Annotated in this window: 65 protein-coding genes, 1 pseudogene and 1 riboswitch (2 of these 67 only partly in view); of the genes and pseudogenes, 62 read left to right on the forward strand and 4 right to left on the reverse strand. The window is 29.7% G+C overall.

Features of this window, described 5'->3' with window-relative positions:
* The 6 genes from OCV55_RS05565 to OCV55_RS05590 all read left to right on the forward strand — a co-directional run.
* Positions 1 to 1,663, forward strand: the final stretch of a protein-coding gene (locus OCV55_RS05565) for a Cna B-type domain-containing protein (RefSeq protein WP_147580046.1). Its footprint begins 6,080 nt before the window's first position; only the last 1,663 of its 7,743 coding nucleotides appear in the window; its start codon lies beyond the left edge, outside the window; its stop codon occupies positions 1,661 to 1,663.
* 12 nt (positions 1,664 to 1,675) lie between these two features.
* The gene (locus OCV55_RS05570) at positions 1,676 to 3,121 is read left to right on the forward strand and encodes a SpaH/EbpB family LPXTG-anchored major pilin (RefSeq protein WP_147580047.1); all 1,446 of its coding nucleotides are present in this window, start codon (positions 1,676 to 1,678) and stop codon (positions 3,119 to 3,121) included.
* A gap of 39 nt (positions 3,122 to 3,160) precedes the next feature.
* Complete coding sequence (locus tag OCV55_RS05575; protein WP_117828924.1) at positions 3,161 to 3,991, forward strand: class C sortase; 831 nt, start codon at positions 3,161 to 3,163, stop codon at positions 3,989 to 3,991.
* 1 nt (position 3,992) lies between these two features.
* Positions 3,993 to 4,745: an isopeptide-forming domain-containing protein gene (locus tag OCV55_RS05580; protein WP_147580048.1), complete on the forward strand. Its 753-nt coding sequence runs from the start codon at positions 3,993 to 3,995 to the stop codon at positions 4,743 to 4,745.
* 130 nt (positions 4,746 to 4,875) lie between these two features.
* The gene (locus OCV55_RS05585; protein ID WP_032091299.1) at positions 4,876 to 5,154 is read left to right on the forward strand and encodes a type II toxin-antitoxin system Phd/YefM family antitoxin; all 279 of its coding nucleotides are present in this window, start codon (positions 4,876 to 4,878) and stop codon (positions 5,152 to 5,154) included.
* 2 nt (positions 5,155 to 5,156) lie between these two features.
* Positions 5,157 to 5,474 (forward strand): type II toxin-antitoxin system RelE/ParE family toxin, encoded by a 318-nt coding sequence (locus OCV55_RS05590; RefSeq protein ID WP_147580049.1) that lies wholly within the window; start codon positions 5,157 to 5,159, stop codon positions 5,472 to 5,474.
* 81 nt (positions 5,475 to 5,555) lie between these two features.
* Here the strand turns inward: OCV55_RS05590 and OCV55_RS05595 are convergent, their stop codons facing one another.
* The 3 genes from OCV55_RS05595 to OCV55_RS05605 are packed head-to-tail and all read right to left on the reverse strand — an operon-like array spanning position 5,556 to position 6,291.
* Positions 5,556 to 5,834 carry a CHAP domain-containing protein gene (locus tag OCV55_RS05595; RefSeq protein WP_147580050.1) on the reverse strand — a complete coding sequence of 93 codons (279 nt, stop codon included), beginning with the start codon at positions 5,832 to 5,834 and terminating at the stop codon, positions 5,556 to 5,558.
* A gap of 24 nt (positions 5,835 to 5,858) precedes the next feature.
* A complete protein-coding gene (locus OCV55_RS05600) occupies positions 5,859 to 5,993 on the reverse strand; it encodes a 4Fe-4S dicluster domain-containing protein (protein ID WP_267309827.1) in 135 nt (44 codons plus the stop codon).
* Entirely contained in the window at positions 5,974 to 6,291 is a 318-nt protein-coding gene (locus tag OCV55_RS05605; protein ID WP_267309828.1) for a hypothetical protein, read from the reverse strand. Before OCV55_RS05605 ends, OCV55_RS05600 begins: the two co-directional genes overlap by 20 nt.
* 254 nt (positions 6,292 to 6,545) lie before the next feature.
* Between OCV55_RS05605 and OCV55_RS05610 the strand changes: the two genes are divergently transcribed.
* From OCV55_RS05610 to OCV55_RS14095, 23 genes are all read left to right on the forward strand, one after another.
* Positions 6,546 to 7,415, forward strand: coding sequence for a DUF362 domain-containing protein (locus OCV55_RS05610; RefSeq protein WP_147580051.1), 870 nt, complete (start codon positions 6,546 to 6,548; stop codon positions 7,413 to 7,415).
* A gap of 139 nt (positions 7,416 to 7,554) precedes the next feature.
* Positions 7,555 to 8,679 (forward strand): aldo/keto reductase, encoded by a 1,125-nt coding sequence (locus OCV55_RS05615; RefSeq protein WP_119363267.1) that lies wholly within the window; start codon positions 7,555 to 7,557, stop codon positions 8,677 to 8,679.
* A 272-nt stretch (positions 8,680 to 8,951) separates the two neighbouring features.
* A complete protein-coding gene (locus OCV55_RS05620; protein ID WP_227391875.1) occupies positions 8,952 to 9,098 on the forward strand; it encodes a hypothetical protein in 147 nt (48 codons plus the stop codon).
* A 48-nt stretch (positions 9,099 to 9,146) separates the two neighbouring features.
* Positions 9,147 to 9,386 (forward strand): hypothetical protein, encoded by a 240-nt coding sequence (locus OCV55_RS05625; RefSeq protein WP_052010853.1) that lies wholly within the window; start codon positions 9,147 to 9,149, stop codon positions 9,384 to 9,386.
* A 204-nt stretch (positions 9,387 to 9,590) separates the two neighbouring features.
* Entirely contained in the window at positions 9,591 to 9,998 is a 408-nt protein-coding gene (locus OCV55_RS05630) for a DUF3842 family protein (RefSeq protein WP_022001580.1), read from the forward strand.
* Between the two features lie 152 nt (positions 9,999 to 10,150).
* Positions 10,151 to 10,954, forward strand: a complete 804-nt coding sequence (gene larE / locus OCV55_RS05635) for an ATP-dependent sacrificial sulfur transferase LarE (protein ID WP_147580052.1) — start codon at positions 10,151 to 10,153, stop codon at positions 10,952 to 10,954.
* Positions 10,917 to 11,663, forward strand: a complete 747-nt coding sequence (gene larB / locus OCV55_RS05640; protein ID WP_256186555.1) for a nickel pincer cofactor biosynthesis protein LarB — start codon at positions 10,917 to 10,919, stop codon at positions 11,661 to 11,663. The genes larE and larB overlap by 38 nt, the downstream gene beginning before the upstream one ends.
* Complete coding sequence (gene larC, locus OCV55_RS05645; protein WP_147580054.1) at positions 11,663 to 12,859, forward strand: nickel pincer cofactor biosynthesis protein LarC; 1,197 nt, start codon at positions 11,663 to 11,665, stop codon at positions 12,857 to 12,859. Before larB ends, larC begins: the two co-directional genes overlap by 1 nt.
* 10 nt (positions 12,860 to 12,869) lie before the next feature.
* Positions 12,870 to 13,577, forward strand: coding sequence for a class I SAM-dependent methyltransferase (locus OCV55_RS05650; RefSeq protein WP_147580055.1), 708 nt, complete (start codon positions 12,870 to 12,872; stop codon positions 13,575 to 13,577).
* Entirely contained in the window at positions 13,577 to 14,515 is a 939-nt protein-coding gene (locus OCV55_RS05655) for an ABC transporter permease (RefSeq protein WP_147580056.1), read from the forward strand. Before OCV55_RS05650 ends, OCV55_RS05655 begins: the two co-directional genes overlap by 1 nt.
* Positions 14,493 to 15,305 (forward strand): ABC transporter permease, encoded by an 813-nt coding sequence (locus OCV55_RS05660; RefSeq protein ID WP_147580057.1) that lies wholly within the window; start codon positions 14,493 to 14,495, stop codon positions 15,303 to 15,305. Before OCV55_RS05655 ends, OCV55_RS05660 begins: the two co-directional genes overlap by 23 nt.
* Positions 15,302 to 16,819: an ABC transporter substrate-binding protein gene (locus OCV55_RS05665; RefSeq protein ID WP_147580058.1), complete on the forward strand. Its 1,518-nt coding sequence runs from the start codon at positions 15,302 to 15,304 to the stop codon at positions 16,817 to 16,819. Before OCV55_RS05660 ends, OCV55_RS05665 begins: the two co-directional genes overlap by 4 nt.
* A complete protein-coding gene (locus OCV55_RS05670; protein WP_147580059.1) occupies positions 16,816 to 17,547 on the forward strand; it encodes an ATP-binding cassette domain-containing protein in 732 nt (243 codons plus the stop codon). Before OCV55_RS05665 ends, OCV55_RS05670 begins: the two co-directional genes overlap by 4 nt.
* A 13-nt stretch (positions 17,548 to 17,560) precedes the next feature.
* Positions 17,561 to 18,289 (forward strand): ABC transporter ATP-binding protein, encoded by a 729-nt coding sequence (locus tag OCV55_RS05675; RefSeq protein WP_267309829.1) that lies wholly within the window; start codon positions 17,561 to 17,563, stop codon positions 18,287 to 18,289.
* Positions 18,290 to 18,389: 100 nt separating this feature from the next.
* Positions 18,390 to 19,010 (forward strand): TetR/AcrR family transcriptional regulator, encoded by a 621-nt coding sequence (locus tag OCV55_RS05680; protein WP_147580061.1) that lies wholly within the window; start codon positions 18,390 to 18,392, stop codon positions 19,008 to 19,010.
* Positions 19,010 to 19,771 (forward strand): ABC transporter ATP-binding protein, encoded by a 762-nt coding sequence (locus OCV55_RS05685; protein ID WP_081918938.1) that lies wholly within the window; start codon positions 19,010 to 19,012, stop codon positions 19,769 to 19,771. The genes OCV55_RS05680 and OCV55_RS05685 overlap by 1 nt, the downstream gene beginning before the upstream one ends.
* Positions 19,771 to 20,952 carry an ABC transporter permease gene (locus OCV55_RS05690; RefSeq protein WP_147580062.1) on the forward strand — a complete coding sequence of 394 codons (1,182 nt, stop codon included), beginning with the start codon at positions 19,771 to 19,773 and terminating at the stop codon, positions 20,950 to 20,952. The genes OCV55_RS05685 and OCV55_RS05690 overlap by 1 nt, the downstream gene beginning before the upstream one ends.
* Entirely contained in the window at positions 20,939 to 22,084 is a 1,146-nt protein-coding gene (locus tag OCV55_RS05695; RefSeq protein ID WP_147580063.1) for an ABC transporter permease, read from the forward strand. The genes OCV55_RS05690 and OCV55_RS05695 overlap by 14 nt, the downstream gene beginning before the upstream one ends.
* A gap of 142 nt (positions 22,085 to 22,226) precedes the next feature.
* Positions 22,227 to 22,469, forward strand: a complete 243-nt coding sequence (locus OCV55_RS05700; RefSeq protein ID WP_032089979.1) for a DUF3781 domain-containing protein — start codon at positions 22,227 to 22,229, stop codon at positions 22,467 to 22,469.
* Between the two features lie 557 nt (positions 22,470 to 23,026).
* Positions 23,027 to 23,470 carry a MarR family winged helix-turn-helix transcriptional regulator gene (locus OCV55_RS05705; protein ID WP_119363280.1) on the forward strand — a complete coding sequence of 148 codons (444 nt, stop codon included), beginning with the start codon at positions 23,027 to 23,029 and terminating at the stop codon, positions 23,468 to 23,470.
* On the forward strand, positions 23,470 to 24,816 hold the full coding sequence (locus tag OCV55_RS05710; protein ID WP_147580064.1) for an MATE family efflux transporter: 1,347 nt from the start codon (positions 23,470 to 23,472) through the stop codon (positions 24,814 to 24,816). The genes OCV55_RS05705 and OCV55_RS05710 overlap by 1 nt, the downstream gene beginning before the upstream one ends.
* A 102-nt stretch (positions 24,817 to 24,918) precedes the next feature.
* On the forward strand, positions 24,919 to 25,065 hold the full coding sequence (locus OCV55_RS05715; RefSeq protein WP_119363282.1) for an AAA family ATPase: 147 nt from the start codon (positions 24,919 to 24,921) through the stop codon (positions 25,063 to 25,065).
* A gap of 23 nt (positions 25,066 to 25,088) precedes the next feature.
* The gene (locus tag OCV55_RS14095) at positions 25,089 to 25,217 is read left to right on the forward strand and encodes a DpnII family type II restriction endonuclease (protein ID WP_394802855.1); all 129 of its coding nucleotides are present in this window, start codon (positions 25,089 to 25,091) and stop codon (positions 25,215 to 25,217) included.
* A gap of 104 nt (positions 25,218 to 25,321) precedes the next feature.
* Here OCV55_RS14095 and OCV55_RS05720 read toward each other — a convergent pair whose 3' ends face one another.
* Entirely contained in the window at positions 25,322 to 26,281 is a 960-nt protein-coding gene (locus OCV55_RS05720) for an HNH endonuclease domain-containing protein (RefSeq protein ID WP_147580065.1), read from the reverse strand.
* 213 nt (positions 26,282 to 26,494) lie between these two features.
* On the opposite strand from OCV55_RS05720, the pseudogene OCV55_RS05725 reads away from it, so the two are divergent.
* From OCV55_RS05725 to OCV55_RS05885, 33 genes and pseudogenes are all read left to right on the forward strand, one after another.
* Positions 26,495 to 27,505: pseudogene (locus OCV55_RS05725) on the forward strand (NADH:flavin oxidoreductase).
* A 402-nt stretch (positions 27,506 to 27,907) separates the two neighbouring features.
* Positions 27,908 to 28,339: a recombinase gene (locus OCV55_RS05730; protein WP_147580066.1), complete on the forward strand. Its 432-nt coding sequence runs from the start codon at positions 27,908 to 27,910 to the stop codon at positions 28,337 to 28,339.
* Between the two features lie 17 nt (positions 28,340 to 28,356).
* Positions 28,357 to 29,199, forward strand: coding sequence for a spermidine synthase (locus OCV55_RS05735; protein WP_147580067.1), 843 nt, complete (start codon positions 28,357 to 28,359; stop codon positions 29,197 to 29,199).
* Between the two features lie 31 nt (positions 29,200 to 29,230).
* Positions 29,231 to 29,303: riboswitch (Fluoride riboswitch) on the forward strand.
* Positions 29,304 to 29,504: 201 nt separating this feature from the next.
* The gene (locus OCV55_RS05740) at positions 29,505 to 30,527 is read left to right on the forward strand and encodes a chloride channel protein (protein WP_317233019.1); all 1,023 of its coding nucleotides are present in this window, start codon (positions 29,505 to 29,507) and stop codon (positions 30,525 to 30,527) included.
* A gap of 68 nt (positions 30,528 to 30,595) precedes the next feature.
* Positions 30,596 to 31,570, forward strand: coding sequence for a sensor domain-containing diguanylate cyclase (locus tag OCV55_RS05745; protein ID WP_119363287.1), 975 nt, complete (start codon positions 30,596 to 30,598; stop codon positions 31,568 to 31,570).
* Between the two features lie 69 nt (positions 31,571 to 31,639).
* Positions 31,640 to 32,941: an amidohydrolase gene (locus OCV55_RS05750; RefSeq protein WP_022002535.1), complete on the forward strand. Its 1,302-nt coding sequence runs from the start codon at positions 31,640 to 31,642 to the stop codon at positions 32,939 to 32,941.
* Between the two features lie 11 nt (positions 32,942 to 32,952).
* Positions 32,953 to 33,204, forward strand: a complete 252-nt coding sequence (locus OCV55_RS05755; RefSeq protein ID WP_119363289.1) for a kinase to dihydroxyacetone kinase — start codon at positions 32,953 to 32,955, stop codon at positions 33,202 to 33,204.
* A gap of 94 nt (positions 33,205 to 33,298) precedes the next feature.
* Positions 33,299 to 34,651, forward strand: a complete 1,353-nt coding sequence (locus OCV55_RS05760; protein WP_147580068.1) for a Wadjet anti-phage system protein JetA family protein — start codon at positions 33,299 to 33,301, stop codon at positions 34,649 to 34,651.
* On the forward strand, positions 34,644 to 35,282 hold the full coding sequence (locus OCV55_RS05765) for a DUF4194 domain-containing protein (protein ID WP_022002533.1): 639 nt from the start codon (positions 34,644 to 34,646) through the stop codon (positions 35,280 to 35,282). The genes OCV55_RS05760 and OCV55_RS05765 overlap by 8 nt, the downstream gene beginning before the upstream one ends.
* Positions 35,251 to 38,493 carry an ATP-binding protein gene (locus tag OCV55_RS05770; RefSeq protein ID WP_267309830.1) on the forward strand — a complete coding sequence of 1,081 codons (3,243 nt, stop codon included), beginning with the start codon at positions 35,251 to 35,253 and terminating at the stop codon, positions 38,491 to 38,493. Before OCV55_RS05765 ends, OCV55_RS05770 begins: the two co-directional genes overlap by 32 nt.
* A complete protein-coding gene (locus OCV55_RS05775; RefSeq protein WP_147580070.1) occupies positions 38,480 to 39,697 on the forward strand; it encodes a Wadjet anti-phage system protein JetD domain-containing protein in 1,218 nt (405 codons plus the stop codon). Before OCV55_RS05770 ends, OCV55_RS05775 begins: the two co-directional genes overlap by 14 nt.
* Entirely contained in the window at positions 39,669 to 39,965 is a 297-nt protein-coding gene (locus OCV55_RS05780) for a nucleotide pyrophosphohydrolase (protein ID WP_032089991.1), read from the forward strand. Before OCV55_RS05775 ends, OCV55_RS05780 begins: the two co-directional genes overlap by 29 nt.
* 107 nt (positions 39,966 to 40,072) lie before the next feature.
* The gene (locus OCV55_RS05785; protein ID WP_032089992.1) at positions 40,073 to 40,783 is read left to right on the forward strand and encodes a DUF969 domain-containing protein; all 711 of its coding nucleotides are present in this window, start codon (positions 40,073 to 40,075) and stop codon (positions 40,781 to 40,783) included.
* A gap of 1 nt (position 40,784) precedes the next feature.
* Positions 40,785 to 41,723, forward strand: coding sequence for a DUF979 domain-containing protein (locus OCV55_RS05790; RefSeq protein ID WP_147580071.1), 939 nt, complete (start codon positions 40,785 to 40,787; stop codon positions 41,721 to 41,723).
* A gap of 11 nt (positions 41,724 to 41,734) precedes the next feature.
* Positions 41,735 to 42,379, forward strand: a complete 645-nt coding sequence (gene pcp, locus OCV55_RS05795; RefSeq protein ID WP_032089994.1) for a pyroglutamyl-peptidase I — start codon at positions 41,735 to 41,737, stop codon at positions 42,377 to 42,379.
* A gap of 128 nt (positions 42,380 to 42,507) precedes the next feature.
* Entirely contained in the window at positions 42,508 to 43,443 is a 936-nt protein-coding gene (locus OCV55_RS05800) for a GTP 3',8-cyclase MoaA (RefSeq protein WP_147580072.1), read from the forward strand.
* 1 nt (position 43,444) lies between these two features.
* On the forward strand, positions 43,445 to 43,924 hold the full coding sequence (moaC, locus tag OCV55_RS05805) for a cyclic pyranopterin monophosphate synthase MoaC (RefSeq protein ID WP_032089996.1): 480 nt from the start codon (positions 43,445 to 43,447) through the stop codon (positions 43,922 to 43,924).
* Positions 43,909 to 44,850, forward strand: coding sequence for an MOSC domain-containing protein (locus tag OCV55_RS05810; RefSeq protein WP_147580073.1), 942 nt, complete (start codon positions 43,909 to 43,911; stop codon positions 44,848 to 44,850). Before moaC ends, OCV55_RS05810 begins: the two co-directional genes overlap by 16 nt.
* Positions 44,825 to 45,520 carry a molybdate ABC transporter permease subunit gene (gene modB / locus OCV55_RS05815; RefSeq protein WP_267309831.1) on the forward strand — a complete coding sequence of 232 codons (696 nt, stop codon included), beginning with the start codon at positions 44,825 to 44,827 and terminating at the stop codon, positions 45,518 to 45,520. The genes OCV55_RS05810 and modB overlap by 26 nt, the downstream gene beginning before the upstream one ends.
* On the forward strand, positions 45,521 to 46,165 hold the full coding sequence (locus OCV55_RS05820; protein WP_032089998.1) for an ATP-binding cassette domain-containing protein: 645 nt from the start codon (positions 45,521 to 45,523) through the stop codon (positions 46,163 to 46,165).
* Entirely contained in the window at positions 46,165 to 46,944 is a 780-nt protein-coding gene (modA, locus tag OCV55_RS05825) for a molybdate ABC transporter substrate-binding protein (RefSeq protein ID WP_147580074.1), read from the forward strand. The genes OCV55_RS05820 and modA overlap by 1 nt, the downstream gene beginning before the upstream one ends.
* Before the next feature lies 1 nt (position 46,945).
* Positions 46,946 to 47,962, forward strand: coding sequence for a molybdopterin-binding protein (locus tag OCV55_RS05830; protein ID WP_147580075.1), 1,017 nt, complete (start codon positions 46,946 to 46,948; stop codon positions 47,960 to 47,962).
* A gap of 2 nt (positions 47,963 to 47,964) precedes the next feature.
* A complete protein-coding gene (locus tag OCV55_RS05835) occupies positions 47,965 to 48,315 on the forward strand; it encodes a winged helix-turn-helix domain-containing protein (RefSeq protein ID WP_032090001.1) in 351 nt (116 codons plus the stop codon).
* On the forward strand, positions 48,308 to 48,538 hold the full coding sequence (locus tag OCV55_RS05840; RefSeq protein WP_032090002.1) for a DUF3343 domain-containing protein: 231 nt from the start codon (positions 48,308 to 48,310) through the stop codon (positions 48,536 to 48,538). Before OCV55_RS05835 ends, OCV55_RS05840 begins: the two co-directional genes overlap by 8 nt.
* Entirely contained in the window at positions 48,539 to 49,558 is a 1,020-nt protein-coding gene (gene selD, locus OCV55_RS05845; protein ID WP_147580076.1) for a selenide, water dikinase SelD, read from the forward strand.
* A 9-nt stretch (positions 49,559 to 49,567) separates the two neighbouring features.
* A complete protein-coding gene (yedF, locus tag OCV55_RS05850) occupies positions 49,568 to 50,137 on the forward strand; it encodes a sulfurtransferase-like selenium metabolism protein YedF (RefSeq protein WP_147580077.1) in 570 nt (189 codons plus the stop codon).
* Between the two features lie 7 nt (positions 50,138 to 50,144).
* The gene (yqeB, locus tag OCV55_RS05855) at positions 50,145 to 50,954 is read left to right on the forward strand and encodes a selenium-dependent molybdenum cofactor biosynthesis protein YqeB (RefSeq protein ID WP_147580078.1); all 810 of its coding nucleotides are present in this window, start codon (positions 50,145 to 50,147) and stop codon (positions 50,952 to 50,954) included.
* Entirely contained in the window at positions 50,941 to 52,065 is a 1,125-nt protein-coding gene (locus tag OCV55_RS05860) for an aminotransferase class V-fold PLP-dependent enzyme (protein ID WP_147580079.1), read from the forward strand. Before yqeB ends, OCV55_RS05860 begins: the two co-directional genes overlap by 14 nt.
* Positions 52,055 to 53,440 carry a selenium cofactor biosynthesis protein YqeC gene (yqeC, locus tag OCV55_RS05865; protein WP_147580080.1) on the forward strand — a complete coding sequence of 462 codons (1,386 nt, stop codon included), beginning with the start codon at positions 52,055 to 52,057 and terminating at the stop codon, positions 53,438 to 53,440. The genes OCV55_RS05860 and yqeC overlap by 11 nt, the downstream gene beginning before the upstream one ends.
* Positions 53,441 to 53,554: 114 nt before the next feature.
* Entirely contained in the window at positions 53,555 to 54,949 is a 1,395-nt protein-coding gene (locus tag OCV55_RS05870) for a uracil-xanthine permease family protein (protein ID WP_032090008.1), read from the forward strand.
* Between the two features lie 13 nt (positions 54,950 to 54,962).
* Positions 54,963 to 55,760 carry an FAD binding domain-containing protein gene (locus tag OCV55_RS05875; RefSeq protein ID WP_032090009.1) on the forward strand — a complete coding sequence of 266 codons (798 nt, stop codon included), beginning with the start codon at positions 54,963 to 54,965 and terminating at the stop codon, positions 55,758 to 55,760.
* A complete protein-coding gene (locus OCV55_RS05880) occupies positions 55,750 to 56,217 on the forward strand; it encodes a (2Fe-2S)-binding protein (RefSeq protein ID WP_032090010.1) in 468 nt (155 codons plus the stop codon). Before OCV55_RS05875 ends, OCV55_RS05880 begins: the two co-directional genes overlap by 11 nt.
* Positions 56,217 to 57,671, forward strand: partial view of a xanthine dehydrogenase family protein molybdopterin-binding subunit gene (locus OCV55_RS05885; RefSeq protein ID WP_147580082.1) — the 5' portion only. 828 nt of this gene lie beyond the right edge of the window; the window shows 1,455 of its 2,283 coding nt (coding positions 1–1,455); the start codon lies at positions 56,217 to 56,219; its stop codon lies off the right edge, out of view. Before OCV55_RS05880 ends, OCV55_RS05885 begins: the two co-directional genes overlap by 1 nt.

The raw sequence follows: 57,671 nt of genomic DNA on the forward strand, positions 1-57,671 counted from the left end.
TGAAGCTGGTGTTGGTACAGGAAAATTATTAAATGCCACAGCTGGTGTCTTAGATATTTTTGGTTCTCATAGTGACAACTGTTCAGTTATTGGTATTCCAGTTGGATTTACTATTTCAAGTGAAAGTGGTAAGGAACCTATTTCTGGTGGTTTTGTTGGTTATGCTGATTTAGGAAGAATGAGCAATTGCAATGTAGAAAACATAAAGAAAGTGGCTAGTGATCAAATAGCAGGAGGCTTTGTTGGTAAAACAAGTTTTGAATATTTAGCTGATATTGACTTAGGTTCTAGCTATTTATTGGATCCGATACTTTCAATCGTCAATAAACTTCTAGATATTCTATATGTGGGAGATTTAGAAAATGTTGGCCTTATAGATATCAATTTAGGTTCACTATTAAAATTACAAGTTTTAGCTAAAGGAAATGCTTTATCAGTTACTTTGTTAGGATTAACTATTTCAGTAGCACTTGATAAAGATAGAGGAGATGGAACAAGTGACCTGGCAAAAATAACAATTGGTGATTCTTATATAGAAATCCCATGTTCAAATATTGATGGAAATCATATTGCTGACAGTGAGAAAGAAAATATTAAAGTAGGACTTATCAAATCAAACAGAACAAAAGTAGATGGATGCTCGATAACAGGTATTCATGATGGATATGATGTTTTTGGTGGAAAAGCAAATGATTCACATGATGGAAGTGAAGAAAATGGTCAAGCAGGTGGATTTATTGGTTATAACAATGAAGGATTGATTGAAAACAATGAAATGTATTTAGCTGATACGATTAGAGGAACAAGCAATCAAATAGGACCTTTTTCTGGAACAACGTCTTTAAATTCTAGTTATGACTTTAATACAAAGAAGAATATTGAAGGTAAAGATAATACGTACAGGATTTATAGAACAAGAAGTGATTCCTTGATTGATATTATAAAAAATTCATCTTTGTATAGTAAAAAGGATTCAGATTTTGATAATTGGAACATCTTCAAAATAAGGCATTATGATAAGGTACAAAAATATGATGATTTAAAAGATGCCAAATTATCTGATGAATCAAAAAGTGAAACCGTTGATTTAAATGCCTATGTCTCTCCAGCAAAAGCTGTATTGATGGATGATACAGAAGTATCTGATAACGAAGATGGTACGACACCTGTCCCTTCAGATACACAAGATCCTTGTAATGAAAAGATAAACATTACTATCAATAAGCTATGGAAAGATTTAAGTGATAAACAAAAAGAACGTCCAGATACGATTACAGTGACGTTAACAAGAACATATATGAAAGGAAGTGATGAAATATCAGAGAAAGTAGGGGATTATACTTTATCAACTAATGATGTAACTGATTCTAAAAATACCTGGCAAACAGTTATTAAAGGATTAGATGCCTATACAACATTAGATGATGGAAGTAAAGCTTATTATACTTATTCAGTTACAGAGTCCGAAGTAGAAAATTATATAACGTCTATTGAAGAATCTGATGATGGATATACGTTTACGATAACAAATAAAGATATGCCTCTTTTACCAAACTTAGGTGGAAAAGGAACAATGTTATTTGTTTTAGTAGGTATAGTAGGTGTATTAGCAGTTTTGTTATCGTACAAAAAAAGTAAAAAAGCGAATAATATTAAAGAATAGAGGAATATGAAAATGAAAAACAAATTAAAAAAAGTAATAGCATATGTACTTTCGTTCATGATGTTATTTACTATGTCAGCAATGAATATCAGTTCAGTATCTGCAGCAAGTACAGGCAGTATAACTGTTCATACTGGTAAACATGATGTAAATGGTGTTAATTTCAATGCTTACAGATTAATGGATGCAACTGTATCAGGAAATAAAGTAAGTTATTCAATTAGTTCTAATTTTACAGGATTTTTCACAGAAGAATTACTTAATGGGACAACTGGTGATGATATAGATATCAAAGCTTATAATTATATTAAAGCGAATGTTTCTACAACAGACTTTCAAAATAAGTTAAAAACATATATTGCAACAAATCAAATAAGTGCTGATGGTGCAGCAACAGGAACAACAGATACAAAAGAATATACAATTGCTGGATTGGCATATGGTTATTATGCAGTTATTCCTTCTGGTGAAGGATATACTCCTTCTTTTACAACAGTAAAATCAAGTAAAGCAGTTGATGTTTATTTAAAAGGTAAAACACCTGATCCAGAAAAAACAATCAATAATAAAAAATATGATTCTGCACAAGTTGGCGATACTGTAGATTTCAAGGTTGAATCAATGGTTCCAAACATGACAGGATATAATCAATATTATTATATTTTTAAAGATACTATGACTGAAGGTCTAACAGTATCAAAAGACACATTAAATTTAGTAGTTAAAATTGGTGGTACTGTAGTAGACACTAGTGAATATACTTTAACAGTTGATAAAATAAATAGAATATTTACAGTTGAATTCAAAAATTTCTATACTAATCATGCTAAAGACGCAAATGAATCATTAACATTTACATATTCAGCAGTTGTTAATGAAAAAGCAATCAATGATTCAAATACATCTACCAACAAAGCAGAAGTTAGTTATGGTAATGACCCAGAACATTTAACAACAGGAGCCCCAAGTGAAGTTAAAGTGTTAACTCATACATTAAAAATCAATAAAGTTGATGAACAAAATAAACCATTATCTGGCGCTGAATTTGCTTTATATAGAAATAATGTTGATAGTGATAAATTAAAATTTGTTGATGAAGGAAATGGAACTTATAGAATTGCTACAACAGATGATGGAACTACTACTGATACATTAGTTTCTCCTGAAGGAGGAGTTATTACTGTAAAAGGATTATCAGAAGGACATTACGTTATTGAAGAAACAAAAGCACCTGATGGTTATGCAAAATTAAAAAATACAATTAATAAAACAATTAGTGTAGATGAAAATGCTCCACAAACAGTAACTGTTGAAGAAAAAGTTACAAATAAAACAGAATCATGGTTACCAGAAACTGGTGGTATGGGTACAGTTATCTTTACAGTAGTAGGGGTTGTTGGTGTGTTAGCTATTCTTTCAACTTACTTTAAAAAAGGTAAAAAAAGAGAAGAAGCTTAATTGAAATATTAATTAAGATCTCTCATAGATATTAAATGTATGAAAGATATATTAAACAAAATTAAATTATTTGATGTTATTAGAGCTGTTTTATTAGTTTTTTTCCTAGGAATATTGCTTTATCCAACAGTAAGTGATTACCTGGGAAGAATTCACAGCTCACAAGCAGTTTCTTCTTATAATAATGAAGTAAAGGGAATAGATGAAGCTACAAAAAAACAAATGTTGGAAGAAGCACAGGAATATAATCAGTCATTGGTCAATACCACGAAATTATATGATCCATTTTCTACAACAGGTAAACCGAGTAAAGAGTATATGAATCTGCTCAATGTTTCTAAAGATGGCATGATGGCATATCTTCAAATACCTAAAATAGATGTGAAATTGCCTATATATCATTCAACAAGTAATGGTATCTTACAAAAAGGTGTGGGGCATATGGAAGGATCTTCTTTGCCTATAGGTGGAACAAGTACGCATGCTGTTTTATCTGGGCATAGAGGATTACCAAATTCAAAGCTGTTTACAGATCTTGACAAGATGAAAGTTGGAGATATTTTCTATATTTCTGTTCTAGGTGATACGTTAGCTTATGAAGTAGATCAAATTAAAACAGTATTGCCCTCTCAAACGGATGATATTGAAATTGTAGATGGTGAAGATTATGTTACGCTTGTTACTTGTACACCTTATTCTGTTAATACTCATAGATTGCTTGTAAGAGGAAAAAGAACGGATTACAAAGAAGCAATAAAGAAAACACCGAATAAGGTCAATAATGGTATACAAATTCCTTATGAGGTAAAATTAGCATTTTTAAGTTTTATTATTATAGGAATTATTATATTTATTTGGAGGAGGCGATAACATGATAAATGCAAAAAGATTATTTATTATTGTATTTACATGCTTATTGTCTCTTTCAATTAATAATGTTTATGCTCAAAATCATGGTTCTTTAACGATTCACTGTCATTATTTAGATGTACACAACCATATTTTTAATATTAGTCAAGATCATATTGCGTTGATAAAAATAGCTGATTATGATGGTAATGACTATCAAGTTTTAGATAAATACTCTAAACTTGTTACAATTAAAAAAGATATGTCAGCTTCTGAACAAAATGGAGTTGCTACTAAATTGATGGATTATATTCAAAAAAATAATATTGATTATGATGAAGAATTAATAACCAATCAAAGAGGAGAAGCTACTTTTAGAGATTTAGACTATGGAATATATATAATCTATGAACATAATGAAAGTGAATTTGCATATAAGATGGAACCTTTTATTATTTCAATCCCACTTCTTGAAAAAGAAGATGACGAATCATATGAAGAGGATTATGATGTAGATGTTGAACCGAAGTATTCAAGAATGAGACCTGGAATTGATGAAGAACCAGATGATGATTCAAAAGAAGAGCCTGATGATAAAATTCCTAGTAATGATGAGAATTTTAAGAAAGAAAAAAATTTCAGTCAAACATCTAATTACAAGGATAATCAAAAATTAAAAACAGGAGATTATTATAATCCTGAATATTGGTTATTACTTATGATTATGTCTATTATAATATTTATCATGTTTCATAGGGAAAATATTAGACATTAAAATTTTTAAGATTATGTAGAGGAAAATTAAATTATATCCTCTTTTTTTGTTTATTAAATTATAAATTTAAATTTGAAAGCATAGACATTAAATGATATAATTTGCCTATAATAGTATGGGAGGGATTTTTATGGCAAACCTACGAGAAACAATTAGACCATCCGCAGATTTAAGAAATCATTATAATGAAATTTCTAAACAATGTAGAGAAGATAAAGAAGCGGTAATCATTACTGTACATGGTAAGGGAGATACTGTATCTCTTTCTTTTGAAGAATATCAAAATATGAAGGCTCATATTGAATTATTAGAAACACTTGCTGAAGCTGAAGATGATGTAAAAAATGGACGAGTTGCTCCTATAAATGAGACATTTGATGATTTAAGAATGATATTAAAAGGTAAGTAATTATGAAGTATAATATTATTCGAACAGATAAGGCAGATGAAGGAATTAGACATACTGTTTTATATCTAGCAAATCATTTTGGTAATGAATTTGCTTTAGAAAAGTTAGATTATATTGAAAACACTATCTTGCTTTTAGAAGATAATCCCTATATTGGAACATTGCCTAGATATGCAGTGTTGAAGAGACAAGGTTACAGAGTTCTAATATTAGAAAAAAATTTAGCATTCTATAAAGTGAATGAAGAAAAAAGAAAAGTTATTATTTATGCGTTTGTTGACCAAAGACAAGATTATTTGAATATTATAAGAGGACTATAAAGTTTAAAATGATTTAAAAAAAGAAGCTTATTTGTCATCTACTTTCTATTAGATAGTGGGGGACATATAAATAGCTTCTTTTTAATTGACAGATCTATAACCATAAATTGATTTGTTATTTAAAGAATAACTTTTATTTCTTACCTCGTCTTTGCTGTTTCCTTCAATAGTATATACCTTGCCGTTTTCTACTTTTTCAACGATTCCAACATGTTGAACATGGCCATCACCGTTCCAATCAAAAAAGATAATATCACCTGTTTGAGGAATGTATGATTTATTTTTCCATTTGCTATGATCTTTGTACCTTTTTTCTCCGTCTGTACATAAAGAAAATCTTGGAATTGTATTATTAATCATAAGGGTTTCTCTTTTTGGCTATTTTTATTTCTTTTCAAAAGCCTCTGCAACTTCTACAAGTAAATCTCTAATGTGTAAATGTTGTGGACAAATTTGTTCACATAAACCACATTTTAAACATTCACTTGCTTTTGCATTTTTAACTGTAGTAGTAATCACTGTTCCAATCTCCATAAACTTTTTTAGTGTTTAAGCAGGCAAATAAATCTGGAATAGCAATGTTCTTTGGGCATTTTTCCATACAGTAACGACAAGCAATACATGGAATAAAGTTTTTACTTTTGAAGATTTCTGTGACTTGTTTAACTGCTTCTTGTTCTTTTGTAGATAATGGTTGAAAATCTTTCATGAAACTTAAGTTATCTTGCATTTGTGCCATATCATTCATTCCTGATAAAACCATCATCATTCCATCAAAACCAGTAGCAAAACGTAAGGCATAATTTGCAGGCGACATTTCACCTAAGTCTTCATAGATACGTTTTGCTTCTTCTGGTAAAAAGGAAAAGAATATTTAAGATTAGATTCTTTACGTGGAAATGAAACTTTGGAAGATTATTATTCAATGTTTTGTTTTGTAGAAAAAGGGACATGTGTTGATAGAAATTATCATGGTATTTTAAGAGAACGAAAACTTTAAAAAATATTAAAAATCCTCTTGACTCTAAACTCAACTTTAGGTTTATAGTTTGCTTGAAAGGGAGATTACTTATGAAATCAAAAGTTTATTTTACAAGAATAATAACACCTGAAAAGGTTTTAGAAATGTACGAAGTATTAGGAAAAGAATTAATAGGAAAGATTGCTGTTAAACTTCATTCAGGGGAAGAAGGAAATCAAAACTTTTTAAAACCTGATTTTTGGAGACCAATTATTGATAGGTTAAATGGAACAGTTGTGGAGTGTAATACAGCTTATGAAGGATCTAGAAATACAACTGAAAAACATTTAAAAACAATTGAAAAACATGGATGGTCTAAATATTTTGATGTAGATTTAATGGATGCAGAAGGTCCTGATATGATTCTAGATATTCCTGAAGGAAAAGTGATTCAAAAAAACTATGTTGGAAAAGATATGAAAAACTATGATGGAATGATTGTTTTATCTCATTTTAAAGGACATCCAATGGGTGGTTATGGCGGAGCTTTAAAACAACTTTCAATTGGTTGTGCTTCATCTTATGGAAAAGCTTATATTCATGGGGCAGGAGAACCTGAAAAGATTTGGACAGCTGATCATGATTTGTTTTTAGAATCAATGGCAGATGCAGCTAAGTCAGTTCATGAATATTTTAAAGGAAACATTGTTTATATCAATGTTATGAAAAATATGTCTGTTGATTGTGATTGTTGTGCAGTGGCAGAAGATCCGTGTATGGATGATATTGGTATTTTAATTTCAACGGATCCAATTGCTATTGATCAAGCATGTATTGATTTAGTTTATGCTTCTAATGATAAGGGAAGAAATCATTTAATTGAAAGAATTGAATCTCGTCATGGTATTCATACCATTGAAGCAGCCTCAGCACTTGGATATGGTTCAAGAGAATATGAACTTATTGAAATAGATGATTAATCTGTTCCATGCTTAAAAGACATAGTGCGCTATTTAAAAGAGGTATTTGCCTCAACTATGCAAGAATGATAAAATAATAAAAGGTAAGAATACTTACTTGAAGGCTAATTTAAGGAAAATAAATAGGAGGAAAAAGGAAATGAGTCAAAAGAAATTAGGTTTTGGTTTAATGCGTTTACCATCGTTAGATCCAAATGATGCTTCAAAAATTGATATTGAACAAACAAAAAAGATGGTTGACACATTTATCGAAAAAGGTTTTACATATTTTGATACTGCATGGATGTATTGTGGATTTGCAAGTGAAAATGCAGCCAAAGAAGCACTTGTATCACGTTACCCAAGAGATGCTTATACACTTGCAACAAAATTACATTCAGGTTTTATTAAAACAAAAGAAGATCGTGATCATATCTTTAATGAACAACTTTCAAAAACAGGTGTAGAATATTTTGATTATTATTTATTACATGATATTAATACACATAGTATTGAAGTTTATAATGAATTAGATTGCTTTAACTGGATACAAGATAAAAAAGCAAAAGGTTTAGTTAAAACTATTGGTTTTTCTTATCATGATGGTCCTGAATTGCTTGATCAAGTTTTAACAGAACACCCAGAATTTGAATTTGTACAATTACAAATCAACTATCTTGATTGGGACAGTGTTGGCGTTCAATCAAGAAAATGTTATGAAGTAGCTACAAAACATCATAAACCTGTTATCGTTATGGAACCTGTAAAAGGTGGAACACTTGCGAAAGTACCAGAAGAAGTTGAAAAGATGTTTAAAGAATATCATCCGGATATGTCAATTCCTTCTTGGGCTATTCGTTTTGCAGCAAGTCAAGAAAACGTTATGATGGTTTTAAGTGGTATGTCTAATATGGAACAATTAGAAGATAACTTAGGTTATATGGAAGATTTTAAACCATTAAATGAAGAAGAATATGCTTTAATTAAAAAAGCGGTTACTGCAATCAATTCAACAATTACTGTCCCATGTACAGGATGTGCTTATTGCGTTGATGGTTGTCCTATGAATATTGCCATTCCAAAATACTTCTCATTATATAATGCAGATTTACAAGAAGTAGAAGAAAAAGGATGGACACCACAAGGAGAATACTACAACAACTTAACAAAAACATTTGGTAAAGCCAGTGACTGTGTTGAATGTGGTCAATGCGAAGGCGTATGTCCACAACATTTATCAATTATTCAATATTTAAAAGATGTTGCAGGTCATTTTGAAAAATAACGGAATATAGAAAATTGCTACATAGAAATGAAGAAATAAATATTATTAGTTTAGGGGTAGGTTCTTTAGAATAAGTAAATCAAGAAGTAATCAAATTTACTTACAAATTCATTTTGGTGTTGAATATTCATCAGAAGAGTATGGTTGGACAACGAATTTAAAACCTATTATGGTGCTTTAGATTATATATTAGATTAAAAAAAGCAATTATTTATCATATTGATTTATCATCACATTCGCTAAAACTTGTTCATCACGTTTTAGATATTGACATGTTTAGTATTGATTCGGCTTATGATTTGAAGTTTGAAGACTTCGCCATTGATGAATTTGATGAACGTATGGATTTATATCGTTGTCTTAAAAAAGAAGGCGTAGGTACTACTGTAATGAAAGCCTTTTGTGGAGGAAAACTTTGAGAAGAAGATGAGTCACTATTTCATTAAGCCTTGACAGAAACTCAATATATGCAGTATGCTTTAGATAAACTGTCTATTTTAACAGTTTTGCCAGGAATTAGAAATGATGATTTAACACGTACTCTTCGTTATTTAGAAGTATCTGATGTAGAAAAAGATTATTCAATTTTAAGAATATTTCCAATATTAGAAAATTGTAATCAATTTGTTTATTATAAACATTGTCATCCTTGTTCAAAAGGGTTAGACACTACCTTGATTAATAATATTATGATCTTGCTCGTTTAAAAGATGAACTTGCTACAAATCATTATCATCATTTAGCTTTAAAAGCAAGTGATTGTATTGTTTGTCACCATTGTGATAAACGATGTCCATTTCATGTTCAACAGAGTAAACATATGCAAGAAATTACTGATTATTTTCATGAATAAGATATAGAGATACGAAATCGAAAATAAACAAGAAGTTTATTATATATCAGGAGGGAAAATGGAAATTGTTGTTATTGATGGACAAGGTGGCGGAATTGGAAAAAATATTATACAAGTTTTAAAAGAAAAACATCCAGAATATACCATCATTGGTGTTGGAACCAATAGTATGGCAACAACACAGCTAAAAAAGGGTGGTGCTGATATTATTGCAACGGGGGAAAATGCTGTTGTTTATAATGTTAAACATGCCTCTATTGTTGTTGGTCCGATTGGAGTTGCTTTTGCAAATTCAATGTATGGTGAAATTACACCAGCTATGGCAAAAGCTATTGGAGAAAGTGAAGCGCGTAAATATTTTATTCCTGTTTCTAAATGCAGTGCTCAAGTCGTAGGTGTTGCATCAAAATCAATATCTGAATATATTGATGACCTTGTTGTTATGATTGAAAAATTAGAAAAATAGAGGATATCGTATACATGAAGTATCGATTATAGTTGAAACTATAAACTACTTATGTATACGATATTTTTTTGAGTAAAATAATAAATATAACTTTTTTCAATGTTAAATGAAGCCTTTAAGTAGAAGTCATAGAGGAGTTTAGGGAGATTTATATGAATAAATTAGAATTATTACAAGAAGAATTAAGAAATTATGGAAAAGTTGCGATTGCTTATAGTGGGGGTGTTGATTCCAACTTTTTATTCCATGTAGCTCTTGAAACATTAGGAAAAGAAAATGTTTTTCCTGTTTTATGTCGAGGAGCAATGATGTCAAAAGAAGACATTGAAGGTGCTCTTGAACAATTAAAAGATTCAAATCATGTGGTTTTATCAGTCAATCCATTAGACGTAGAAGCTTTTCATTTTAATCATAAAGATCGTTGTTATCATTGTAAAAGAAGCATTATGTCAAAAGTTATTGCCGTCGCTAAAGAACATGACTTTGCTTATGTTTTAGATGGGAAAAATAAAGATGATGAAAAAGTGTATCGACCAGGATTAAAAGCTTGTGAAGAATTAGGTATTATTTCGCCTTTAGCGAATAATAATTTAGCAAAACAAGAAATTAGGGATTATTCTAAACAGCTTGGTATTGCTACTTATAATAAACCATCCAATGCCTGTCTGGCTTCTCGTTTTGACTACAATACAGAGCTTACTTTAGAAAAATTAAAACTTGTTGAAACAGGTGAAAAATATTTACATGATTTAGGAATGCTTCATGTACGTTTAAGAGTACATGGAGATGTGGCACGTCTTGAAGTTGAACCACAAGATTTTATGAAAATCATTGAAAATAAAGAATTGATTCAAAATATTAAAAATCTTGGATTTAGATTTGTAACACTTGATTTAGAAGGAATTAGAAGTGGAGGTTATGATATTGAAAACATTAGAAATTCTACAAAAGGTTAAAAATAATGAACTAACAATTGAACAAGCTCAAAAACTGATTGAACAGCCTTTAGATTATGCAACGATTGATTATGATCGAAAAAAAAGAACAGGAAATCATGAAGTAATCTATGGTGCTGGTAAAACCAAAGAACAAATTATTGGGATTGTAAAAAATATGTTAGACCATGATATCCATTCTATTTTAATTACACGTGTCGACCAAGAAAAAAGTGAAGCTATCTTAAAAGAATTTCCACAAATGATTTATGATTCTTTATCGCACATTTGTTATATTGATGAAGATCAAAAAGAAATCAATAAAGGAAAAATTGTTGTTGTTTGTGCGGGAACATCAGACTTGCCAGTTGCTCGTGAAGCCATGCTTACAGCTCAATTTTTAGGTAACGAAGTTGAACTTGTCAGTGATGTGGGTGTTGCCGGTATTCATCGTTTGTTTCATCGTTTAGATACTATTCAAAGGGCAAATGTTTTAGTTGTTTGTGCAGGAATGGAAGGGGCCCTTGCTTCCGTTGTTGGAGGACTTGTGGATAAACCAGTTATTGCCGTACCAACATCCATTGGTTATGGGGCTAACTTTGATGGATTATCAGCTCTTCTTGCGATGCTTAATAGCTGTGCGAGTGGGGTTAGTGTTGTCAATATTGATAATGGATTTGGGGCAGGATTTATGGCCCATACCATTAATTGTTTAGGAGGAAAGAAATAGTGAAAGTATTATATTTTGATTGTAGTAGTGGAATTAGTGGAAATATGACTTTAGGAGCATTATCTGAATTGATTGATGACCCTCATTATTTAGTTAATGAATTAAAAAAATTAAATGTGGATGGGTATCATATTCATATTTCTAAAGAAAAGAAAAATGGGATTACAGGAACTTATGTTGATGTTCATTTAGAACATGAACATCATCATGAACATGAGCATGAACACTTACATCATGAACACGCTCATCACCATCATCATGAACATCGTAATTTATTCGATGTTAATAAAATTATTGATGAAAGTGAAATTGATGAAAAAGCGAAAGATCTTGCTAAACGTATCTTTTTAAGAGTTGCCAAAGCTGAAAGCAAAGTCCATAATGAAAGTTTAGAAAATGTTCATTTTCATGAAGTAGGAGCCATTGACTCTATTGTTGATATTATTGGAACAGCAATTTTATTATGTAAAATTAATCCGGATGTTATTTATAGTAGTGTCGTTAATGATGGTTATGGATTTGTTGAATGTGCACATGGGATGATTTCTGTCCCTGTACCTGCAACATCTGAAATCTTTGCAGCAAGTAATGCTATCACTCGACAAATTGATGTAGATACAGAACTTGTTACACCAACAGGTGCTGCAATCATCGCAGAAATTGCGAGTGAATTTACTACAATGCCTGCTATGAATGTTCAAAAAGTAGGTTGGGGAACGGGTACAAAAGATTTGGTAATTCCAAATGTTTTAAAAGTATCCCTTGGAGAAATTAAAAAAAAAAACGAAATTATAGTCATGGAAACCAACATTGATGATTGTAGTGGAGAAATGCTTGGTTTTGTAATGGAACAGCTTTTAGATCAAGGAGCTTTAGATGTTTTCTTTACTTCTATCTTTATGAAAAAAAATAGACCAGCTTATCGCTTGACGGTCGTTTGTAATGAAGAAAAGATGGGTCTCTTACAAAAAGTGATTTTTACGCAAACAACAACTATTGGTATTCGTTATCGTAAGGAACAAAGAACTGTTTTAAAAAGACAAATTAAAGAAATCGAAACACCTCTTGGAAAACTTCAAGTAAAAGAAGTAGAAATTGATGGTGAAAAAAGATGTTATCCAGAATATAAAAGTGCTAAAAAATTAGCGTTAAAACATCAATGTTCTTTACAGGAAATATATCATCTTGTTAAATAAAGGAGAATTTATGACAAGTCAGTTAAATAAAATTGCAGATTATTGGAATCAACGTTCTTTTGGTTATTCTTTGGATAACCAAGAAGAACTTTTACATGATCAAGAAAAATGGATAGAATTAATAAATCGTTATCTAAAAATAAATAAAGGAATGAAAGTGTTAGATTTAGGGTGTGGCCCAGGCTTTTTTTCTGTCTTACTTACAAATTTAGGATGCCAAGTTATTGGCATTGATTATAGTGATAAGATGTTAGAAGAGGCTAGAAACAATGCACGCAAGTTTAAGGCAAATGTTGAGTTTCAGAAGATGGATGTTCAAGATTTAGCTTTTCAAGATGAAATTTTTGATTTGATTATCACACGTAATGTAACATGGAATTTAGAAAAGCCTGTACAAGCCTATCAAGAGATGGTTAGAGTTTTAAAAAAACAAGGACATCTTTTAAATATTGATGGCAATCATTATTATCATTATCAAGATCAAGATTATAATAGAGCTGGTCATAGTGATCATCAACATATGGAAGGTATTGATGTTTCTATTATTGATAATATTGCTAAAGAATTAAAGTTATCTTATGTTTTACGACCTCAATATGATATAGAAATTCTAAAAGAAATCGGTTTTCAACAAATTGAAAGTGAAATACTTTCAAAAGAAAAAACAAAGGAAGGAAAAGAATTGATTCGTCAATTCTTAATACATGCGATTAAATAATGAAAAGAATTTTATCATTATTTTCAGTTCTTTTCTTGGTAACACTTGTTACCTTTATTATGACAGATTTGGCACCAAGTGATAGTGCTGAAATGTATTATTTATCTAAAGGAATTACACCTAGCGAGGAAGTTTTAAATGAAACACGACATGAGATGGGTCTCGATAAAAATATTGTTGTTCGCTATGTTGACTGGTTGAATGATTTTGTTCATGGTGATTTAGGTTATTCTTATCATTATGGACAAGATGTGAATCAACAAATGTTATCAAAGTTACCAAATACTTTAAAATTAGCGATGTTTTCATTTGTTGTTGTTTTAGCTTTTTCGATTCCTTTAGGAATTTATAGTGCTACTCATCGTCATAGTTTGATTAATTCTATTTTAAAAAATATCTCTTTTTTAGGTTTATCTTTACCTAATTTTTGGTTAGCACTTCTTTTAATTCTGCTTTTTTCAGTAAAGATTCAATTGTTTCCTGTTATTAGTGGAAGTAGTTTAAAAGGTCTTGTTTTACCTGTTTGTTGTTTAAGTTTTCCGCTGATTTGTTCTTATACAAGAATGATTCAAAATGCTATTTTAGAACAATTAAATCAAGATTATGTTATTGGACTCAAAGCAAGAGGAATGAAACAATCAGAAATTTTATTAAAGCATGTTTTACCTCATGTTTTTACGACACTTTCTTCTTTATTAGGTCTTTCTATTGGACATTTACTTGGTGGAACAGCAATTATTGAAACGATTTTTTCATATCAAGGTTTAGGTAACATGGTTGTAGAAGCTATTCGTTATCGTGATTATCCAATTATTCAAGCTTATGCAATTTATATGGCATTGATCTATGTTTTTGTTAATCTATTTGTTGATATTTTTCAACAAGTATTAAATCCACGATTAAGGAGGCGTTTCAATGAAAAGAAAGTTAAAAATTGAGATTGGTCTTGCTGTTTTATTATTACTTATTGCTCTATTTGGTTCTTTTTTAGCGCCTTATGATCCTTTAAAAGTTAATTATGATTTCTCTTTACAATCACCAAGTTTCTTACATATTTTTGGTACAGATAAATTAGGAAGAGATGTTTTTAGTCGTATTCTTTGTGGTGCAAAAACTTCTTTTGGTTTGACTTTTTTGATGTTGTTTTTAATTGTTTTTATTGGAATGATTGTTGGCTTAATTGCAGGCTTGTCTAAGGATAAAGTTGAATCTTTTTTTAATAATATAATTAATGGATTACTTGCTTTTCCTGATACGATTTTTGCCATTGCAATAGTAGGAATCGTCGGGGCAGGTCTCTTTAATACAGTATTTGCTTTAGCACTTATTTGGTGGACAAAATATGCAAGATTGACTCTTGCTCTTGTCAAACAAGAAAAGAAAAAGAATTATTTAGTGATGGCCCAAATGTCGGGTGTACCAACACTGCAAAGAATCATTCGTTATCTATTACCTAATATTTTATCACAAATACTTGTAACAACTTTTTTAGATATTGGAAATATGATGATTTCACTTGCAGGTTTAAGCTTTTTAGGACTTGCTAGTCAGCCACCACAACCTGAATGGGGAGCGATGCTTTATGAAAGTAAACAATTTATGCAAGTGGCTCCTTGGATGATGTTTTTTCCAGGACTTGTTTTATTTATTTGTGTGCTTATTTTTAATTTATTATCAGAAGATATAAGGGATTATTTAGATCCTAAACATTATGAGGAGAAGTTATGAAGAAAATAAAATTATTACTTTGTTTATTTATGTTAACAACTTTATGTGGATGTTCTAATTCAAACAAAAATGCATCAAGTAAAACACTTAATGCAGCTATGTTTTGGATTTCAACATCTTTAGATCCGACAAATAATTATGATGGTTGGGTTTTAAGTCGCATTGGGGTAGGAGAAACATTGTTAAAACTTAATGAAAAATATGAAGTAGAACCATGTCTGGCAAAATCCTATGAACAAATTGATGATACGACCTGGAAATTTACTTTAAAAGATTCTATTACTTTTTCAAATGGTAAAAAAGTAACAGGAGAAAATGTCAAAGCATGTTTAGAAAGAGCTTTTGAAAAAAATACAAGAGCGATTGATTATTTTGATTTAAATCATGTTGAAGCAAAGGGGCAAGATATTTATCTTTATTTAAATAAATCAAGTGGGGCAATCTTAAATAATCTTTGTGAACCACTCTTTACTATTTATGATGCAAGTCAAAGTGAAGAAGATATTGCCAATCATCCTCTTTGTACCGGCCCTTTTGTGGTGGATGATTTTGTTTCAGAAAAAACAATCGATACAAGCAAAAATAAAAAATATTACGATGGTAAAGCAAAACTTGACCATGTTCATTTTAGTCAAGTGGCAGATTCTGATGCACGTGTTTTAGCGTTACAATCGGGTGAAGTTGATCTTGCGAATACGATTGATTATTCAAGTTTAAAATTATTTAGAAATAATAAAGATTATCAGGTTTTAGAAGTTTTAGGGCCACGTACAAATGTTATTTATATGAATAATGAAACAACATTTTTAAGTGATTTAACGATTAGAAAAGCTTTATCTTATAGTGTAAATCGTAAAAGTATTGTTAAATTGATTGGTGGAAAAGAAGCAACTGGTCTTTATTCAAGTGCATTACCTTATGGAGATGTTTCTAATGGCTATAGTCTTAATTTAAAAGAAGCCAATCGTCTTTTAGATGAAGCGGGCTATGTTGATACGGATAATGATGGTATCAGAGAAAAAGATGGACAAGAAATCATTTTAAATTATTATGAAAGCGCGGATCATGGTTCAGCAGATGCAAATATTATTGCGCAATCTATGCAAAGTGAAGCAAAAAAGATTGGTATTAAAATTAAACTTAATCAAGTTGAAAATGTGAATGATATTAAAGCAGCAGGAACTTTTGATTTATGTTCGGCTAATGATTCAAGTGCACCTACAGGTGATCCAGAAATCTTTATTCAACAACGTTATTTATCAACGGGTTCAAGTAATACAGGACGTTATAAAAACTCAAATCTTGATAATTTGATTCAACAATTTTCCACAACTTATGATTTAAAACAAAGACAACAACTTGCTATTCAAGCAAGTGAAATGATTTTAGATGATGCTGCCAATATTTATGTTTCTTATGTTCCTTTAAATACGGTAACTTCTTCTAAGGTCAAAGGAGCTATTTGCCATCCAGTTGATTATTATATGATTACAAAGGATATTGATCTTAAATGAGTATATTAAATTATCAAAATTTAACATTGACTTATAATGAACAAGAGATTTTACATCATATAGATTTAATGATTCCTAAAAATCAAATTACAGTTATTGTCGGTCAAAGTGGTAGTGGGAAATCAACATTACTTAAAGCAACAATGGGATTGTTAAGTGATGATGCAAAAATTATAGAGGGTAAAATTTTATTTGAAGAAGATAATTTATTAGAAAAGGGTTTAGATTGTTATAGAGGAAAAAAAATAGGCATGATTTTTCAAAATCCTTTAACTTATTTTGATGATTATCAAAATATTGAAGAGCATTTCTATGAAAGTTTACATACTCATTTTAAATATTCTAAAAAACAGTCAAGAGAAATAGCTATTCATTATTTAAAACAAATGGGGCTAGAAGAAACTATTTTAAACAAGTATCCTTTTGAATTATCAGGAGGAATGGCTCAAAGAGTGATGATTGCTTTAGTATTATGTTTACAACCTTCACTTGTTTTGGCTGATGAACCGACAAGCAGTTTAGATGTCGTTATTCAAAAACAAATTTTAGATTATCTTTTAAATCTAAAAAAACAAACAACTTTTGTGTTTGTAACACATAATATTCAAGTAGCACGTTATATTGCAGATCAAATAGTTGTTATTAAAGATGGAATGATTGTAGAAAAAGGAAATGTAGAGACTCTTTTTAATGCTCCTAAGCATCCCTATACAAAGTCACTATTATGAAAGGAAAAGAATAATGCGTTTATTTGAATCTAAAGATCTTACAAAAAAATACGATAAGACTGTTTTAAATCATCTTGATTTTAGCATTGATGAAGGTGAAGTTGTTGGTATTATTGGTGTTAGTGGATGCGGAAAAAGTACCCTTGCAAGACTTGTTTCAGGTATTGAAAAACCTTCTTCAGGTTCTTTATTATATCAAGGAAAAACAGTTGATTTTAAAAAGAGTCGTAAAGATATACAACTTATTCTTCAAAATCCAATTGAAAGCTTTTCGCCACGAATGAAAATCAAACAGTTTCTTTATGAACCTTATCATTATTTTTATCATTTAAATAAAAAAGAAGTGATGACTGCTATTAAAAAGATATTAGAACAAGTAAGTATGGATGAGGCTTGTTTGGAAAAATATCCTCATGAATTAAGCGGAGGACAGTTACAAAGAATATCAATTGCTAGAGCATTGATTATACAACCCCAATTACTTATTTGTGATGAAATTACCAGCAGTCTCGATCAAGTGATTCAAAGAGATATTATCGAATTATTAAAACAATGTGTTTATAAATATCATATGGCTATTCTTTTCGTTAGTCATGATCTCTCATTGGTTCATGAGTTTTGTCATCAGGTTCTTGTTTTAAATGATGGAAAAATCATAGAAAAAGGAACAATACAACAATTATATAAAAGTGAAAATGAAGTTGTACAAAACTTATTAAAGGCAGCTTATTTAAATGGTTAGGATATTTTGAAATATCCTTTTTTCTTTACAATGACAAGAAGATATTGTTATAATTATAACAAGAGTTATATATAACATTAGTTATAGAAAGGAGGCTTTTATGCCAGCAAAAAGAAAAATACAAAAAGAAGATATTCTACAAGCAAGTATTTCGATTATTAGCCATGAAGGACTCAATGCTTTAAATGCCAGAAAGGTTGCAAAGAAATTAGGCTGTTCAACACAACCACTTTTTTATATTTATGAGAATATGGATGTTTTAAAAAAAGATGTGATAGATGAAATTGTAAAGATTTTTGATCGAGAAGTTTTAAAAAGTGAAACAGGTCAATTAGAATACAAGGATATTGGAATCAATTATATTCGTTTTGCTAAAGAAGAGCATGAATTATTTAAAATAATGTTTAACCGAAAAATAAATGAAGGAGCATTTGATTTTATTGATTTAACAGGATCAGCAAAGACAATCCTTGAAACAATCTCTAAACAAACGGGTATGTCAAATGAAGATGCCAAACAATTCCATTTAAGAATGTGGTTATATGTCAATGGGATTGCGAGTTTAGCAGCCAATCAGACCGTTGAATTTAATGATGAAGAAATTGCAGAATTGTTAAAGGACCAATATGTTTCGATGCTTCTTTATGAAGTAAAAAAGGGAAATGTAAAAGAAGAAATTTTGGCACAACTTATTAAAAAGAATAGGGAAGGAAAAGAATGATGGAAAAAGTAATAGAGGTTTCACATCTTACAAAAGAGTATAAAAATTTAAAAGCAATTGATGATTTATCCTTTAATGTTTATCAAGGAGAAATTTTAGGATTATTAGGACCTAATGGTTGTGGAAAAAGTACAACTATTAACTCTATTTTATCATTACTTAAATATCAAGAAGGATTTATTAAGGTTTTTGGTAAAGAAATGAAACCTGATTCTTATGATTTAAAAGCAAAGATAGGAGTTATTTTTCAAGAAGTAGCTGTTTTTGATGAATTGAATGTTTATGATAATATCAATTATTTTTGTGGTTTATATATTCGAGATAAAAAACAAAGAAAACAATATGTTGACGATGCAATTAACTTAGTAGGATTAAATGATTTTAAAAAGTTTTTACCTAAACAACTTTCCGGAGGATTGCTACGTAGATTAAATATTGCTTGTGGGATTGCCCATAAACCTAAACTGATCTTTTTAGATGAACCAACTGTTGCAGTTGATCCACAAAGTCGTAATCATATTTTAGATGGTATAAAAAAATTAAGAGATCAAGGGGCTACAATTGTTTATACAACACATTATATGGAAGAAGTAGAAATACTTTGTGATCGTATTATTATTTTAGATAAAGGAAAGATCATTGCTCAAGGAACAAGTGATGAATTAAAGAAAGAAGCAAATATTGAGGAAAAGATTGAACGTGTAGGTCCAACTCTTAATGACGTTTTCTTAAAGTTAACAGGAAAGGAATTGAGGGATTGATGTTTATTCATAATCTAAAGTATACAGTTAAAATACTTTTTAAAAATAAAGTTCTTATTTTTTGGATGTTTGCTTTTCCTATTATTTTAGGTATTTTCTTTCACATGGCTTTTGAAAATATTGAAAAAGACGAAGCTTTACAAGTTTTTGATATTGCAGTTATTGACAATAAGGAATATCAAAACCAAACAATTTATCAAAAAACCTTTAAAGAGCTTTCTGATAAAAAAAATAAGGATCAGTTATTTCGTATTCATTTTGTAAATAAAAAAGAGGCGGAACAGCTTTTAGAAGATAATGAAATAGAAGGATATATTCTCTTTAATAAACAAGAACCACAAATTGTGATTAAAGAAAATGGTATGGAACAAACAATCTTGCAATTTGTTATGGATGAAATTAAACAAAATAAGAGGATGATAGAAGATCTAACAAAGAAACAAATTGAAGATGAAATACAACAAGGAAACTACAATTTTAATGTTCAACAAATTGTACATGATATTCTTCAAAAGCTCAATAACCAAGAAGTATCTTTAAAAGACACATCAAGTAGTCATTTAAGTTATATGCAAATTGAATATTATACCTTAATTGCCATGGCTTGTATGTATGGTGGGATGTTGGGCTTAACAGCTATTAATAATCAATTGGCGAATATGTCCGCTAAAGGGAAAAGAGTTTCTGTTTCACCAAATAAAAAAGGAATACTTGTCTTATCTTCAGCACTAGGTTCTTATTTAGTAAGCCTTGTTGGTTTAGCAATTCTTTTAATCTTTTTAAAATTTGGTTTAAATGTTGAATTTGGTAGTCAATGGCTTTATATAGTCATTCTTTCTTTAGTTGGTGATTTAGCAGGTATTTCGATGGGAATATTTATTGCTTCTGTTTTTAGAGTTTCTGAACAAGCAAAAACAGGAATTAATATTGCGATTTCTATGTTTTTCTCGGTTCTATCTGGGATGATGGGTGTTACTTTAAAATATGTTATTGATAAAAATATACCTATTGTTAATCTTATCAATCCTAATAATTTGATTACCGATGGTTTTTATGCTTTATATTATTACAATACATTTAATCGATATATCAGAGATATTTGTTGTTTAGGAGTATTTATTATTGTATGTTTATTTATTTCTTTTAGGGCTTTAAGGAGGGAACAATATGATTATATTTAGTACCGTTTTTAAAATCTTAAATAAATTAAAAGGAAACTTAATTCTTTATACAGTGATCTTACTTGCAATTACATTATTTAATACAACTTCTGGTAATATGAATCATTATGAGGCAACAAAACCAGATATTTTGATTGTAAATAAGGATCAAAACAATGAAATAACCAAAGGATTTGTTTCGTATTTAAAAGAACAAGCGACATTAAAAGATATCGACATCAATGATCAAGAAAAAGTAGACGATGCATTGTTTTATCGTGATATAAGTTATGTTGTGTATATTCCTGAAAACTTTGGTGATGATCTTGTAAATGATAAAAATCCAACGATTGAATATAAATCAAATGGTAATGAAAATGCATCTTTTACCCAAATGTTAATTGAAAAATATATAAAGACAGTAAATCTTTATAAAGAACATTATCAAGGTAAAGCTTTAAATCAAAAAGTCAAACAAGTGATTAACCAAAAAACAAAAGTAAACCTCAACACATCCTTAGATAGTTCTAAATTGAATCAAGTGAATGTTTATTTTAATTTCTTAAACTATGCCTTACTGGCCGGGGGAGTTTATTGTATGACAATGATTCTTGCAAGTTTAAATCAAGAGGGTGTACGTAAAAGAACAATTATGAGCAGTTTTTCATATCGTAAATATAATTGGATTGTTTTTGCTTCTTTAGGTCTTGCTTCTTTTATTGTATGGTTAGCCTATATGATTATTAGTTTTATCTTATTTAAAGAAATTATGTTAAGTGGGAATGGGATTGCTTATATTTTAAATTCATTTGTTTTTTCAATATGTAGTTTAGCCGTAGGATTCTTAATTGGAACTATTACCCATAATAAGCAAGCTATTGGAGGTATTGTCAATGTTGTTGCTTTAGGAACATCGTTTCTTTGTGGATGCTTTGTGCCAATGTCATTTATGCCAAGCTATGTTTTAAAGATTGCTCATATTTTACCAACGTATTATTTTGTACAAAATAATGAACTTATTAAAACATTAGAATATTTTAAATTAGAAACATTACAACCAATAATTATTAATGGTATTATTGTTTTAGGATTTACCTTAAGCTTTGTTTTGATTACCTTAATGATTAGTAAAAGAAAACAAAAGATTGGGTGAGTGTATGAAAGAATTTCTATTAATTGTTGTCATTGTTATTTTAATGAATACAAAAAAACAAATATCAAAAGATCATTATTTAAGTTTAGGAATGTTAATGGGAGGCAATAGGATACTATTTTAAAAAGGACGAGTCATCAAGATGGATAAGAATGAATTATTAATGAATATTTATAAAATTCACACAACACATTTAGGTATATCAAGAATTAAAAGAAATTTAGGAATTGAAGAAGATGTTGTAGAATTTTGTAAGAATAAAGTTTTAGATAAAAAGAGTTTGATATATCGTAAAGGGAAAAACTGGTATATTGAAAATGGTGCTATAAAAATAACAATTAATGCAACAAGCTATACCATTATTACGGCACATACAATAAAATAGATTTTCACAAGTTGTGCACATTATGCACATTTTATTCACATTGAAATTAAAATATAAAGTTAGGTTATCATCATTTTGATATAGGACAATCATATGGTAATGAAAAAGGTATAGGCAAAGATATCCGTAAATATGTCAAGTAACCAAAGAAAGTATTGTCCAAACCATTGAAACAACGGGACTAGGTTATTTAGATAGGATGATTATTCATAGAGCTTAACCTTAGGAGAAAGTCAATCAAAGCGATGATCGTTATCTAGAAGGAAATAAAATTGCTTGTAAAGTTTTAGAAGATGTTTATAAGGAAGGTAAGTTAAAAGCAATTTGTGAAATTTTATATGAAGAATTTCGTGCAGAACACATGGATTTTATTGATGGTCCAGCTACTAATACTTCTATTTTAGATAAGATTTAAAAGTGATGTTATTTGGGTTTGCTATAAAGCATAACGATTAAAAGATATTGACAATTTGTTAGTATCTTTTTTCTTGACAATCTTTTTTATAATTATATAATTACCAATGATAATTATCATTGGTAATTAATAGGAGAAATTAATGAAAAGCGAAAAAGTAAAAGAAATGTTAGATAGCTGTTACATGGCTAAAAGGATTTTAGATATGTTGCCTAAACTTCCTGAAGGAGTTTTACCATCCTATGTACGTTATTTAGAAACGATTATCGAACTTGAAGAAAAAAATCAAAAAGTGAGGGTTTCAGATGTGAGTGAAGTTTTAAATCTTCCTCGTCCGGGAGTTACACGTACAATTCATGCAATGGAAGAAAAAGGATATTTAAAAAAAGAAACAGCTAAACATGATGGACGTGTCACTTATGTGACCGTTACAAAAGAAGGAAAAATGATTTTTGAAAAATACAATAAAGATTATTTTCAAAAATTAGCCTTGTGTTTGAATCATGTTTCTAATGATGAAGCAGATTGTATGATTCAAACTATTGAAAAGTTTTATGAAGTTATGTGTGAAGGGAGAGAAAAATAATGGATCACTCTAAATCAGATTTTACGCAGGGAAGTATTTTAAAGAAATTATCATTATTTATGATTCCTGTTTTAGGTGCGCTTATTTTACAAGCGGCCTATGGAGCGGTTGATTTACTTGTTGTTGGAAGATTTGGAACAACAGCAGGACTTTCAGCAGTTTCTACAGGAAGTCAAGTTTTAAACTTGATAACATTTGTGGTAACACAATCTGCGATGGGAATTACAGTTTTAATTGCAAGATATATTGGTGAAAAGAAAATGAATTTGATTGGTGCTTTAATAGGAGGAGCAACGGTAGTTTTTGCAATTATTTCTGCAATTATATTTGTAGTTATGATTATGTTAGCATCACCAATTTCAACTTTGATGCAAGCACCTAAAGAAGCACTTGGTTTAACTGCTACTTATGTAAGAATTTGTGGGGCAGGTATTTTCTTTATTGTTGCTTATAATCTATTATCAGCGATCTTTAGAGGTTTAGGCGATAGTAAATCACCTCTTTTATTTGTGGCAGTTGCCTGTGTTATTAATATTATTGGTGATTTAGTTCTTGTTGCAGGATTACACTTAGATGCAGCAGGAGCTGCCATGGCAACTGTTTTTGCCCAAGCAATCAGTGTTGTTTTTGCTTTAATGCTATTATTTAAAAGAAAATTATCATTTAAAATTACAAAGCATGATTTTAAAATCAATTCACATTGTGTTCGAGCTTTAAAAATTGGGTTACCATTAGCGCTTCAAGAATGTTTAACACAAATTTCATTTTTAGCTTTATGTGCTTTTATTAACCGTTTAGGATTAGAAGCATCATCCGGTTATGGTGTTGCTTGTAAAATCGTTAACTTTGCCATGTTAGTACCAAGTTCATTAATGCAATCAATGGCTTCTTTTGTTGCCCAAAATGTGGGTGCTGGTGATGAAAAAAGAGCAAAACATGCAATGTTTACAGGAATGGGTATTGGCTTAATAATTGGTGTTGTTGTCTTTATCTTAGTTTTATTTAAAGGAGATTTACTTACAAGTATTTTTACAACAGAAAAAGCCGTTATTTTACAAGGTTATGCTTATTTAAAAGGATTTGCTTTAGAAACAATTGTAACAGCAATATTATTTAGTATGGTTGGTTATTTTAATGGTCATTATCAAACGGTATGGGTCATGGTACAAGGACTTATTCAAACCCTTCTTGTACGTTTACCACTTTCTTACTATATGTCAATTCAACCTCATGCAAATTTAACAAATATTGGTTTAGCTGCACCAATTGCGACAATTGTTGGTATTATACTAAATGTATGTTTCTATATTTATTTAAGTAAAAAAATGAAAAAAGAAAATGCTTAGGAAGTGTGAAAAACACTTCTTTTTTAATGGAATGATAAAATTTGATTTGAATATTTAAATAGTACATAGCGATCGTATAATAATACCGAAAGGGTGATTACCGTGAAAAAGATACCAACAGGAATTAAAAGTTTTAGAAAGCTTAGAAAAGAAAATTATTACTTTGTAGATAAAACACGGATGATTAAAGATTTTTTAGAAAGAGGTTCTGAAGTAACGCTAGTTACAAGACCATCACAGAAGAAATAAAAAATATTAATGGAATTACTTTTATTTGGGTAACAGATGGTCAAGGATGGAATACTGCAAAACATAATTTAAAAGAAACATTTGATGTTTTAAAACATCTATATTGCATTACGGATTTAGAAAATGGTATTCTTGAAACAATAATTAAATGATAAAAAATATAAAATACATAACATATAAAAAATCGTTAAAATATATAATTATATTTCTAACGGTTTCTTTTTTTATAACAAATTTTAAAATTATTTTATCTTTGTTAAATTTTCATGGCTAAATAAAACTTATCAACATAATCATTTTCTATAGCTAAAAGTAATTCATCTTTATACTTGCTATCATTAATTAATTTAACTAGTCGAGCATTCCTTTCTTTTAAACTCTCTATTACACCTTGAGAAGGAATGATATTTGATTTTGATGAATTATTTGATTTGCTTGTTAAAACTAAGTTCCAAATATCATCACTGTACATGAAAGACCACGGAATGACATGATCAACAGAAATATCATTTTCTTGTAATACTTTTCCAGTATAAAAATCAATTGCTTGATAGTTATTGCTTTTTAAAAGAATATTTTTATATTTTGTTAAACTGCTTCTTTTAATAGTATTATCAGAAATGCCTTTTACTTTAGAAGCAATTCTTGGAGAATGATTAAATTTTTCAAGAAGTTGAGCCCATTTAAAATTAATAAGTTGAGATAAAACAAAACTATATTCTTTAAGCGATAGTACTTGTTGTTTAGTAAAAGAAATAAACATGCAATTTTTATCTAAATAATAAAGATCATATTCTTTTTTATTTGCTAATTTAAATCTCCAAGAAACATCATTTTTTAATGTTTTAGCACTGTCGTTGATAATTTTACGATATTGTTTTTCATGTTTTAAAATAGTCTCAGCTTTATCAAACCAAACAGGAACATGAGTACGTTGAATAGATTCATATAGATCAATTAGAAGATTGACATTTTGAACTAAAATGGGAATTTTCTTTTTGTTTGGACTTTGATCAAGATGAAAGAAATAGGTTTGATTCCAATAATATTTAATCATCTTTTTTGCAATATGTTGAAATGTAAAAGTTACTTGTTTATCTAATTGATTTGTTTCAAAACATAGTTCAATAATAGCTCTTCCCCATGCAAGTTTATATGTATTATCATTATTCATATTTTCTATAATTTCTAACCATTGTTTGATATAGCTGTTCATTTTATTTCTCCAAATATTTAATATTATTTCTTTATAAATTTTAACATAAAGAAAATAGATTTAAAAATTAATTTCTCTATATTTTGTTTGATAGCACTTTTGCATAATGCTATGATTAAGAGAAAAAAAGCAAACGCTTAGGAGGAAAAAGGAATATTTGATAAATTGTTTGAACCGATACAGATTCGTGGCATGGAATAAAAAAATCGTATTATGATGTCTGCGATAGGTACGCATGAAAGTGTGGAAAGTGAAGGCAGAAAAAGTGTTATAGATAAGTTGATTGCTTATCATGTAGCACGTGCTAAGGGTGGCAATGGTTTAAATACGGTTGAGGTTACTGCTGTTGACAAAGCAAGTGCACATTTTGGATTTTTATTTATAGTTGAAGATAAGTATATTAATGGCTTAAAAAAATTAAATGATGTAGTACATGATGCTGGTGATAAAACATGTATTCAACTTTGGCAAGGAGGTTTAGCTGTTGCTTTAGATTAAAAATCAAAAATTCTAGTTCCAAATGATATACCATTAAATGCAGAATATACTGTGCAAGAAATTACTTTTGAAAGATTATTAGATGTCATTAATAAGTTTGGTGAGGTAGCTAAATGTTCAGTTGAAGCTGGATTTGATTTTTTAGAATTTCATTGCGCTCATAATTATTTACCACACTCAATGCTTTCTAGTGGAATCAATCATCGAAGTAATGAATGGGGTGGGAGTTTTGAAAATCAATAGAAATTTCCACTTTAATGTATTAAAGCTATTCGTCAAAATATACCAGAAGACATGCCTCTATTTTTGAAAATAGATTGTCATGATGATATGCTTGAAAGTGGATTAATTCTTAAAGAAGTGATTGACTGTTGTAAAGATGCCAAAGAATATGGTGTCAATGTTTTAAAAATATCACGTGGAAATATTATAACAGCTGTAACTCTTTATGAAGTAGCTCCTGTAGATATTAAAAATGGATTCAATGTAGAAGATGGTGAACGTATTCGTAAAGAAACAGGAATGTTTACAATGCCTTGTGGACGTATTAATACTCCTGAATTTGCTGAAAAGATATTAGAAGCTGATAAAGCAGATTTAATTGTAATGGCGCGTGCGCAACTTGCCGATGCAAATTTTTGTAATAAAGCTAAAAATGGTCAAGTGAATCAAATTCGTTATTGTAGTAATTCTTTGTATGATCCAAGTATCAAACATATTACGTGAATAAGAAATCCAGGATTATTAGAAGAAGCAACAGATAGTCTCTCTATGGCTTCACATCCTAAAAAAGTTGTTATTGCAAGTGGAAAAGAATATTTATAAGATGGTGTTATTATAGCAGTTGTTTTAAATCAAATGACACAAGTGATTATGAAAAACTTGACATATCAACTCATATTATTGGTGATTGTAAAAAAGCAAATGTTGCTTTGATGCGTTTAGAGATGCATGTTATGCAGTATTAGATATTAATAAATAATAATAAAACAGGATGAACAACAATTGTGTTGTAATATTCCTGTTTTTAAATTATTTTTAGAATTAGTATAGAACAATTATTAAATATGATAAAATTAGATAAAAGAAAGTTGATTATAATAATTTAAAAACAAAGGAGATATGTCTATGTATTTTAAAGAACCGTTTGACAAAGAAAAAATTGAAAAACAACATGAAGAATTATTAAATATTTTTAAAGAAGATCTTTCAAATTTATCTGATAAAACATTCAAGAAACATATACAAAATGTTGATTTCTTTATCAATGAATATTTATTAAATCGTAATAATGCAAATTATGAAGAAGTTAATAATGAAGTTGATTTGTTCTTTAGAGATTTCTTTATTAGAAAATGTATGTGGTCTTCACCAAATTCTATAAAAGAAACAGCAGCTCGTTTTAAAAAGTTTTATAAATCAATGATGAATCATGATAAATTTAAAAAAGATGACTATAAATGTTTATGCGATACCATTAAAGATGAAATGAAATCTTGGCAAGAATCATGTGATTACTATGATAGTGGAAAACCAAATTGGGATCCGTTTAAATTTTAAAGGTAGGGTAATAAGAATTGTATAACTATAAGATTGAAATAGAAAGCCCTTATGGACATATTATCATTAGCTATGGTCGACATGATAAGCATCGAGTAAGAGTTCTTGATATAGATGGTGGTATGGAATCAGCAACTTATATAGAAGAAGAATTACAAAATGAATTACTTTTTGAATATATGTATTTATTTGATTTAATGTTTGATGAAAATTATTTAGAAGATAGACAAATTAATGATGTTTTATTAATTGGTGGTGGTGCTTTTCATTATCCCAAATATTTTTTAGCACATCATCAAGGAAATATTGATGTTGTTGAAATTAACAAAGTTCTTTATGATATTTCTAATAAATACTTCTATTTAGAAGAAACTATTAATAAATTTGATAAGAATAAAAATAGATTTCATTGTTATTTTGAAAATGGAAGAGATTATATAAATAGGAACAAAAAGAAATATGATGCTATTTTAAGTGATGTTTTTATTGGTGAAAATTTAGTATTAGAACTTCATTCATTGGAAGCAATCAAAAGAATAAAAGAATCTTTAAACCCACAAGGAATTTATATAACAAATATCATTGGTTCATTAAGTGGTAAATATAGTCAAAATATAAAGAATGTTGTAAAAACACTCAAACAATGTTTTAAATATATTTATGTCTTTAAAGCACAAGAAAAGAATGAGCATCAAAAAAGACAAAACTTAATCGTTGTTGCAGTAGATCAAGAAGTTCATTTTAATATTGTAAGTTATCATAATATTAATCAAAAGAGATATCATCAAGGAATGATCAATCATGTTGATGATATTGATTATACAAATGGACATATTTTAAGAGATAAAAATTTATTATAATTATTGTTTTATCTTAAAAAATATGATAAGTTTAATCCATGGGAATGAGGTTCTCCCTCGATTTATATCGAAACCGCTATTTGGCTAATGACTTCTGTGTAATACACAGGGTGATTAGCTTTTTTTGTAGGAGGAAACATGGAAAATAAAAAAGAATTATTAAAGTATATGATATTTGCAGGTGTTATGGGAATCGTTGTAGGAGGTATTGATACTGTTTTTGGTAAAGGACTTATTTTAATAGGGGGGAGATAAGAAACAAATATTTTTGGTATTTAATTCCTTTTTTACCAATTGCAGGAATAGTGATTACTTGGCTTTACTATCACTTTAATGAACTGAGTTTAAAAGGAATGACACTTGTCTTTGAAACAGGTCAACAAAAAAGAAAAGGGATTCCTTTAGCACTTATTCCTTTAGTTATGATTGGAACATGGTTAACTCATTTATTTGGAGGAAGTGCAGGTAGAGAAGGAGTGGCTGTACAAATTGGAGCGACGCTCTCTCATTATTTTACAAAATATTTTCATTTTCCTAAGAATGGAAAAGTTTTGTTGATTACCGGAATGGCAGCTGGATTTGCTGGATTATTTCAAACACCACTTACTGCTTTGTTTTTTGCTATGGAAGTTATGGTTATAGGTAAAATAGAGTATGAAGCTTTACTTCCAGGGGTTATAGCATCTTTTACTGCTTCTTATACGTCGCATTTTTTAGGATTGGAAAAGTTTAGTGTAAATATTCAACAAAGTATTAATATGAATGATTTAAAAAATATGATGTTAATGATTCTAGTAGGAATTATTTTGGGAATTGTTGGAAGAATATTTTCAACGTCGTTGAGTGCTTTAAAAACATTTTTTAAAAATAAAATAGAAAATCCCTATAAAAGAATAGGTTATATTTCTATTTTATTAGTGATAGGGCTAATGATTTTTAAAGGAAGATACAGTGGCTTAGGCACAAATTTAATTGATTTATCATTTTATGGAAATGTGACTTATTATGATTGGTTTTTAAAACTTATTTTTACTGTTGTAACTCTTGCAATTGGATTTCAAGGTGGAGAAGTAACACCCTTATTTTCAATAGGAGCAACTCTAGGATTTATACTTGCCCCAATTTTTCATTTGCCTATTGAATTATGTGTAGCTTTAGGATATACGGGAGTTTTTGCTTCAGCAACAAATACACTTTTAGCACCAATGATGATAGGTTTAGAAGTCTTTGGTGGGCATCAAATGATAGCATTTCTTATTATATGTATTTTTGCTTATTTAGTTAATGGAAATAAATCTATATATACTGCCCAAATCAAAAATTTTTAACAAACATTACATGATGAAAGGCTTTACATTTTGCTACTTCAAAGATAAAATAATAATGGTGATGGAAAATGGAATTTGATGAATTATTTACAAAATTAAAGGTGAATCCATTAAAACTCATTGAGTCAATTGTTCATGCTGATGGATCATCAGTTATTTTGTTTAAAAATAGAAAAAGTGAAATCTTATATGTTAATGATCAGTTTTATCAAAAACATCCACAATTTAAAAATAATAAGGAAGCAGTTATTGGTAAAACTGATTTTGATTTGTTTCCGGATTCACAAGAACACGCTAAACAAGCTTTTGAAGATGAACAACGTGTCATGGAAACAGGACAAGCAATTAATGTTGTAGAAACTGAAGGAAAAAATCATGATGGCTATACGATTATTGCACATACAAGAAAATATCCGTTATATGATAGTCAAGGAGAAACAATCGGTGTTTTTGTTATTACAGAAGATATGACAAGTGATGTAAAGGCACTTAGAGAAAATCAAGAAAAAGCCAAAATTTTAACAAAGCTTAATGTTGAACTTTCACAAGAAAACGCTACAGATGCTTTAACACAACTTTATAATCGACGTTTTATTCATGCAGAATTAGATACATTGCATAAAGAATATTTAGAAAATAATACACCATTTTCTATTTTGTTATTAGATTTAGATAACTTTAAAAGTGTTAATGATAATTATGGACATCATATTGGAGATGAAGTTATTAAACATGTTGGAACTGTTTTAAATAATATTAAACATCAAAAATATCCAACTATGGAGCCATGTCGTTATGGCGGAGACGAATTTTTAGTTATTCTACCAGCTTATCAAAAAGATGGGGCAGTTTCAATTGCCAGAGATATTAAAGATGCCTTTGATCATGTTATTTTACATGCTGGTGCTTATCATGATATCGTAAGATTAAGTATTGGTGTTGCTGGTATTCGTGATGAAGAAACAATACAAGATTTATTAAATAAATGTGATCAAAGAATGTATATTTCAAAAAGAAATGGAAAACATCGTATTACTTATTGATGATAGTGTAAAAAGCTATCATCATTTTTTATTTTGAGATATAATAAAATCAACAAGGAAGTGATAAAAATGTATGAGGCAATCAAACAACTTGCACAAAAATACCATCAAGAAACAATCAATCAGCGCCGAGATTTTCACCACTTTGCTGAAAGAGGCTGGTTAGAAATACGTACAGCATGTCAAATTGCAACTACTTTAGAAAACTTAGGTTATGAGGTTTTAGTAGGAAAAGAAATTATGGATAAAGATGCGCGTATGGGATTACCGCCAGAAGCGATTTTTAATATTAATTATTTACGTGCTAAAAAAGAAGGGGCAAATCCTAAATATTTAGAACAAGTTAAAAATGGAATGACAGCTGTTGCAGGTATCTTAAAAAACGGTGTAGGGCCTGTTGTAGCTATTCGTTTTGATATTGATGCTTTAGGGCTTGTTGAAGATTCAACAGATGGGCATTATCCAAAACAAGAAGGTTTTTCTTCTTGTCATTTAGGAGCGATGCATGCTTGTGGACATGATGGTCATGCATCTATTGGTTTAACAACTGCTAAAATATTGATGGAGCTTAAAGAACACTTACATGGGACTTTGAAAATTATTTTTCAACCGGCTGAAGAAGGTGTAAGAGGAGCAAAATCCATTTGTGAAAGTGGTTTTTTGGATGATGTCGATTATATTTTTGCAGCGCATATTATGCCTCGTGTTAAAGATTACGATCTTTATTTTGGAATGAATGAATCATTTGCAACAACGAAATTAGATGTCATTTATCATGGAGTTTCAACACATGCGGCAGAATCTCCGCAATTCGGTAAGAATGCATTGCTTTCAGCAGCTAACTGTATTATTAATTTGCATTCGATTCCTCGAAACAGTGATGGACAAACACGTGTCAATGTAGGAACTGTTCATGCAGGAACAGGTAGAAATGTTGTTCCTGATACAGCAAAACTTGAAATAGAAGTACGTGGTGTAACGACAGAATTAAATCGTTATATGGAAATTTATGCAAGAGATATTATTAACGCCTGTGCTTTGATGCATGATACTGTTGTTGAAATTAAACAAATGGGGAAAGCATTTGCTTTAAATTGTGATGAAGATTTTATGAATCAAATACGAAATATTTGTGTTAAAGAAATGCCCGATTTAAAATTACCTCCAGAAAATTTAAATCCATTAGGAGGTAGTGATGATTTTTCTTATATGATGGAATATGTCCAAGTTCATGGGGGTAAAGCTACTTATATGAAATTATTGACAGATATTACAGCTTCACCTCATAACACATCATTTAATTTCAATGAAGAAGTACTTAATAAAGGACCACGAATCATGGCGTCTATTGCTTATACATTATTAAAATAAAGGAGCTAACTATGTTAGAATTTAAATATGATACACAATTATTAATTGAAGGAAAAAATTTAAATGAAGATGAAATTAGTGAATATTTTACAACACATTTTAAGGGAGATTGCTTGTTAGCTGTTGGAGATGATGAATTGATTAAAATTCATTTTCATACAAATGAACCATGGAAGGTTTTAGAATATTGTTCAACACTTGGTGAAGTCTATGATATTGTTATTGAAGATATGGATCGACAATCAAGAGGATTAAAAGGATAAAGATGCGAAAGCATCTTTTTTAATAACTTAAAAAATGTTATAATTGCAAAGCTATTTATAAATAAAAAAGAGTTTTTAATGATTGGAGGTAACCATGGTTAATATATTTGATACATTACCAAGAAACTTTTTTAATATATTTAATACAGCTGATCGTGTTGTTATCAGTGAATGTATTTGTGTTCTTTATGAGTATATTAAGGATGATGCATCCTTTGCATCTTTAAAAGAAAACTTGATTTATGAGTTAACAAAATATTTTAGTAGTCACTTAATTGAACTTGAAGAACTTCAAAGTCAATCGCCAAGAGAACGTGCTTTTTATGTTTATCGAAGATTAAAAGAATGTGGTTGGTTGAGTGAAGAAGTAGGGGAAAACTATCATGTGTATGCTAGTTTTGAAGATTATGCTATTAGTATTATTGAAACTTTAATGAATTTAGAAGAAGACAGAGACATAGAATACTCAAGTATGGTTTATAGTATTTATTCGCAGTTTAAAAATTTTGATATTGAAAATGGACATAAGATTCTTGATGCACAATATAGTATGACAAAAAGTTTAATGACAAAATTAAAAAATTTGAATACAAATATTAAGCGTTATATCAAACGTCTTGTTCAAGATAATATGAAAAATGATTTAAATCAAATTTTAGATTCTTTATTAAGTGATTATCAATTAAAGATAGTAGATCGTGCTTTTTATAATCTAACAACTAAAGATCATCCTTTAAAATATCGTAATAGTATCATTTCTCAAATTCAAAGAATACAAGATGATCAAGCAACATCTGAAACGATTATAGGAAATATCATGCTTTCTAAAGATTTAACTTATCAAGAGGCAATGGATTTGTTTTATAAACAAACATCTTATATTATTGATGCCTTTGAAAGTATTTTAGATTTAATTAATGAAATCAATCGTAAAAATGAAAAGTTTGTTGCTTCAGCAACAAATCGTATTATGTTTTTAATGAATGTAAAAGAAGATATTGGTGGAAAAATCAATGACATCATTAAAGAAGGGCAAGAATGTCCAGAAGTGTTTGATCAAGTAGCAACGATTTCAATTAATAAATACTTAGATCAAAATTCTTTATATTTACCACGACAAATAAAAAAAGTTAAAAATACGGATTTGATTTTAGATACACAATTAGATGAACAAACACGTTTAATGGCGATTGAAAAACTAAAACAAAATGAAAAATATACAAAAACAGCCATTGAAAAAAATGTTTTACAATGTTTGGAGCAACAAGAAACAATATTGGGTTCAAATTATTATGATCAAAATAAAGATTTATCTTTATTTATTTTGACATGGCTTTATGGTTATAGTCAAAATGCTCGATATAAAATAGAACCACAAGAAAATATTATAAAGAAAGATCATTATCAATTTAGAGAATTTATAATAAGGAGAGTTGAAGATGAATAAAAATGAACTGATGAAAAATATGTCACAGGCATATTTGTTATTATCTGAAAAAAGAAAAGAAGAATTTTCACGTATTTTAAATCGATTATTAGCGGTTAATTTTATTTGTGGTGGAAGAAAAAGAGATCGCGAAGATTATTATTTTATTAGTGAAAATGAACAACTATTTAAAGATTTTTTAATGATGCTTGATTATGATTTTCATTTATATAAAGCAGACCGTGTCATCTATATCCATAATTTAAATAATTACAATCATTTAAATCTTAATCAAATGCAAACAATTGTTTTATTGTTACTTAGAAAACTTTATTTTCAAAAATCACAAGAGTTACAAGATACTGAATTTATTCATATTTCCCTTGGGGAACTTCATAGTGAAATAGAAGCAACTGGTATTTATAACGAACGTCTAAAAAAGACAGATTTAAAAAATATCTATCATTTCTTGTCAAGATATAATATATGTGAACGTATTGGTGATTTAAACGAAGATGATACACGTTTAATTATTTATCCAACAATTAATTATATTTTACCAATTCAAAAAATAGATGAAATCAATCAACGTATTCAACAATATAAAAAAGGAGATCACGATGAAAACATTAACGAAAGTGAAACTGATTAATTGGCATACTTTTTCTAATGAAGAATTTGAAATCTATAAAAATGCCTTAATTACTGGAGAAAATGGAACAGGGAAATCTACAATTTTAGATGCGATTCAATATGTTTTAACTGCTGGTAAATGTAAATTTAATAAAGCAGCAAGTGATATTGGAAATCGTACATTAGAGTCTTATATTCGTTGTAAAACAGGAATTGAAGGGCATGAATTTGTTAGAAATGGTGATGTGACAACTTATATTGCATTAGAGTTTTATGATGAAAAAACAGAAAAATATCAAATTATTGGAACTGTTATTGATTTACCAGCTGGTGGAAGATTAAATAGAGATTTTTTTCAAATTATTGATTGTGAAATCAGCGATGTAGCATTTATTGAAGAAAGAAGAGTTTTGACGAGAAAAGAATTTAAAAAAGCTTTAATTGATCATCAACAAACAGGTATTTTTAAAGATACAATTAAAGAAGGAGAAAGCTTATTTGGAAATGCTTTAGGTGTTAAAAGTAAATATTTTGATTTAGTAACGAGAGCACTTGCTTTTAAAGCGATTGATAATGTTTATCAATTCATTGTTGACTTTTTATTAAAAGAAGACTTTGTTGATATTCAAAATTTAAGAGACAGTATCAAACACTATAAAGTTCTTGAAGAAAAATTAAAAATATCTAAAAAAGAATGTGAATCATTAGAAGGTGTTGTAAGTCAATATGACACTTATTTAGATACGCACTTTCAAATGGATGTTTTAGAATGTTTAAAAGAAAAATTACAAGAAAAGCAATTACAAGCTATTATTGATAATAGTCAAAAGAAATATCAAAAAATAAATGATCAGCTAAATTTTGTACAACAAAAACTTACACAATTAAATCAAGATGAAGAAACTTATCAAGAAAGATATCATCGTTTAGATGAATCATTAAGAGAAAACGAGACCTATAACTTAAAAAATGAATTACAAAAAGAAAGTGAACAACTCAAAAAAGAAAAAGAAAAAAAAGAAAACAGTTATCAAACTCTTATAACAGAAATTAAACAAGAAATACAATTATTAAAGAAAGTAAAAATACCAAATAGTTATATCCAAATTCTTCAAAATCAAGATTATCAAACAGAAACATTGACACATGCATTTAGAAATATTGTAGAAGAAGTTTCTAAAAGAACAAACGATGTTACTGAAAAAATATCACATTTAAAAATTGAAATGACACAAACAGTTGATCGTTTTAATGAATATTGTAAAGAATATGATTCTCTTAAAGAAAATCAACTTTATTATAGAAAAGAAATTCAAGAATTAATTCAATTATTAAATGAAAAACTTACAAGTCATTATGGAAAAACAATTGAAGTTAAACCATTATGTGAATATATTGAAGTTAAAGATGAAAAATGGCGAAATGCATTAGAAGGATATCTTAATAGTCAAAGATTTGATTTAATTATTGAACCAGAATATTTTGAATATGCATTACTTGTTTATGAAGAATATAAAAATAAAAGAGGTATATATGGTGTAGGAATTGTTGATGTTGCGAAAATGTCAAGATATGAAGATGTGGATGTTAAAGACACCATTGCAAGTCAATTAGATTGTAAAAATACATATGCTAGATGGTATGTCAACATGTTGCTTTCTAAAGTACAATGTGTCGATGATGTTACACAACTTAGAAATTATGCTACAGCGATTACGCCAACATGTATGCTTTATAAAAATTATACAGCACGTGCAATCAATCCACGTATTTACAATAAACCATACATTGGATTAGGTGCTATTAAAATTCAATTAGCGACAATTGAACAAGAATTGGAAAACCTAAAACAAGAAATCAAATTACAAAAAGCAAATTATGAAGATTTAAAAAATGGTCAAGCATTATTAAATCAATCCAAAGCAGATCATATCTTCTATCGCTTAGATTTAATTGATGAATATCATAATTTACTAAAAGAATATCAAGAAATTAATGATCGCTATGAAAAATTAATTTTAGATGATTCACTTATTTCTTTACAAGAAGAATGTGATGCAGTAAAAAAACAACTTGAAAAAACAAAAAGAGAAAAAGAAGACTCACTTATGAAAAAAGGAAGTCTTGAAAATAATCTAGAAACATTTAAAGAACAACTTGAACAAACTCAAGAAGAATATCAATTATTACATGAAAATATAGTTCAATTTGAAATGGAGCATGTTGATGTTACTCAAGTAGCTGATCAACAAGTCGTTATTTATTTAAAACGTTTTTCTAAAGATTTTAATGGTATGAAAAATGATATTGAACAACAAGGAAATGGTTATCAACGAAAGGCAAACCAAATTGAAAATCAAATAGTCATGAAAATGAAAGACTATAATGATGCATATAATATTGGTTTTGAAAATGCTTTAACAGATATTGAAAGTTATAAACAAAGATACCATCAATTAAAGGAGATGGATATTGTTTCTAAAGAAGAAAAAACAAGACAAGCAAAACTTAAATGCGAGGAATCTTTTAAAACATCTTTTATTTCTGGATTAAATGAAAAAATTGAAAATGCAAAAAAAGATATTGCTGAATTAAATAAAGGATTAGCACAAAGAGATTTTAATGGTGAAACCTATGAATTCTGTGTTTCACCAACTTCAAGAGATGATTTTAAAGAATACTATAAGATCATCCAATCAGGAAAAGAATATATGGTGAATAATCTTTTATCTGAAACATTAAGTGAAAGTCAAAGAAGAATTATGGATGATTTATTTATTAAATTATCTTCTGTAGAAAATGATCAAGAAACTGAACAAATGCTCATGGAATATACAGACTATCGTAATTACTTAGACTATGATATTAAAATCAAATATGCAAGTGGAGACTTTGCTTATTTTTCAAAAGTCAATAAAGAAAAATCTGGTGGGGAAACACAAACACCATTCTATGTTATTATGGCAGCAAGTTTTGAACAAGTTATCCGTAACCGAAATCAAAATGAAGATTTTGGTTGTGTCGTTATTTTTGATGAAGCATTCAATAATATGGATGAACAAAGAATTCAAGAAATGATTAAATTCTACAATGAACGTGAAATTCAAACATTTATTGCAGTACCACCTTCAAGAGCAAGTACGATTATTCCTTATGTTAATACAAGATTGCTTGTCATTAAACAGGGACAACAATCTTTTGTAGAAGGTTTTAAAGATGAACAATTATAGAAATGAAATCTTAAATGAGTTTATTGATCGTTATGAAAAAAGTAGTTATTATAAAGGAAAAAGTGAAAAACCAAGAAAGATTTCTATTGTTTTGCATAAAAAGTTTCCTGAATATGGACATAGCTTTCATTATGAAGAAACAAATGAATTAGAAAATATTGCTTTTCAATTACAATCTCAAGGATTTGTTGAATTTTCTAAAAAGAGCATTTTAGGAGATAGAGAACTCATTTTAAATCAAGAAGAAAATTGTCTTGATCGAATTTATAAAGAATTAAAAAGAGTACCCGTTAAAGAGAAAATAATTCATTATGTAAAATTACTTGATCAATATCATGAAGAGGCATTTATTAAAGATTTTGTTGATGAAATGAAAAAAAGGGCGATTCATCAACAAAGTCTTTTGCCTTATTTAAAAGTTTATGATGAAAATGATTTAGAAAATGTTATGAAAATATTAAAAGGAATGATTGATCAAAAAGATGAAATCTCTTTTAGAAGATTTTCTGAAAAAGTATTGGGTGATACAAAAAAGTTAGAAAAGTATAAAAATAAAATTGTTCATATTATTAAAGATTTTTATGATGATACATTAGATAATGAAAATGATATTTTTGAAGCGTTTTATATCAGAAAAAATCCAGCGTATGTTTATTTAAAAGGGAATGCTATTTTACAAATCAATGGACAAATCATTAATTTGAATGAAATGCATTATTACTTTGTCTTACCGAGTATTTGTATCAAAGATTTAAAAATAAAAAGAATTGATGCAAAACAGGTGATGACTATCGAAAATTTAACATCTTTTCACGATGTATCTTTAAAAGACACTTTCTATATTTTTACAAATGGTTTTCATAATCATGCAATTGAAGCATTTTTAAAATGTCTTTATGATTTTTTAGGAGAAAGCGTTCATTATTTTCATTTTGGCGATATCGATGCAGGTGGCTTCCATATCTATGAATCTTTAATAAAGAAAACGCAAATTCCTTTTCAAATGTATAAAATGAATATAGAGATGTTAAAGAAATACAAGGATTATACAAAGCCTTTAACTCAAAATGATCGAAAGAGATTGTTATCGTTTAAAGAAAATCAAAATGAATTGATTGATTATATGTTAAAAAATAATGTCAAGTTAGAACAAGAAATAATAGGAGAAAATGAGAATGAAAGAAAAGACATTAACACGTATTAGAAAATTTACAGAAGATCGTCATTGGGAAAAGTTTCATTCACCTGCTAATCTTGCTAAATCTATTTCAATAGAAGCAAGTGAACTTTTAGAATGTTTTCAATGGGATGAAGAAAATTTTGATTTACAACATGTTAAAGAAGAATTAGCAGATGTAATTATTTATAGTCAGGATTTATTAGACAAACTTAATTTAGATGTTGATGAAATTGTTGATATGAAAATGGCAATGAATGAAAAGAAATATCCTATCGATAAATGTAATCAATAAATAACGAAAATGGCAGAAAAGATGCCATTTTTTTAATTATGTAGAATAATTTGCAAAAAAGATGAATTCAGTATATAATTTTACAGTCACTAAGGAGGAATTTTATAATGGGAGACGCTATCAAACTTGTCGGGATAGTTATTGTTATCATTGGTTTTGCTTTAAAATTTGATACATTAGCTACTGTAGTTGTTGCAGGTATCGTTACTGGTTTAGTTGGTGGAATGTCTATTATGGATATTTTATCAACACTTGGAGCTGCTTTCCTTACAAACCGTACAGCAACATTATTTATTTTAACATTACCAGTTATTGGTATATGTGAACGTATGGGACTTCGCGATAAAGCTGTTGATTTTATCAGAGGTATCAAGAGTGCAACAACAGGTCGTTTATTATCTATTTGGCAAGTCATTCGTACAATTGCTTCAGCATTTTCATTACGTATTGGAGGACATCCACAATTTATCCGTCCTTTAATCAACCCAATGGCACAAGCATGTGCGATTGCTAAATATGGAGATATTGATGAAAAAACTGAAGATGAAATTAAGGGGATGGCAGCAGGAACAGAAAACTATGGGAATTTCTTTGCTCAAAACTGTTTCATGGGGTCATCAGGAACTTTATTAATTGTTTCGACTTTAAATGAAATCTTCAAATCACACAATATTGCTCAAGAAGTAACTGCTAATCAAATTGCTTTAAATTCAATTCCAATTGCTATTATTTCAGTTATTGTGGGTATTGGTTATGCTTTATGGTATGATCGTAAATTAAAGAAACGTTTTAGTAAAAAGCAAGGAGGAGAAAAATAGTATGTTAGAAATAGATTGGAATACAAGTACAATTTTAGCAGAAGTTTTCTATTGTATTATTGGACTTATTTTTGCTTTTACTGGAGTCAGTGCTTTAAAAAATAAAGAAGTTGAAAAACGAACAACAACAGCAATCTTTTGGTTTATTTTAGCTATTACCTTCATTGTTGGACCTTATATTCCTACATGGATTACAGGGGCATGTATTATTGTTTTAGCTATCTTAACTGCTACTGGTTTAGTACAACCAGCTGCAATGAATATTCCTACTGCTAAAGAAACAAGAGAAAACGCAGATAAATATGGATATAAATCATTTATTCCACCTGTTGTTTTAGCTTTATCAGCAGTTGTTGTTGCAACATTCTTTACAAATTTAGGAGCAAACAATGCCATTGGTATTAGTGCTATTGTTGGTTTAATTGTTGCTTACTTTATTTTCAAACCTAAATTTTCTTTACCATTTAAGGATGGTATTCGTTTAACAGATAACGTAGGAACAACAGGTATCCTACCACAAGTTTTAGCAGCTTTAGGTTCATTATTTACAGCTGCAGGAGTAGGTGCTGTTATTGCTGCAGGAGTAGGTGCTATTATTCCTGAAGGAAATCATTTTATTGCCGTTGCTGTTTATTGCATTGGTATGGCTTTATTTACAATTATCATGGGTAATGGTTTTGCTGCTTTTGCAGTTATTACAGTGGGTATTGGTTATCCATTCTTAATCGCTCAAGGAGCAAATCCAGTTGTTGTAGGTGCTTTAGGGTTAACTGCAGGATATTGTGGTACATTAATGACACCAATGGCTGCAAACTTCAATATTATGCCAGCGGCTTTATTGGAAACGAAGAGTAAATATGCTATAATAATTTCACAATTACCAGTTGCGTTAATTATGTTAGCAGTACACATTGTTTTAATGTATGTATTAGCTTTCTAGGAGGAAATGAAATGAAATTATTATTAACTGCATTTGATCCTTTTGGAGGAGAAAAAATTAATCCAGCTTTAGAAGCTGTCAAACGTGTTCAAGACAAAATTGGTGATCTTGAAATCGTTAAATTAGAAGTACCAACTGTTTTCTATAAATCAATTGATACAGTTGCAAATGCTATTGAAAAAGAACATCCTGATGTTGTTTTATGTATTGGACAAGCAGGTGGAAGATTTGACTTAACACCAGAAAGAGTGGCTATCAATATTAATGATGCACGTATTCCTGATAATGAAGGAAATCAACCTTTAAGTGGTTCAATCTTTGAAGATGGAGAAAATGCTTATTTTTCATCTTTACCAATCAAAGCAATGGTTGCTGAAATTAGAAAAGCAGATATTCCTGCAAGTGTTTCTAATTCAGCAGGAACTTATGTATGTAACCATTTAATGTATGGTGTTCTTTATACAATTGCTAAAAAATACCCATCAATGCGAGGTGGATTTATGCATGTACCATTTATTACAAGTCAAGTTGCTAACCGTCCAACAAATGCACCAAGTTTATCACTTGATACAATTGTTAAAGGAATTGAAGCTGCTTGTAAAGCAATTGCTGAAAATCCAGAAGATATTGTCGCTGTTGAAGGACATACACATTAGTTATCGAAAACTAGAGTTAGAAATAATTCTAGTTTTTTTATTTTGTCTAAAATATTTTGTTGAAATTTGCAAGATAATCTATTAAATTATTTATAGGGTTATTCTCATTTGAAAATAACGGAGGGCTTATGTTGGATTTATATCAAAGAAAAATAGATTATATGCGTATTTCCATTACAGATCGTTGTCATTTTCAATGTGCTTATTGTAAAAATGATCATCCACGAAAATTAAAACATCAAGATATTTTATCTTATGAACAATTATTACTCATTGTTGATCAAGCTATCCAATTAGGAATCAATAAATTTAAAATTACAGGTGGGGAACCAACAATTAGAAAAGATTATCTTTTCTTTATTAAAGAATTAAAAAAACGAAATGTTCAGGTCACTTTAACAACCAATGGCTCTTTATTTACTAAAGAAGATTTAGATTGTTTAAAAGAAATAGGAATAGATGGTATTAATTTTTCAATAGATACTCTTGATCTAAAAGAATATTTTTTATTGACACAACAAGATTGTTTAGGAATAGTTTTAGATAATTTGTTTTATGCTTATAAGCTACAAATTCCTGTAAAAATAAATTGTGTTGTCGATGATACTTTTACAATGAATCGCTTGGAAAATATGTTGATGCTTATTAAAGATAAAAAAATAGCGTTGCGTTTTATTGAACTCATGCCTTTAAATAAAGAACAGCGTAATCAAAAAATGAAAGATGTTCTCCATTATTTAAAAAAATATCCAATTCAAGAATGTCTAGATAAATTAGGCAATGGTCCTGCGCATTATTATACAATAAATGGTTATCAAGGTTATGTTGGTTTTATTGAAGCTCTTCATCATAAGTTTTGTCATCAATGTAATCGTCTTCGTTTAACAAGTACTGGAAAGATCAAGCCGTGTTTATTTTATGAAGAAATGCATGATTTAAAACCGTATCTTAATAATGAAAAACAATTACGTTTGCATCTTGAAAAAGCAATTGAATTAAAACCAAAAGAACATCATTTTGAAGAGAATGTTTCTTATACAAAAATGAATGAAATAGGAGGATAATATGGATTTTACACACTTTGATGAAAAAGGAAATGCCATTATGGTAGATGTGTCTTCAAAAGACACAACACAAAGAACAGCAATTGCTTATGGTGAAATTTGTGTTGGTCAAGAAATACTTGAAAAAATTGAAAATCATCAAATGAAAAAGGGAGATGTTCTTTCAGTGGCAAGAATTGCTGGAATTATGGCAGTAAAGAAAACCAGTGATATTATTCCATTATGCCATCCTTTACTTCTAAGTAAGATTACCGTGGATTTTCATATTAATCATGAAAAAGAATTGATAGAAACTTATTGTCAAGTTACATGTTTGGGAAAGACAGGGGTTGAAATGGAAGCACTCCATGGTGTGAGTGCTACACTACTTACTATTTATGATATGTCAAAGGCTGTTAGTAAAGAAATGGAAATTAGAAATATTCATTTAATAAGTAAAAGTGGTGGAAAGAGTGGTGATTTTAAATGGCAGGACAAGTAAAAGCAATCTGTTTAAGTGAAAAAAAAGGAACGGCAAAAATACCTGTTGAAAAAATTGAAGTTATTGAAAATCATGGCTTTAAAAATGATGCTCATGCAGGTTCTTGGCATCGACAAGTTTCCTTGTTATCTTATGAAACAAGAGAAAAATTTAAGAAAATGGGTTCTACTGTTGAAGATGGTGCTTTTGGTGAAAATTTACTTATTTCAGGAATTGATTTTAATAAAATTGAAATAGGAACACGTCTTAAAATAGGTGATGTTATTCTTGAAATTACTCAACTTGGGAAAAGCTGCCATAACCATTGTGCTATTTATCATCAAGTAGGAAAATGTATTATGCCCACAAATGGCTTGTTTTCTCGTGTTTTAAAAGGAGGAACGATTCAGTTGAATGACTCAGTTGAAGTTTTAAAAGAAAGAGATAAACGTTTACGTGTGGCGATTTTAACACTTTCTGATAAAGGCAGTCAGGGTCAAAGAGAGGATTTAAGTGGACCTTACATCCAAGATTATTTTAAAGAAAGAGGCTATTATGTCACTTCTTATGAAATCTTACCTGATGAACAAAAGCTAATTGAACAAGCATTGATTAATTTATCAGATCGTTGTCATAATGATTTGATTATTACCACTGGTGGGACAGGGTTAAGTATGCGGGATGTCACACCAGAAGCCACACTAAAAGTAGCAACACGAAATGTACCAGGTATCAGCGAAGCAATTCGCTATGAGTCAATGAAATATACCAATCGTGCCATGCTTTCAAGAGGGGTATCTATTTTAAGAAACAAAACGTTGATTATTAATTTGCCAGGAAGTTTAAAAGCTGTTAAAGAAAGTTTAGATATTATTATTGATCCTTTAAAACATGGGTTAGAAACTTTAAAAGGAGAGGCACATGATTGTGCTCGAAAAGATGGTTGATTTATCACCTCTTTATATTTCTTTAAAAACAGCAATTATTACAATTGTCATTACTTTCTTTTTAGGTTTATTTCTTGCAAAATGGACGTTGAATCGAAAACATGATTTAACGAAAATTATTTTAGACGGTATTTTTACCATGCCTCTTGTTTTACCACCAACAGTTATGGGATTTTTCTTACTCATGATCTTTGGGGTTAATCAACCTATTGGAAAACTTTTTCTCCATGTTTTTCATTATAAAATTACTTTTAGTTTTTCAGCAACGGTTATTGCTGCTGTCGTGATTTCTTTTCCTTTAATGTATCGTAGTGCCAAATCGGCCATGGAACAAATAGATCATGATTTGATTGATTCAGGAAGAACACTGGGAATGTCAGAAAAACGCATTTTCTTTACAGTCATTTTACCTGAAGCTATGCCAGGAATTATTAGTGGGGGTGTTCTATCTTTTGCAAGAGGTTTAGGGGAATTTGGAGCAACGGCTATGCTTGCAGGAAATATAGTTGGAAAAACAAGAACTTTACCTTTAGCGGTCTATAGTGAAGTCATGTCAGGAAATTATGATAATGCAGGTGTTTATGTTTTTATTATCGTTGTTGTTTGTTTGATAGCTGTTGTTGGTGTCAATGTTTATCAATACTCTATTAAGAAAAAAAGGAGTTTTTAGATGAAATTAGAAGTTGTAATCTTTAAAAAATTGTCAGAATACGATTTAGATGTCTGTTTTGAAAGTCATGAAGACCGCCTTGGTTTAATGGGACCAAGTGGAAGTGGAAAAAGTATGGTTTTAAAATGTATTGCTGGAATTATGACACCGGATGCAGGACGTATTGTTTTAGATGATGAAGTTTTATTTGACAGTGATTTAAAAATTAATATTTCCCCACAAAAAAGAAAAATAGGATACATGTTTCAAAATTACGCATTATTTGATCATATGAATGTTTATCAAAACATTGCTGCTCCTTTAAAAGCACATCATGAAGATAAACAAGTGATTAAAGAAAAAGTTCAACAAATCATGAAAGACTTTCAAATAGATGATTTACAAAAAAGATATCCTCGTCAGCTTTCAGGAGGACAAAAACAACGCGTTGCTTTAGCACGGTTACTTGTTTATGATACAAATCTTGTTTTATTAGACGAACCTTTTAGTGCCTTAGATGAATCATTAAAGGAAATGCTTTTAAATGAAACAAAGAAAAAATTAATTGAATATCAAAAGAAATGTCTGTTTGTAACACATAGTCCAAAGGAAATGGAAATGATGTGTGATAATAAATTAAAAATAAAAAGAGGGAGATTGGAATAATGAAAAAGTTATTAAGTTTAATGTGTAGTTTTTTAATGATTGTTACTTTATGTGGTTGTTCATCAACTCAAGATCAACAAGAAGAAGTAACATTGACATTTGCTGCTGCAGCAAGTTTGGAAAATACGTTTGAAGACAAACTTATTCCTGAATTTGAAAAAGAAAATCCAAATATCAAAGTTCAAGGAGTTTATGATTCAAGTGGTAAATTACAAATTCAAATTGAACAAGGATTAAAGGCAGATGTTTTCTTTTCAGCAGCAACAAAACAAATGGATGCTCTTGTTGATGAAAAATACATTAATAAAAAGGATGTTGTTGATTTATTAGAAAATAAACTGGTTTTAATTACTGGTAAACAAACAACAACAGAAGTAAAAGATTTTGCTAATATCGCAAAAGCAGAAACAATTGCGATTGGAGATCCTGAAGTTGTACCTGCTGGTCAATATGCAAAAATTGCATTAACTCATTTAGGGCTATATGATGCTTTAAGTTCAAAATATAGTTTAGGGGGAAATGTTACTGAAGTATTAAACTGGGTTGCTTCATCTTCAAGTGAAGTAGGTATTGTTTATTCAACAGATGCTAAAAGCAGTAAAGATGTAAAAGTCCTTGCAACATGTGAAAATAGTTTATTAGATGAACCTGTTATTTACCCAGTTGCAAAACTTGCTAAAACAAAACATAGTGATGAAACTGAAAAATTCATAAAATTCATTCAAAAGAAATCTTCTTTAAAACAATTTGAAAATTACGGGTTTACTGTTAATAAATAACATGAAAGAAATTAAAACAGAAGATGCCATAGGTAGTGTTCTCTGCCATGATATCACAGAAATTGTAAAAGACCAAAGAAAAGGGCCCCGTTTTAAGAAGGGTCATATTATTAAAGAAGAAGATATTGAAGTATTATTGAATTTAGGGAAAGAACATCTTTATGTTTTTGAAAAAGATGAAACAATGATACATGAAAATGATGCAGCAGAAATATTATGTAATCTTTGTTTCAATGAATATATGAAAAAAAGCGCTATTAGTGAAGGAAAGATTGAACTTACAAGTACAATTGATGGATTGTTTAAAGTAAATCGAGAAGAACTTTTTAAGGTCAATTCTTTTGGAAAAATGATGATTGCGACAAGACAAGGAAATGTACCTGTAAAAAAAGGGGATAAACTTGCAGGTATGCGTATTATTCCACTCGTTATTGAAAAAGAAAAGATGCAACAAATCCAAGAAAAAATTCAAAAACCTATTTTAAAAATCATGCCTTATCAAATAAAAACAGCAGGAATTATTACTACAGGTTCAGAGGTTTATAAAGGGAGAATTAAAGATACATTTACGCCAGTCATCGTAGAAAAATTAAAAGAATACGGGGTAGAAGTTACTTACCATAGTTTATCATTAGATGATCATGAAATGACAACTAGTAAAATCAATGAAGCTTTAAAACTAGGAGTGGATCTTGTTTTATGCACAGGAGGAATGTCTGTTGATCCTGATGATAAAACACCACTGGCGATAAAAAACACAGGTGCAAAAATAATAAGCTATGGTGCACCTGTTCTTCCTGGAGCAATGTTTTTATTAAGTTATAAAGGTGATGTTCCAATTGTTGGATTACCAGGATGTGTTATGTATTCACGTCGAACAATTTTTGATATTGTTTTACCAAGACTTCTTGCTAAAGATTTAATTACCAGTGACGAACTTGCTTTGCTTGGTGAAGGAGGACTTTGTTTAAATTGTCCTGTTTGTACTTTTCCAAATTGTGGACTTTCGAAAGGATAAAAATGACTTATAAAAATCCACAGAAATTTGATTTAAAGATTCGTCTTTATAACCAAGAAAAAAGTTTTGGTAAAGGCGTTTATGAACTGATGAAAAAAACGCAAAGTTTTGGTTCCTTATCAGGAGCTTACAAAGCTATGAAAATGTCAAATTCAAAGGCATGGAAAATTTTAAAAAGAGCGGAAGAGGATTTAGACATGCCTCTTGTTGAACGTATTAGTGGTGGTAAAGATGGTGGTGGTAGTAAACTTACTCAAGAAGGCGAAGAATTGTTAGAAAAGTATGAAAAATTTATTCAAGAAATGAATGAATATGCGAAGGTTCGGTTTAAGGAGATTTTTGAAGATGAATAAACAGGAATATTTAATTATTACTTTTCATTCATTAGATGATGCAATGGATTTAGATGCTAAACAAACATCTTCTATGAAAGGACGTTTAATTCCTAAACCATCTGTTATTGATGCAGGATGTGGCATGTGTTTTTCTTGTCAAAATAAAGATATGGAAAAGTGGAAGATTTTTCTTGAAGAAAATCAAATTCATTATGAAAAAATAGTAAAGGTTGTGTTTTAAATGAAAGAAAAGCTTTATTGTAAAAGTGGTGGCTGTAGTGCTAAATTAGGCGCTAAAAAATTAACTCATATTTTAGAAAAAATCGATAAATATCCCAATTCTAATTTACTTGTTGGCTTTGATAGTCATGATGATGCCTCTGTTTATCAAATAAATGAACATCAAGCCATTGTTTCAACACTTGATTTCTTTCCACCAATGGTAGAAGATCCTTATTTATTTGGACAAATTGCAGCAACGAATGCTTTAAGTGATGTTTATGCTATGGGTGGAACTCCTTTGACAGCTTTAAATATTGTTTGTTTTAACGATCAAGATGATTTAAATATTTTAGGAAAAATCATTGAAGGTGGAAATGATAAACTAAAAGAAGCTAAAGTTGTTTTATCAGGTGGTCATTCTATCAAAGATGAATCAACAAAATATGGCTTAAGTGTTACGGGAATAGTAGATCCAAGTAAAATGATTCAAAATAATGGAGTACAAGTGGGAGATACATTAATTCTTACTAAAAAATTAGGAGTAGGATTGACATTAAATGCTTATCGTTTAAATGATGCACGTCAAGAAATACTTGATGAGGTTTTTAAGAGTATGACAACACTTAATAAATATGCATTCGATGTTTTAAATAAATATACACTTCATGCTTTAACGGATGTCACTGGTTTTGGTTTACTTGTTCATTTAGATGAAATGCTAGATGAAAAGGCAAGTGCATTTTTAGACAAGGAAAGTATTCCCTATTTTAAGGATTGCCCTTATTATGTTAATGAATTTTATTTAAGTGGAGGCGGACAGCATAATCGCAATGCAATGAAAAATAAAGTTTGTTTTGATGAGGAAAACTTTGTTTTAGAAGAAATTCTTTATGATCCACAAACAAGTGGAGGACTTCTTGCCAGTGTTGCAAGTGATGATTTAGAAAATATTTTAAATGATTTTAACCAAGCAGGACTTGCTTGTTATGTGATTGGTAAAATTGTTGAAAAAGATCAATTTGATATTTATGTACGTTAGGAGATTATTATGGAAATTTTAGATGCTCGAGGACTTGAATGCCCATTACCAGTTGTAAAAACAAAGGAATTATTAAAAGAAATTGATAAAGTAAAAGTACTTGTTGATAATGAGATTGCGATTGAAAATTTAACAAAATTTGCAGGAGTAAGACATTATCAAATTGTTACAGGTGATGACGGAGATGATTTTTATGCAATTATTGCTAAAGAAGGTATTGATGAAGAATTAGATTTTAATGAAAAAAGTGGAGATGTTGTTGTTATTTCAAGTAAAACAATGGGAAGTAATGAAGAACTTGGTGCTGTTTTAATGAAATCATTTATCTTTGCACTTACAAAACAAGATCAATTACCTAAAGAAATGATTTTTTATAATGAAGGTATTTTCCTTACTACAAATGAGGGAGATATTTTAAATGATTTAAAATATCTTGAAAGTCAAGGTGTTGATATTGTAAGTTGTGGAACATGTCTCGATTTCTTTAACCGTAAAGAGTTATTACAAGTAGGGGCTGTCACAAATATGTATGATATTGTTGAAAGAATGGAGAAGGCTGAAAAAGTTATTAAGCCATAAAAGATAAATGAAAGATTTAGTTATTGTAAGAGGTGGTGGCGATATTGCTACAGGGACCATTTATAAACTTTTTAAATGTGGATTTAAGGTCTTGATTTTAGAAATTGAAAAACCAAGTGCCATTCGAAGAAATGTTGCTTTTTGTGAAGCTATTTATGATACGCAAAAACAAGTAGAAGATGTCACTTGTTATCTAGCACATGACTATGATGAAGCAAAACAATTTTTAATGGAAAATAAAGTGACGTTATTGATTGATCCAGAGGCTAAAGCCATTGATTATTTCAAGCCAGAGGTTGTTGTTGATGCCATTCTTGCTAAAAAGAATTTAGGAACAACAAAAGAAATGGCTCCAATTACCATTGCTTTAGGTCCGGGATTTATGGCAGGTAAAGATGTTGATGTTGTTATTGAAACGATGCGAGGACATAAACTTGGAAGAACGATTTATCAAGGAACTGCTTTAAAAAATACAGGTGTACCAGGAGTCATTAAAGGTTATGGAAAAGAACGTGTTATCCATTCTCCTAATGCAGGAACTGTAAAACATGTAAGGCATTTAACAGATATTGTTAAAAAAGGTGAAGTGATTGCTTACGTTGATCAAACACCGATTTATGCGACAATGGATGGATTACTTCGTGGCTTAATTAAAGAAGGTTTTGTAGTCACTCAAGGTTTTAAAATGGCAGATATTGATCCACGTGAAGATGAATATGAAAATTGTTTTACTATTTCCGATAAAGCACGCTGCATTGCTGGTGGAGTCATTGAGGCAATCTTTTATTTAAAAGGACATAGAAATGATTTATCTTGATCAAGCAGCAACCAGTTTTCCTAAAATTAAAGAAGTTCAAGATGCAGTAATTGATTGTATGAATCATTGTACCAATGCGAATCGTTCTACCAGTACGACAAGTTTAAATGCGAGTCGTTTGATTTATCAAACACGCAAACTTATTAAAGAATATTTTCATGTACCTCAAGATGGATGCGTGGTCTTAAATAGTGGAAATACAGAAAGTCTCAATACATGTATTAAAGGTATTCTCAAAAAAGGTGATCACGTGATTACGACCTACGCTGAACATAACAGTGTTTTAAGACCGCTTTATCAATTAGAAAAAGCAAATATTATTACCTTATCTATTACCTCACCTACAGTAGAGGGTATTAAAAAAAATCTTCAAAAAAAGACAAAAATGATTATTGTAACACATAGTTCCAATGTGACGGGTGAAATTTATCCAATTGCTGAAATTGGAAAGTTAGCACACGAGCATGGTATTTTAATGATGAGTGATATTGCCCAAAGTGCGGGACATCTTCTCATTGATATGGAAAAGATGAATTTAGATATTTTATGTTTTAGTGGTCATAAAGGGCTGCTTGGAAATAGTGGAGTTGGTGGTTTTTGTTTAGCTCAATCTATAGAAATGGAACCTTTAATAAGTGGTGGAACAGGAATGGATTCTTTTAATCATTTTCAAAGTGATTACTACCCTGAACATGTTGAAGCAGGAACACGTAATATGACAGGAATTGTTTCTTTAAAGGTAGGGGTTTGTTATTTAATGAAATATCAAGATGAAAAATCAAAATACACAAATGAATTAGTTGAATTTTTATATGATGGTTTAAAAAATATTCCACAAGTTGTTTTATATGGTGATTTCAAAGAAAGAACACCAATTCTTGCATTTAATATACAAGGAATGGATAGTTTTCAAGTGGCCGATCTTTTAAATAATAAGTATGATATTGCGATTCGTTGCGGTACTCATTGTGCACCTTTGATGCATCAACATCTCAATACAGTGAAAAGTGGAATCGTAAGAGTATCACTTTCATTTATGAATACAAAAGAAGAAATACAATTTTTCATCAAAGCAATTAAAGAAATTAGTGAGGGTAATTATGATAATTAGTGTTATTGGTTCAGGTGGAAAGACAACAAAAATAAAACAGTTAAAAGATCAATATTTAAAAGAAGGTAAGACTGTTTTAATGACAACTTCTACTCATATGAAAATTGAAGAAAATACACTAGTCGATCCGAGTTATGAAGAAATTATAAATGAAATTAAAAAGCATGGTTACGTACATGCAGGTAGTAAAGCCAAAAATCAAAAAATTAAAGCTTTAGATGATGAAGTGTTAGAAAGATTAAAAAAAGAAATAGATGTAATTTTAATTGAAGCTGATGGTTCTCATGGATTACCTTTAAAATATCCAAGAAATAATGAACCTGTTGTAGACAAAGATAGTAATGAAATTATTTTAATTACTTCTTTAAAGGGACTTGGAAAACCTGTTCAAGATGTTGTTCATGGTTATCAAGAAATGAAAATTGATGGAAATCAAAAAGTAGATAGTCTTTTTATTCAACAACTTATCAACATCTATTTAGAAAAAATTAAAAAATATAATGTTCCCATAGAAATTCAAGTGAATGAAGCAAGTTCGCTTTATGAAAAAGCACTAGCTTCGTTATTAGAAAATCAAAAGGAAGTAACACTTATTAATGAAGAATGGTTCTTACCACAACCGAAACTTGTTATTTTGGGTGCAGGACATGTGAGCCAATATGTAAGTAAACTTGCTTCTATGTTGGATTTCTATACGATTGTTATTGATGAAAGAAAAGAATTTGCATGTAAAGAATTATTTCCAGAAGCAAATGAAATTCATTGTGTTTCTTTTGATAAAGCTGATTCCTATTTTCCTAAGGAAGCAAATACATGTTATGTCATTGTGACAAGAGGACATAAAGATGATCGTTTGTGTTTAAAAAAGACACTTTTTCGACAAAGTCTTTATGTAGGAATGATTGGAAGCAAGAAGAAAGTTAGACAAACCTATGATGCTTTATTAGAAGAAGGGTATCAACAAGTTGAACTTGATAAAGTACATGCGCCTATTGGACTTTCAATAAAAGCGGTAACCCCTGCAGAGATTGCCGTCAGTATCATGTCTGAAATTATAGCTATTAAAAATGAACATCAATATTCAAGTATAACAAGTGACTTATTAGAAGTACAAGGTGATGGTGTTTTATGTATTATTATTGATAAAAAAGGATCAACACCACGTACAGTTGGTAGTATGATGTTTGTCAATGAAAAAGGAATTATTGGTTCTATTGGTGGGGGAAGAGAAGAATATCAAGCTATTTTAGATGCTAAGAATTGTCAAAAGGTAATGATAAAACATTATGAATTAAATAATAGCAAAAGTGCCAATTTAGGAATGATTTGTGGAGGAAGCAATGATGTGTTATTTCTTCCTATAAAACAGCATTAGCTGTTTTTTTTATATCTATAAATCTATTTTTTTGTAGTATCTTGATGAAAAAAAAGAGTTATGCTACAATTTTCTTGTTTTTAGAAGGTTAATTTAATGTTAGGGAGAGAGAATATGGAGAAAAAAGAGTATACAAGTCCTTATGATTTTGAAGGGAAAATTCCTTTAAAACAGGCAATTATTTTAGGTTTACAACACGTTCTAGCAATGTTCGTTGGTAACTTAACACCAGTACTTATTATTACGGGGGCTTGTGCTGCAATGCATGATGCAGATGTATTTGCTGCAATTCAAGTTTCACTTTTACAAAATGCAATGCTTATTGCAGGTGTTGTTACTTTAGTACAATTATTTTCAATAGGTCCTATTGGTGGGAAAGTCCCAATTATCATGGGAACAAGTTCAGGATTTATTGGTGTTTTCCAAAGTGTTGCTCATGTAATGGGTGGTGGTGTTTTAGGATATGGTGCCATCATGGGAGCAAGTATTATTGGTGGTTTATTTGAAACGGTTTTAGGTTTTCTTTTAAAACCATTACGTCGTTTCTTTCCGTCTGTTGTTACAGGAACAGTTGTTTTATCCATTGGTTTGTCTTTAATTGGTGTTGGTGTTGCTTCTTTCGGGGGAGGAAGTAGTGCTAAAGATTATGGATCTGTAGAAAATCTTTTAATTGGTTTATTTGTTTTAGTTGTTATTTTAGCTTTTAAACATGGTACAAAAGGAATGCTAAGTAATTCGGCTGTTTTAATTGGAATTATTTGTGGTTATGTTTTATGTATGATTTTACCATTGTTTATTTCAACAACAGGTGTTGCCAGTGATGGAACAGAGTTTGTTAAATCATGGGTTTTAAATTGGGATAAGGTGGCTCAAGCAAAATGGTTTGCCTTACCAAAACTCATGCCAGTAAAACCAGTTTTTGATTTAAGAGCAATTTTACCAGTTTTAATTATGTTTATTGTTACAGCTGTTGAAACTGTTGGGGATATTTCTGGTGTTATGGAAGGTGGAATGTCAAGAGAAGCTACAGATCAAGAATTATCAGGTGGTGTTATCTGTGATGGTATTGGTTCATCCATTGCTGCTTTATTTGGTGTTTTACCTAATACATCTTTTTCACAAAATGTTGGGTTAGTAACAATGACTAAAATTGTCAATCGTTTTGCTTTGGCGTGTGGCGCGATTTTCCTAATTATTTGTGGTTTATTTCCTAAATTAGCGGCACTTGTTTCAATTATGCCTCAATCCGTATTAGGTGGAGCAGCAGTCATCATGTTTTCATCGATTGTTATGTCTGGAATTCAATTGATTACCAAAGAACCTCTTACTGCTCGTTCAATGACAATTGTTTCAGTTGCTTTAGGATTAGGTTATGGTATTGGTGCAAATAGTGCAATTTTAGTGCAACTTCCACAAGCAATTCAAATGATTTGTGGAGAATCAGGAATTGTACCTGCTGCTTTTGTAGCAATTATTTTAAATATTTTATTACCAAAAGAAAAACAATAAAGGAGGGCTTTCTTTGTTATCGATTAGAAATTATGTGCGACCTCAAACAATTGAGGAAGCTTATGAATATGCAAAAAAACCGCTGAGTGTTGTTTTAGGTGGTATGTTATGGCTTAAAATGCAAAATAGAAATGTTAATTTTGCTATTGATCTATCTGATTTACATTTAGATCAAATTGAAGAAATAGATGATGAAATACATATTGGTGCTATGGTTACTTTAAGAGAGCTTGAAACAAATGAACAATTAAACCATTTTACACAAGGAGCTATTAAAGAAAGTGTACGTCATATTGTCGGTGTTCAATTTAGAAACTTAGCGACAATTGGTGGGTCTATTTATGGAAGGTTTGGTTTTTCTGATGTTTTAACACTTTTTATGGCGCTTGATTGTGAGGTAGAACTTTATCCAACTGGGCGGGTTTCTATCAAAGAATTTGCGAATATGAAATTTACAAAAGATATTCTTACAAAAGTTATTATTAAAAAAGTACCAACAAATGTGGTTTATTTATCACAAAGAAATATTTCAACAGATTTTCCTGTTTTAACCTGTGCTGTTAGTAATATAAATCAACATTATACATGTATCATTGGAGCAAGACCGTTACATGCTGTAGCTATTAATGGAGATAGTTATTTTGAAACAGGTATTACTGAAGAAAATATTCAAAATTTTACAAAATGTGTTTTATCAGAATTAAAATTAGGAAGCAATTCAAGAGCATCTAGAGAATATCGTCAAAAGATTGCAAAAGTTTTAATAAAAAGAGCTTTTCTTCAATTAAAGGAGGATGTATATGGAAATTAAATTAACTTTAAATGGAGAAAGAATTGTACAAGATATTGAACCTGATTTATTACTTATTGATTTTGTGAGAAAAAATGGTTGCTATAGTGTTAAACGTGGTTGTGATACAAGTAACTGTGGATTATGTACGGTTTTATTAAATGATAAACCAGTGCTTTCATGCAGTATTCTTGCAATGCGTGCAAATGGTGCAAAAGTAGTTACTTTAGAAGGAATGCAAGAAGAAGCAAAACCACTTGCAACATTTATTGCTAGTCAAGGAGCTGAACAATGTGGTTTTTGTAATCCTGGATTTATGATGAATACACTTGCTTTATTAAAAGAAAATCCTCATCCAAGTGATGATGAAATTAAAGAATTTTTAGCTGGAAATTTATGTCGTTGTTCAGGTTATGAAGGACAACTTAGAGGAATAAAAAATTACCTAAACTATCTTGAAGAAAAGGGGAATGAATAATGGCTTATAAACATATTGAAAAACCGGTCATGAAAAAAGATGCGATGAATCTTTTGCTTGGTAAACCTGTTTATGTAGATGACATAACAAGTCAAGACTGTTTAGTTGTTAAAGTGTTAAGATCACCACATGCTCATGCTTTGATTGAAGAAATTGATGTTTCTAAAGCTCAAAAAATCCCAGGTATTGAAGCTGTTTATACGTATAAAGATGTCCCTCAAAAACGTTTTACCATGGCAGGTCAAACGTCTCCAGAACCAAGTCCTTATGATCGTTTAATTTTAGATCAAAGAGTTCGTTTTGTAGGAGATGCTGTTGCTATTGTTGCTGGTATTAATGAAAAGGTTGTTGATCGTGCGTTAAAAATTATTAAAGTAAAATATCAAGTTTTAACACCAGTTCTTGATTTTACGAAAGCAAAAGATAATAACATCTTAGTTCATCCTGAAGAAAATTGGAAAGCTTTATGTCCAGTAGGTGCTGATAATCATAGAAATCTTGTGGCAACAGATTCTTCAAGTCAAGGTGATTTAGAAAAAGTGTTTGCTTCTTGTGATCAAGTCATTGAAAGAACCTATCATACAAGAGCAAACCAACAAGCAATGATGGAAACTTTTAGAACTTATTGTGAAATTGACCCTTATGGAAGACTTCATGTTATTTCTTCAACTCAAATTGTTTTCCATTGTCGAAGAATTCTTGCTAACGCATTAGATATTCCTCAATCGAAAATTCGTGTTGAAAAACCAAGAATTGGAGGAGGATTTGGGGCTAAACAAACTGTTGTAGCTGAAGTTTATCCTGCTTTTGTAACATGGATGACCAAGAAACCTTCTAAAATGATTTATAGTCGAAAAGAATCACAAATTGCCTCTACACCGCGTCATGAAATGCAAGTGACTGTTAAATTAGGAGCAATGAATGATGGAACAATTCGTGCAATGGATGTTTATACGCTTTCAAATAGTGGTGCTTTTGGTGAGCATGGACCAACAACAGTAGGTTTATCGGGACATAAATCGATTCCACTTTATACAAATAATCTTGAAGCCTTTAAATTTTCTTATGATGTTGTTTATACCAATTGTCAAGCAGCTGGTGCCTATCGTGGCTATGGAGCGACGCAAGGACTTTTTGCGGTAGAATCGATTGTAAGTGAAATGGCAGGAATTTTGGGTATTGACCCAGTAGTTATTCGAGAAAAGAATATGGTTAGACAAGGTCAAACAATGGGGGCTTATTATAATGAGGTTGCAAAAGCATGCGCCTTAGATAAATGTATGGAGCATGCTAAAAAACTTTTTGATTGGGAAAATAAATCAAAAGTACGTGTTTTAGAAAATGGTAAAATTAGAAGTGCTGGGGTAGCCATGGCCATGCAAGGATCTGGTATTTCAGGGGTTGACGTAGGTTCTGCTACATTAAAACTTGAAGATGATGGTTATTATACACTT

The sequence above is a fragment of the [Clostridium] ammoniilyticum genome, assembly GCF_025566905.1.
GTDB lineage: Bacteria > Bacillota_I > Bacilli_A > Erysipelotrichales > Coprobacillaceae > Faecalibacillus > Faecalibacillus intestinalis.

Bases quoted from the DNA above. Each gene is read 5' to 3' on its own strand.
- OCV55_RS05570 (WP_147580047.1), top strand. From the start codon at position 1,676: ATGAAAAACAAATTAAAAAAAGTAATAGCATATGTACTTTCGTTCATG.
- OCV55_RS05575 (WP_117828924.1), top strand. From the start codon at position 3,161: ATGAAAGATATATTAAACAAAATTAAATTATTTGATGTTATTAGAGCT.
- OCV55_RS05580 (WP_147580048.1), top strand. From the start codon at position 3,993: ATGATAAATGCAAAAAGATTATTTATTATTGTATTTACATGCTTATTG.
- OCV55_RS05585 (WP_032091299.1), top strand. From the start codon at position 4,876: ATGGCAAACCTACGAGAAACAATTAGACCATCCGCAGATTTAAGAAAT.
- OCV55_RS05590 (WP_147580049.1), top strand. From the start codon at position 5,157: ATGAAGTATAATATTATTCGAACAGATAAGGCAGATGAAGGAATTAGA.
- OCV55_RS05595 (WP_147580050.1), bottom strand. From the start codon at position 5,834: ATGATTAATAATACAATTCCAAGATTTTCTTTATGTACAGACGGAGAA.
- OCV55_RS05605 (WP_267309828.1), bottom strand. From the start codon at position 6,291: ATGTCGCCTGCAAATTATGCCTTACGTTTTGCTACTGGTTTTGATGGA.
- OCV55_RS05610 (WP_147580051.1), top strand. From the start codon at position 6,546: ATGAAATCAAAAGTTTATTTTACAAGAATAATAACACCTGAAAAGGTT.
- OCV55_RS05615 (WP_119363267.1), top strand. From the start codon at position 7,555: ATGAGTCAAAAGAAATTAGGTTTTGGTTTAATGCGTTTACCATCGTTA.
- OCV55_RS05620 (WP_227391875.1), top strand. From the start codon at position 8,952: ATGTTTAGTATTGATTCGGCTTATGATTTGAAGTTTGAAGACTTCGCC.
- OCV55_RS05625 (WP_052010853.1), top strand. From the start codon at position 9,147: ATGCAGTATGCTTTAGATAAACTGTCTATTTTAACAGTTTTGCCAGGA.
- OCV55_RS05630 (WP_022001580.1), top strand. From the start codon at position 9,591: ATGGAAATTGTTGTTATTGATGGACAAGGTGGCGGAATTGGAAAAAAT.
- larE (WP_147580052.1), top strand. From the start codon at position 10,151: ATGAATAAATTAGAATTATTACAAGAAGAATTAAGAAATTATGGAAAA.
- larB (WP_256186555.1), top strand. From the start codon at position 10,917: ATGATATTGAAAACATTAGAAATTCTACAAAAGGTTAAAAATAATGAA.
- OCV55_RS05650 (WP_147580055.1), top strand. From the start codon at position 12,870: ATGACAAGTCAGTTAAATAAAATTGCAGATTATTGGAATCAACGTTCT.
- OCV55_RS05655 (WP_147580056.1), top strand. From the start codon at position 13,577: ATGAAAAGAATTTTATCATTATTTTCAGTTCTTTTCTTGGTAACACTT.
- OCV55_RS05660 (WP_147580057.1), top strand. From the start codon at position 14,493: ATGAAAAGAAAGTTAAAAATTGAGATTGGTCTTGCTGTTTTATTATTA.
- OCV55_RS05665 (WP_147580058.1), top strand. From the start codon at position 15,302: ATGAAGAAAATAAAATTATTACTTTGTTTATTTATGTTAACAACTTTA.
- OCV55_RS05670 (WP_147580059.1), top strand. From the start codon at position 16,816: ATGAGTATATTAAATTATCAAAATTTAACATTGACTTATAATGAACAA.
- OCV55_RS05675 (WP_267309829.1), top strand. From the start codon at position 17,561: ATGCGTTTATTTGAATCTAAAGATCTTACAAAAAAATACGATAAGACT.
- OCV55_RS05680 (WP_147580061.1), top strand. From the start codon at position 18,390: ATGCCAGCAAAAAGAAAAATACAAAAAGAAGATATTCTACAAGCAAGT.
- OCV55_RS05685 (WP_081918938.1), top strand. From the start codon at position 19,010: ATGGAAAAAGTAATAGAGGTTTCACATCTTACAAAAGAGTATAAAAAT.
- OCV55_RS05690 (WP_147580062.1), top strand. From the start codon at position 19,771: ATGTTTATTCATAATCTAAAGTATACAGTTAAAATACTTTTTAAAAAT.
- OCV55_RS05695 (WP_147580063.1), top strand. From the start codon at position 20,939: ATGATTATATTTAGTACCGTTTTTAAAATCTTAAATAAATTAAAAGGA.
- OCV55_RS05700 (WP_032089979.1), top strand. From the start codon at position 22,227: ATGGATAAGAATGAATTATTAATGAATATTTATAAAATTCACACAACA.
- OCV55_RS05705 (WP_119363280.1), top strand. From the start codon at position 23,027: ATGAAAAGCGAAAAAGTAAAAGAAATGTTAGATAGCTGTTACATGGCT.
- OCV55_RS05710 (WP_147580064.1), top strand. From the start codon at position 23,470: ATGGATCACTCTAAATCAGATTTTACGCAGGGAAGTATTTTAAAGAAA.
- OCV55_RS05720 (WP_147580065.1), bottom strand. From the start codon at position 26,281: ATGAACAGCTATATCAAACAATGGTTAGAAATTATAGAAAATATGAAT.
- OCV55_RS05730 (WP_147580066.1), top strand. From the start codon at position 27,908: ATGTATTTTAAAGAACCGTTTGACAAAGAAAAAATTGAAAAACAACAT.
- OCV55_RS05745 (WP_119363287.1), top strand. From the start codon at position 30,596: ATGGAATTTGATGAATTATTTACAAAATTAAAGGTGAATCCATTAAAA.
- OCV55_RS05750 (WP_022002535.1), top strand. From the start codon at position 31,640: ATGTATGAGGCAATCAAACAACTTGCACAAAAATACCATCAAGAAACA.
- OCV55_RS05755 (WP_119363289.1), top strand. From the start codon at position 32,953: ATGTTAGAATTTAAATATGATACACAATTATTAATTGAAGGAAAAAAT.
- OCV55_RS05760 (WP_147580068.1), top strand. From the start codon at position 33,299: ATGGTTAATATATTTGATACATTACCAAGAAACTTTTTTAATATATTT.
- OCV55_RS05765 (WP_022002533.1), top strand. From the start codon at position 34,644: ATGAATAAAAATGAACTGATGAAAAATATGTCACAGGCATATTTGTTA.
- OCV55_RS05770 (WP_267309830.1), top strand. From the start codon at position 35,251: ATGAAAACATTAACGAAAGTGAAACTGATTAATTGGCATACTTTTTCT.
- OCV55_RS05775 (WP_147580070.1), top strand. From the start codon at position 38,480: ATGAACAATTATAGAAATGAAATCTTAAATGAGTTTATTGATCGTTAT.
- OCV55_RS05780 (WP_032089991.1), top strand. From the start codon at position 39,669: ATGAAAGAAAAGACATTAACACGTATTAGAAAATTTACAGAAGATCGT.
- OCV55_RS05785 (WP_032089992.1), top strand. From the start codon at position 40,073: ATGGGAGACGCTATCAAACTTGTCGGGATAGTTATTGTTATCATTGGT.
- OCV55_RS05790 (WP_147580071.1), top strand. From the start codon at position 40,785: ATGTTAGAAATAGATTGGAATACAAGTACAATTTTAGCAGAAGTTTTC.
- pcp (WP_032089994.1), top strand. From the start codon at position 41,735: ATGAAATTATTATTAACTGCATTTGATCCTTTTGGAGGAGAAAAAATT.
- OCV55_RS05800 (WP_147580072.1), top strand. From the start codon at position 42,508: ATGTTGGATTTATATCAAAGAAAAATAGATTATATGCGTATTTCCATT.
- moaC (WP_032089996.1), top strand. From the start codon at position 43,445: ATGGATTTTACACACTTTGATGAAAAAGGAAATGCCATTATGGTAGAT.
- OCV55_RS05810 (WP_147580073.1), top strand. From the start codon at position 43,909: ATGGCAGGACAAGTAAAAGCAATCTGTTTAAGTGAAAAAAAAGGAACG.
- modB (WP_267309831.1), top strand. From the start codon at position 44,825: ATGATTGTGCTCGAAAAGATGGTTGATTTATCACCTCTTTATATTTCT.
- OCV55_RS05820 (WP_032089998.1), top strand. From the start codon at position 45,521: ATGAAATTAGAAGTTGTAATCTTTAAAAAATTGTCAGAATACGATTTA.
- modA (WP_147580074.1), top strand. From the start codon at position 46,165: ATGAAAAAGTTATTAAGTTTAATGTGTAGTTTTTTAATGATTGTTACT.
- OCV55_RS05830 (WP_147580075.1), top strand. From the start codon at position 46,946: ATGAAAGAAATTAAAACAGAAGATGCCATAGGTAGTGTTCTCTGCCAT.
- OCV55_RS05835 (WP_032090001.1), top strand. From the start codon at position 47,965: ATGACTTATAAAAATCCACAGAAATTTGATTTAAAGATTCGTCTTTAT.
- OCV55_RS05840 (WP_032090002.1), top strand. From the start codon at position 48,308: ATGAATAAACAGGAATATTTAATTATTACTTTTCATTCATTAGATGAT.
- selD (WP_147580076.1), top strand. From the start codon at position 48,539: ATGAAAGAAAAGCTTTATTGTAAAAGTGGTGGCTGTAGTGCTAAATTA.
- yedF (WP_147580077.1), top strand. From the start codon at position 49,568: ATGGAAATTTTAGATGCTCGAGGACTTGAATGCCCATTACCAGTTGTA.
- yqeB (WP_147580078.1), top strand. From the start codon at position 50,145: ATGAAAGATTTAGTTATTGTAAGAGGTGGTGGCGATATTGCTACAGGG.
- OCV55_RS05860 (WP_147580079.1), top strand. From the start codon at position 50,941: ATGATTTATCTTGATCAAGCAGCAACCAGTTTTCCTAAAATTAAAGAA.
- yqeC (WP_147580080.1), top strand. From the start codon at position 52,055: ATGATAATTAGTGTTATTGGTTCAGGTGGAAAGACAACAAAAATAAAA.
- OCV55_RS05870 (WP_032090008.1), top strand. From the start codon at position 53,555: ATGGAGAAAAAAGAGTATACAAGTCCTTATGATTTTGAAGGGAAAATT.
- OCV55_RS05880 (WP_032090010.1), top strand. From the start codon at position 55,750: ATGGAAATTAAATTAACTTTAAATGGAGAAAGAATTGTACAAGATATT.